We start from the raw sequence: 54,023 nt of genomic DNA, 5'->3' as shown, positions 1-54,023 counted from the left end.
CCCGCTCCCCTCCACTCGAACAGGAGTAACCGGCCAGTAGCTCTCCGTAAAAATTTGCCTTCTTTCGTTGCACGACTGAGCACTCCTGAACGCTATTGCGGTCAGAGAGCCCGTACTGGCTCTCCGGTGCCGGGACGAGCAGGCACCGTCCATCCCGATTGGAGGGACCGAGGGTTCCGTGAACCTTGATCTCGTACGTGACTGGGCCGTGGCCGCCGTCGTACTCCGCGTGTTCAGCGCCGACATACGGCTGCTGCTGCGCCGTCTCGCCGCCGCCCAGGTGCTGGCGGGCGTCTCCGAACTCACGCGTACGGGTACGAGCGCCCGCACGCACCCGCGTACCCGCGCCTGCACCCACCGCACGCCCGACCGCAGCTCCCCTCACGGCCTTCAGCGCGACCAGGACCTCCAGGAGGGCGAGCGCTGATGTCCGACCACGAGCCGATGGCCGACCACTACCCAAGCCCCCCGAAGGCGCCTCCCCGGCCGATCCGCACCACACCCGCTCCAACGCCCCCCAAGGCACCCACCGCCATCGGACTGCCCCCCGACTTCCGCGCCTTCCACCAGCTCTACCGCGCGGGCTACATCCGGTACGCCGAACTCCACCTGGAGTCCCGCGCGGACGCCGAAGAAGCCGTTGACCTCGCCTTCGAGCAGCTCTCGCTCTGCTGGCGCACCGTCCTCGAACAGCCGGTCCCCGAGGCGTACGCCTGGCGCGTCGTGAAGAACCGCACCATCGACCACGCCAGGGCCCGAGGCCGCCGCCCGGTCGTCGTCGACGTGGCCGCCTTCGAAACGCACTCCCTGCGCCACTCCCTGGACCCGATAGGCGAGTTGGAGGAATCCCTCACCCTCTACCAGGCCATCACCGCCCTGCCCGAGCGCCAGCGCGACGTCATGCTGCTGCGCTACGCACTCGGGTACGCCACCAAGGAGACGGCGCGCCTCATGGGCATCACCGAGGCCGGCGTCCGCTCGACCACCCGCCACGCACGCCGCAGACTGCGCCAGGCGTTCGGCCTGGGGGAAGGGGAAGATGATGTCCGCCTCGCGGACTGAACTCGACAGGATCCTGCGCAAGGCGCGCCTGGACACACCCTCATACACCGCTGACGAACTGGCCGCCGCGGAAGCCCGCTTGACCACCCGCGTGGCCCATCGTGTCTTGTACGGTGCCCTCTCCTTCGACGCCGCCGTACAGGCACGCGTAGAAGCCGCCCTAGGCCGCGACCGCACGCCCGGCGAGCGCGGCGAACCCACCGGACAACGCCAGATGCACGACGCCGCCAAGGATCTCCAGCGCCTCTGCGCTCTCGTCGTCGGCGAACCGGACGCCCTGCACCAGATGTCCGTCTTCATCGGGGGCCGCGTCCTCGAACCCGACGGCGCCCGCGTACTGGCCTGCGTTCTCCAACTGGCCGGCCGCGAGGACTCCGCCCGCTTCTGGTGGCAGTACGCCGCCGGCGCCGGCGACACCTCCGCGGCGTACTGCCTCTACCTTCACCACCTCTCCCTGGCGGAGGTCGGCGAGGCCCACTGGTGGCATGCCCACGCCGACCCGGACCGCCCCGCCCGCACCCGCCCCCCGGCCGACGCCTACGACCTCTTCATCTCCTGGGCCATCACCCTCGAAGTGGCCCGCGACTCCGGCACACCCCCGCCCCCGGCCGCCGTCGTCGGCTACGTCTCCCGTGCCATCCAATTCACCGACAATCCCGACCTCGACCTCCCCCTCCCACCCGCCGGCTTCGCCGAACGCATAGAACAACTCACCACCGCGAACCCTTGAATGCCTTCGGCGACCCTTTCGGCCCTCACCGGTAACGGCGGTCCGCTGCATGCTCGACAGCCGCCCTCGCCAGCCCCGCGATCAGCGGATGCACCCGGTTGCCAGCACCGTCACCGCCGCTTCCTCCATCCAGTTCCGGCTGAAAGAGAGTGGCCAGGAAGAAGGAATGCCCGGGAAGTTCGGCGATACGGACATGACCGGACTCATCGGTACCGCTGAAGGCCAGTCCGTGCTCGCGCAGGACACCGAGGTGATGCGGATTGGGCCCGTAATTGCAGTGGTAGCGGGCCCGTGTGCGGTCCGAGCCGATCAGCCGGGCGGCCCGTGAGCCGGGAGCGACCTCGACCATGCCCTCGTGACCGACGAGCGAGCACGCCAGCGGCACGACGACGGCCTCCTCCGGGGTGGTCTCCGGCTCGTTCTCGGCATGACCGGCACGAGCCAGGCCGCACACATTCCGAGCGAATTCCAACAACGCGTGCTGAAAGCCGCCACACGTCCCCAAGAACGGTACGCCGCCTTCACGCGCCGCCCGAATAGCAGCCAGCACACCGGCCTCACTGCGGTACGGACTGCCGGGAAGCACCCACACCGCATCAAATTCGCCCACTCCCTGCCCAGCGTCCTCACTGGAAATCCAATAGGCGTCCAGATCCAGCCCGTCACGTACACGGAGGGCGTCGAGCAGGCCGGGAATGCGGACATGGGACCGAACGGCCTCGGAGCGGTCCCCGACCAGAGCGATACGAGCGGTATATGCCATGCCCAGGATCCTGCCGCCGCGCGTGGATCGCGTCCAACAATGATCCATGCACCCTCCATAAGCCTTACTGATGCTCGTCGGTGATGCTTGAACCCATGGACCCGCATCTCCTGCGCACCTTTGTCGCCGTCCTCGACCACCGCTCGTTCTCGGCCGCCGCCACAGCCCTCGGCTACACCCAGTCCGCCGTCTCCCAGCACATCGCGGCCCTCGAAACCGACCTGGGCACCCGACTGCTCGAACGCCGCCCCGTAGCACCCACCCCGGCCGGAGCGCGGCTGATGGAACACGCCCCCGCCGTACTACTACGCCTGGACGCGGCGCGCGCCGACATCGCGCGCCTGCGCGAGATCCGTTCCACCCGACTGGCCCTCGCCTGCTCGCCCGCCGCCCTCGGCCCCGCGGTAGCGCATGCGCTGGCCGAGCTACGTACGTCCTCCCACCCCCTGGAGCTGGAGGTACGCGTACTGAGCCGTGAGGCAGTGATCGAGGACGTACTCACCGGACACGCCGACATCGGCCTCGTCGACGGCGTCGCCGCCCCCAGCGACCCGCTGCCCCTGCCCGACCTCGGCTCCACCGCCACCCTCGCCGCAGCCGAGGAGCCGCTGGCCGTGCTGTTCCCCCATGACCACCCCCTGGCGCGGCGCGACTCGGTACGCCTGACCGACCTGGCCCAAGCTCACTGGATCGACGCTCCGGCCACCGCCGTCCCCCTCGACCGGCTACGCGCCGTATGCCGCACCGACGGCTTCCAGGCCCGTATGCGCCACCACGGAACCGACCTGCACAGCCTCGCCGCCCTGACCAACGCCGGCCACGGCCTCGCCGCACTACCCCTCTCCCTGGCCGCCACCCTCAACACCAACCCCGTCCCGGTGACGCACCCCCGCCTACTCCACCGCACCGAACTCCTCCACCCCGCCAACCCCAGTGCCCCCGCCCACCAGTTGGCCACCCACCTCACCACCCCACCACCCACCGAGCCCTAGTCACCCCTTGGCCACCGCACGCGCCTGTCCTCGAACCCGAAGTAACTACCGACCTTGTCCGAGGACTTCACGTGTACAGGCGGCCGACGCCACAGAGGACGCCGAGGCGTGATGTCGTGATGGGCGGTGGTGTGTGCCTGATGCGTGCTGCGCGTGACAACAGGGGACGCATCTCGGTGTAACGGAGGGCTCTCCCTGGGGCCGGGCTGCTAGTGCAGTTCGCGGCGGACCAGCGCCCGCGCGAACGGTTCGCCGGTGGCCCGGGCGTAGGCCATCCGCTCGCGCACCTCGCTGAGGGTGCGCGGGCGGTAGCCGGGGCCGCCGCAGCAGCTCTTGTGGAAACGCACACCGGCGTGCAGCAGCACGGAGAGCGTGCGCCAAGCGGCGGTGTCCCGCCTCTTGGGCGCCGCGAAGGCGGAGCCGACGTGGATCAGTGGTCCGGCGCAGCGTGGACAGACCCGGTCGTGGTCGTGGTAGCCGGGGTAGGGCTGCTTGTACGAGGCCCGGCAAGGCAGGCAAACATAAGAGGTCTTTCCATGGGCCATGAGGCAAGGGTAGAGCCGTCGGCGGACCGGGCCGACTGATTTCTGGCACGCCGCGCAAGCCCTTCAGCGTGTGTGGAGGCGATAGCCGGCCGCCCTTCCTGCCGGGAGGAGGCACCAGGAACGGCCTGTCCGCGACGACCTTCTTCCGGCGCGCCTGATTGCCTGCCGCCGACGAGGCGCTCACGCCAGGCGGCATCGATGCCGGCATAGCGGGGAACCGATCCGGCAAGGGCGTCAGGCGCAGTAGGAGCCCGATGGGGGCCTGGTCATAGACCAGACGACGCCATCCGGCCGCGGGCGGTCATCGGGGGCTCGGTATGTGGCCCGGCGTGCCACAGCTGGCATCCTCATCTCTGCCGGTTCCACACCCGAGACGGCCGGACTGACCATTGTCGACGCCGGTGGCAGGTGCTAGCGGTGTACCCGCCGTCGGGCTGCCTAGACTGAAGTCTTTCGGGAATCTGTCCCTGCGAGCGGGGTGCGGTTGCCCCCGGGCAGGAGGGCGGGGGGGCCGGGAGGTGAGCAGCGGTGGGCACCGGCAATGATCTGGCCGCCGTACTGGGGAGTCTGCATCCCTCTGGCGGTGACACGGGCCTGATCGGTGCCGATGCCGCGTTGTGCGCGCGGGTGCTGCGGGTGGACGGCGTCGCCGTCTCCGTGACGACGAGCAGCGGCCTGAGCGAACTGCTGTGGTCGACCACAGGTGCCAGCGAGCGGCTGGAGGACCTACAGTTCATGCTGGGCCAGGGCCCCGGCCCGGAGGTGAGCGCCTGCTGCGCGCCGGTGCTGGCGCCGGACCTGTCCCGCGTCCCGTCCGGCCGGTGGCCCGCGTGGCTGCCCGAGGCCGAGGCACTGGGCATCGGCGCGGTCTTCTGCTTCCCGCTGCCGGTCGGCTCCGCCTGCCTGGGCACCCTGACCCTGCAACGCGCGGCGCCCGGCCCGCTGGCGGACGCCACGATGACCGATGCGTGGCTGGTGGCCAACGCCCTGACCGCCGTGCTCCTGAAGGGGGGCCCGCAGCAGGACGCTTTCGCCGCCGGGGAGGGGAGCCCGGATTTCTACCATGCCGCCGTCCACCAGGCCAGCGGCATGGTCAGCGTGCAGGCCGGGGTGACTTTGGCCCAGGCCCTGCTTCGGCTGCGGGCCCACGCCTTCCGCCACGGGCGCTCGGTGGCGGAGGTCGCCGACGACGTGGTGGCCCGGCGGTTGAGCTTTCGAGATGATGAGGACCGGCCGGACACTGCTGCCGGTGAAGGGACTGAAGGGCCATGACACGTGAAGAGCGCCTGCTGGCGGCCATGGTCGAGGCCGTCGACACCCTCGTCGACGACTTCGACCTGATCGACTTCCTGCACAAGCTGTGCGACCGCTGCAACGAACTGCTGGACGTGACGGCCGTGGGCATCATGCTTGCCGCCCCGGACGGCACCTTGCAGCTGATCGCCGCCTCTGACGAGCACACCCGCCTGCTGGAACTCTTCGCCCTGCAGACCGACCAGGGCCCCTGCGTGGAGTGCCACCGCAGCGGCACCGCCCACTTCGACATCAGTCTCACCTCCCCCGTCCAGACCGCCGCGTTCCCGCGGTTCGCCGCACGCGCCCGCCAAGCGGGCTTCGCCACCACACACGCGCTGCCGATGCGGCTGCGCCAGCAGGTCGTGGGCGCCCTGAACCTCTTCGATGCCCGCGAGCAGAACCTCAGCGACAGCGACACCCGGATAGCGCAGGCGCTGACCGATGTGGCGACCATCGCCATCCTGCAGCACCGCACCATCGTGCACGGCAACATCGAGCGGGCCCAGCTGAAGGCCGCCCTGTCCAGCCGCGTCGTCATCGAGCAGGCCAAGGGCATCCTCACTGAACGCTGGAACACCACCCTCGACGAGGCGTTCGACGCCCTGCGCAAACACGCCCGCGCCCACCGGCTGCCCCTGACCAAGGTGTGCCGGCAGCTCATCGACGGCACGCTCGACACCTCCGCCGTACAGCGCCCCTGACCGACCCGTCGCTTCGCCTCGCGACCCACCCCAGTCCCCGGCGGAGGATGTGTTTCTGCCGTCGGCTGTGCGCGCGTACCCGTCGGAGTGACACGCCATGAACCATGAACGATGAGCATCGGCCCGCAGCCTGGCAGCACACGACGCCCTGGCCAGTTTGCTCCCCGAGCCGCACCAGGTGATGCGCCTCTGCGGTGAGCCAGAGGGCGGTGAGGCGCACAAAAGGCGGCCAAGAAAGGTACCTGCCGCAGCCAGCCGCCCAAGTTGCTTGTCTTCCTCCTGGTCCGGAGGCCGAACGGTGTTCGCCGTCATTCAATCGAGGCGTTCGACAGCGAACCCAGCCGTTCAGGCTCTCTTGTCAGCCAACCTGGTCGCTCTTCGGTCCAATGCCTCTGGTCCTGGTCGGAGTTCCGTCCGGGGCGAACGAGTGGTGGAAGGTGAAGGCGTGCGGCGCGGAGCCGTGACCGTGGAGGTGTTCCAGCCTGGAAACCCCGTCCTGCCAAGTGGGTATCGTGCCGTCGGCGACCCACCAGAACACGTAACTCGGGTGTCCTGTCCTTTCGAACCAGTCGTAACGCCTGTTCAGCGCCTCGCGGTGCAGACCGGTGTAGATGGCGTCGAAGGCGGGGCGCAGGTCGGTCCAGAGTGAGAGGGTCGTGTCCAGGGCAATGGTTTCCACCGTACGGCCCTTGCCGTACCAGGTCGGTACGGCGAACTCGCCCCATGCACCCCAGTCCAAGTCGAAGTGGGTGCCCCGGCCGCCGCCTGCCGCTTCAGCCCGAGCGAGGTATCCGGGGTGCTGGCTGATCTTCCGGTAGACGGCCTTGCCGCGGTCGTGGAGTTCGCGCGTGAGAGGTGCGGGATCGGCGAGCGGTGACTTCAGGACGCCGAATGTGTACAGAGCAAGTTGGGGCATGCGTCTCTCCCTGATTGGGGGGGCCTGATGTGGACCTGGTTCGGTGGCTTACGCATGGGGCGAGGATTTCGTGGGGCGTGCCAACTCACCCGTCGCGGGTGGCTCGGCCTGAAAGAACCCCTGTGCGACCGTTCGCGACCGCCGAAGACCAGGTGAAGGTAGCTGCCTCCGCGAGCCCTGTCGAAGTTGCGTTTTCCCTGTCCGAGTGGCCTCTGGCACAGGTCCTTGAGGGGGCTGGAACGGTGTCGCTGCCTGCCGTCGTGGAAGTCCGCACCGTCCCGGCAACTGCGGAGGTGCAGCATCGACAGCTCCGCTCAGCTGCACCGGACGCGCTTCAACATTGCTGCGGGTGAGGACATCCGCCACCTCACCTGCTGGCAGAGCGTTGCGGGTGGGCACCGTCGAAGATCTCGAAGCTGGAAAACGGCAGGCAGACGGCCAAGGCCCGCGAACTCGAACAGTGGGCCGGGGGAAACGGCAAGCCCGGCACGGCAGCCGGATTGAAGGGGCGCCCGCGCGGGCCGGAGTCGACGTACCGTTCGTGGCGCCGGCAGCTGACAGGCGCGGCGTGGGAAGGCCCGCCCGCCCCTCTCGTGACCAGCGCTCTACGCGGCAATGCCGCTCGGTCCAACCCTCGAACGGGTGACACGCCGGTGCGTATCTGTGGGGATGTGGACTCTCAGCGGGCTCTGATCACGACACAGGCCCCCTCCGTTCGCATACGAGAGGGGGCCTGACCTGCTGCTTCACTGTGCCCCCGGCAGGATTCGAACCTGCGACACCCGCTTTAGGAGAGCGGTGCTCTATCCCCTGAGCTACGGAGGCGGGGAGTGGTCGGCGCCTGGTGGGCGCGCGGCCGGGCTGCTGGTGGGCAGCTTTGGACAGGGTAGCGGATGGGGGGTGGGTGGTGGGGAGGGGTGTCTTCGGCCGGGGTCGCAAAGGGGGGCGTGTCGGGGGTCAGGGAAGTGGGAGGCGCCCACGCCCCTGGTCGGGGGTGTGGGCGCCTCGGGGGGTGATGTACGCGGACGCGTCAGTGGCCAGTAGCCGGGGCGGCCGCGTGCTCATGAGTGGAGTCAGGGCGCGTGCCCATGAGTGGGTCAGGCCGCGTGCCCACGGGTGGGATTAGGGGGCGTGGGCCGGGTTGTCGGGGGTTGAGGAGTTGGTGGGGGTGGAGCGGTGGGTGGTCCAAGCGGTGAGGGCGGTGGCGCAGGCGTGGTCGAGGTGGCGTAGGCCGGAGAGGTCGAGGGTGACTTCGCGGTCGTGGGGGAGGGCCTCTAGCTGGTCGAGGATCTTGGGGAGGCGGAGGAAGGTGGCGTTGCCGAGGGGGCGTACCTGGACGGGTTCGGTGGACGGGGCGTCCAGGCCGCTGATCTCCAGGTGGACGTGCGAGGTCTCCCAGGCGGTCTTGGCGACGGCCAGGAGGAGGCCGATCAGGACGCCCTCGAACATGTTGGTGACCACGATGGCGATGGCGGTCGCGGCGAGGACCACCGCTTCGCCGCGGTGTTCGCGCCACAGGGGGGCGAAGTCGCGTACGGGGATGAGCTTGAAGCCCGCGTGGACGAGTACGCCTGCCAGGGCGGCCACCGGGATGATGCCCAGGGCCGCCGGGACGGCCGCCGCGAAGATCAGCAGCCAGGCGCCGTGCATCACGCGCGAGGCCTTCGTACGGGCTCCGGCGCTGACGTTCGCGGAGCTGCGGACGATCACCGCGGTCATGGGCAGGGCGCCCAGGATGCCGCAGACGGTGTTGCCCGCGCCCTGGGCCATCAGCTCCTTGTCATAGTTCGTACGCGGTCCGTCGTGGAGCCGGTCCACGGCCGCCGCGCTGAACAGGGACTCGGCGGACGCGATGAGCGCGAAGGCGAGGATGGTGCCGATCGCGCCGATGCCCGCCAGCTGGGCGAAGTCCGATCCGCCCGGCGGCTGGATCGAGGAGAGCAGGCCCTGGACCTCGACGCGGGCTATGGGCAGGTCGAGGGCGAGGACGGCGAGCGTGGCCAGGGCCACGGCCGCGAGCGGGGCCGGCAGGATGCGGGCCGCGCGCTTCCACCGGGGCCAGAACACCAGGACGGCGATGGTGCCCGCGCCGACCGCGAAGGCGGTCAGGGCCGTTCCCGAGCCGGCGGTGCCGGTGACCAGGCCGGGCAGGCCGCCGAGGTTGGCGAGCCCGCTGCCGGGGGCCTTGGCGTCGGTGAGCGTGTACAGCTGTGCGGCGATCAGGACGAGGCCGATGCCTGCCAGCATGCCCTGGACGACGGCCACCGAGATGGCCCGGAACCAGCGGCCGAGGCGCAGGGCCCCCATGGCGAGCTGGAGCAGGCCCGCCACGAGGACGATCGCGCCCAGCGTGCCGAGTCCGAATTCTTTGACCGCTTCGAAGACGAGGACGGTCAGCCCGGCGGCCGGGCCGCTGACCTGGAGGCTGCTGCCGGGCAGGAAGCCGGTGAGCAGGCCGCCGACGATGCCGGTGATCAGGCCGAGTTCGGCCGGTACGCCGGAGGCGACGGCCACACCGACGCACAGGGGCAAGGCCACCAGGAAGACGACGAGGGAGGCGGTGAAGTCCGCGCGCAGGTGGGGCCAGCGGGGGGAGGAGCCTTTCTTCGAGGTGCTGGGGGTGCTGGGGGTGCTGGAGGTACCAGTGGTTTTGGGGGTGGGGGGCGCGTCCGTGGTGGTGTGCGCCGACGGGGGAGTCGTCACTCCCGTGGTCACGTCCGTGGCCGTGCCCGGGGTCGATTTCGGTGTCATGGAGGGCGCCTTCGCCGTCAGAGGGGGAGGAACGTGTCGGTGTCGGGCTGGTGCGCCGAGACGAGGCCGGTGTGGACCTCGTAGTACCAGCCGTGCAGGTTCACCTCGCCGGCGTCGACGCGCTCACGTACGCAGGGGTACTGGCGCAGCCGTGCCAGCTGTTCGGTGACGTGCCGCTGGACCGCGGTCGCGACCGTCGGTGCCTCGTCCCTGGGCAGCTCGGCGGAGAGCTGCTGGGTCAGCCAGGCGCGTACGTCGGGAGCGCCGGCGAGGTCCTCGCGGCGCGCCATGGCGCCGACCGCCCCGCAGTGCGAGTGACCGCAGACCACGATGTCCGCGACGCGCAGTACCCGCATCGCGTACTCGATGGTGGCGGCCTCCGCGCTGGCGGGCATGTCCGGCCGGTGCGCGGGTACGGCGTTGCCCGCCGTACGCAGTTCGAAGAGTTCGCCCGGCAGCGCTCCGGTGATCAGGGACGGGATGATCCGTGAGTCGGAGCAGGTGATGAACAGGGCGAGCGGTGACTGGCCGTCGGCGAGTCGCTGGTAGGTCTCACGCTCCTCGTGCGCGCCCGCGATGCGGGCGTTGAAGGAACGCGCGTGTTCGATGAAGGTTTCCACGTGGGAATGTCTCCTGCTGGTCGGTAAGTGGTGCCATTGAGGGCATGGCAGAACCCGTTCGACTGGTGCGGAGCAGGAAGCCCCGGCAGGACTTGTCAGCAGCGGAAGACGCAGTGCAGACAGTGCAGGGCGGGGCGGGTGGCCACGCCTGGTCTTGACGTGGTGAGTGTGGCGGCGGTGCCCCTGTGGGAGGGGAAGAAGGCGGCGGTCGGGTAGGACCGTGCCGCGCAGGGGTGCGGTGGCAGCGGGCGGCGGTACGGGGACGGCGCGCCCGGCGCGGCCCGCGTGCAACGACGTGCCTGGTTACGGTCCTTGTCCTTCTCCCGCCCGGGGTCGCGCTCGTTGTCGCGCCGGTACTGGATGCCCGTGGAGGAGTTGGCCTGGGCGGGGGACACCTGGGTGGGGGTGCCGTGCGCGCCTGGGGGAGCCGCCGGGGTGGGGGTGGGCTCGGGGGCCTGTACGGGCGCCGCGCCGGCGGCCGCGAGGGACGTGGTCCTGCCGCCCTTGGCCGCTGCCGTTCCGTAGAAGAGCAGGGTCAGGGCCACGGCGAAGATGCCGAGGACGCTGAGGATGCCGAGGGAGTGGCGGGGGGTGGTGGTGCGGTGGGGGGTGCGGTTGTTTCGGGTTGTTCGGGATGCGCGGGTGTTGCGGAAGTTCTGGGGGTTTCGGGTGTTCTGCGTGTGCTGAGGCCGTCGTCGGGCGGGGGAGTGTACACGGGCAGCGGTCCGCATACGGGCTCGCGCCGTGGTGGCGGCTTCGGTGGTGGTGGCCGTACGCGCCGCCGTACGCGTCGCCGCGCGGGCCGCCGTACGGACCGGCCCGGCACCCGGCGGGCTGTGCGGGCGGTTGGAAGCCGTGTAGTGGGCCGGGTGGCCGGCGGTGTCCGGACGGGTCTGGAGCTGCGGAAACCCTGCGCGGCCCGTGAGGATCCTGAAGTACCTCATGCCTGCTCCCCCGGGGGCGCGGCGGGGGAAGACGGAACCGTAGCCGGTGCAGGTGTCGCAGCCGTGTCCGAGCCCGAGCTCGTGCCCGTATCCGTACGCTTCCGACGCCCGCCCAGCACCAGCAGCGGTACGAGGCCCAGCGCCACGATGCCCCCGCTCAGCGCCAGCGTGGAGTAGCCCCCCGTGGCCACGACCAGCCCCGACGCCATGCCGCCCGTCGCGCCCGCGACGGCGATGCCCACGTCGACCAGGCCCTGCGTCGAGGCGCGCGTGGCCAGCGGTACGGCGTCGGTGACGATGGCGGTGCCGCTGACGAGGCCGAAGTTCCAGCCGATGCCCAGGAGTACGAGGGCGGTGGCGAGCGCCGGTACGGAGTGCGCCGGTGCGAGCGCGGCGAGGGTGCCGGCGGCGAGCAGGACGATGCCGGAGGCCGCCGCGACGCGCAGCCGGCCGACCCGGTCCACCAGCATGCCGGTGAGGGGGGACGGCAGGTACATCGCCGCCACGTGCAGGGCGATGACCAGCCCGGCGGCCTCGGTGGCGTGGCCGTGTGCCCGCATGTGGACGGGCGTCATCGTCATGATCGCGATCATGACGAGCTGGGTCAGGGTCATGACGGCGGTGCCGGTGACGACCTTGCGGGTGTCGGCGCGGGCCGCGGAGGCGCCGCCCGCGGTCTCAGCCGCGTCCGAAGGAGCCGCGGTGCCGTCCGGGGCGTCTTCCGTAGCGCCCTGGGCCTGTGCCGCCGCGAGGTCCCGCGCCAGGCGCAGCGGGTCCGGGCGCAGGAACAGCCCGAGCACCACGGCCGCCGCCGCGTACGCGACCACCGCCAGCAGGAACGGTCCCGCCAGGCGCGGCACGCCCATGCCGGCCGCGACATCGCCCGTGACGCCGACCAGGTTCGGCCCGATCACCGCGCCGAGCGTGGTGGCGAACAGGACGAGGCTCACCGCACGCCCCCGGCGCGCGGGCGCGGCCAGGTCGGCGCCCGCGTACCGGGCCATCAGGGTCGTCGCCGTACCCGCCCCGTAGACGAGGAGCGAGAGGAACAGCAGCCATACGGAACCGAGGGCGGCGGCGATGACGACGCCGAGGCTGCCCAGACCGGCGGTCGCGTACCCCGCGGTGAGGCCCGGCCGCCGGCCCCAGCGCTGGCAGACCCGGCCGATGCCGACGGCACCGAGCGCTGCCCCGCCCGTGAACAGGGCCGCGGGCAGGCCGGCCAGCCCTGTCGAGCCGAGCATCTCCTCGGCGAGCAGTGCGCCCACCGTGATGCCCGCGGCCAGCCCGGCGCCGCTCAGCGTCTGCGACAGCGCGAGCACGGTCAGCACCCGCCTCTGCTCCGGGGGCTCCAAAAGCTCCGGGGACTCCGGGGCAGCCGAAGCCGCCGAGGCCTCCGGAGGCTCTACGGTCGCGTCGTCTGGGCCATGGGGTGCGGCATGGGGGGCCGGTGTGCCGGGCCGAGCGCTCATGGGTACGTTCCCTCGTTCTCGGGCTGTCCCGAAAGCGCGCTCAGGGCGCGCCGGCAGGCTGGAGCGCCGCGATGTCCCGCAGCGACATGCTCAGCTGGTCGTGCAGGAAGCGCACGATCGTCCAGTGCGGCAGGGCGCCCTCGTCGAAGGGGCCGAACTCGCGGACGTACAGCGGTATCCAGCGCAGCGCCTCCTCGATCACCTGCTCCCGGCCCGGTTCCTGCTGGTACGCGTCGTAGCCGATGCTGCGGTGCTCGATGAAGAACCGTCCCGGCAGCCGCTGCTCGCACCATTCGCGGTACTCGCGCGTCTGGAGGATCAGGTAGTGCCAGATCTCGTCGATGTCCTGCTCGACGGGCAGGAAGAGGCCGCTGAGCTGCTCGCGGTGGCGGGAGACGAGGTAGAGGTAGCGCAGGCACTCGGTGACCTGGCGCTCCACGTACTCGGGCGCGGCGTCGCCCAGCGCCACGAAGTGCCGCACCACTTCGGTGTGCAGGCGCTCGCCGAGCAGGGCTATGAGGTCGTCGGTGGTGACGAGGTCGTCGGTGGTGACGAGGCCGTCGGTGGCGACGAGGCCGTCCGTGGGGGCGTGCGGGTCGTGCGGCTGGGTGGTCATGGTTCTCCCGTGGTCTCGGGGCGATCCGTACGGAGGTGGGACGGCGCGTCGGACGGCGTCGGGGCGTCGGAGGGGCTTCGGAGAAGGGCCGGAGGTGGGCTGGGACCGGTCGCGGCTCCGGTCGCGGCTCCGGATCCGCCCCGGCCCCGCCCCAGCTCAGCGACTCACGGCTCGTCCGCCTGCTCCCGCTCCAGCCACGCGTACTTCCCCGACTTTCCGATCGGGATGTGCGCGCGGTGCTCGACCCGGCACGCGAGGCCCGTCAGCCGCTCCACTCCGGTGCTCAGCGCGGCCGCTTCCGGCGCGTCCACGGGAGCGCCGTCGAACGTCGTGTACCGCAGCTCGGCGCGGCTCCGGTCGGCGGGCACGCGCAGCTGGTGGACGAACACGCGGGACGACGCCGCGCTGACACAGTCGTCGAGATCGCCCTGCGCGACCGGGCCCTGGCCGTGCGCCGACGCCAGCAACTCCTTTTCGCGGCCGCAGAACCGGGAGATCTTCTCCGGGTCGGGCGTGCCGTCCAGCGTGCGTGCGCAGTCCCCGGAGCGGTAACGGATCAGCGGCATGTACGGGTTCCGGACGCTCGACACGATCATGCTGAAGATCTGGCTGCCCGGCTCCACGGGGACCAGCTCGACGCTCATCCGGTCGAGGTAGGGGTGGTACCGGCCGTGCCGGTCGCTGTAGTAGAGGTAGCCCAGTTCGGTGCTGCCGAACAGGTCGATGACCGGGCAGTCGAAGTGCTCGTGGAGGTAACGCCGGACGTTCACCGGCGTGTACTCGTACGCGTGCACGATGCTCGCCGGCCGCGGGAAGCGGTCCCACAGATCCCAGTCGGTCACCTTCCGCACGAGGTGCGCCAGGTGGTAGCTGGAGCAGTCGAGGTGGTAGCGGCCCTGTGGGTGTGCCTCCTGGGCCGTACGGATCTCGGCGAGCATCCGTTCGACGTCCGCGCGCTCCCAATGAGCCGGGTCGAGCGTGAGGTTGACGTAGAAGGTGCGGTCGTCGAGGCGCCGGTCCGCCAGGTCGGGTACGGGCGCGGGCGAGGTCCTGCCGTGCTTCTTCGCGTTGACGCGCGCGACGTGCTCCGTGGCCAGCACGGTGGTGAGGGAGACGCGTCGGCACCCCTCGCGCCAGGTGTCGGCTATGTCCGGGTGTTCGCTCCACAGCTGGTAGTAGGAGTTCAGCAGGAAGTACGGCGGCCGGATGATCTGCATCCGCGCGTGGTTGGTGCCTGTGGAGAGCACGTACTCCGCCTTGCCGGCGGCGAGTGCGTCGGCCAGTACCGGCGTCATCCAGTTGTCCGGAAATCCCCGGGCGATCTCGGGCTTGTCCAGTATGGGGAAGTGCCCCCGCTCTATCGACGAGCGGTAGATCGGTATGTCCCTTATCCGGTTCACGATGTCGGCGGTCGGCTGTCCCGACCGGCTCGGCTGGCCATCCATGGTCACCCTCAGGTCTGTCTTGTCTGGCGGACGGGGAGTGATCGGTGTCGCGGCGTACGAGAACCTGTACCAAAGCGTATGAAGCGTGCGGAACGCGCGGGTTCCGCGGATTCCACGGAACTCCGGTGTCGCGCGCCCGGACCTCGTGAAGTCGTGAAGTGGCGGGAAGTTGGCCGGGGGTGTGCGGGCCGCCGGCCAACTCCCCGCCCGGAAGGCTCAGCGCCCGGTCAGGAAATACATCCCGTCTTGGGCGCGGCCGTGGTCGCGCTGATGCAGCCGGACTTCGCCGTCGCGCTGATGCAGCCGTCCTTGCCCGCTCCGCGCGGGGAGTTCAGGGCCACCCACTCGCGCCAGACGCCGTCCTGGGCCATCTTCTTGATCAGCTGTTCCATGTCCGTCGAGCCTCCGAAGGCAGGGGATGGTGGAAAACGGCGATGATCAGCCACGCGAAGCGCGCGGGTGCCGCTCCCTAGAACGTAAAAGAAAGACCAAGTGATCGTCAAAGGCCCGCAATCGCGGGATGGCTCAAACGCTGACACGAACGGACACTTTGGCTTGATCCTTTCCGTCATGGCCACAGCTCGGAGGCGCTCCGTGGCCGGTAGTAGCCGCTCACGGCCGAGAGGTGTGTGGTGCGCGTCTGGTCTGGACCGCAGAATTGGTACGTCGTGCTCATGACAACAAACAAGGTGGCCGGAACGGTGCAGGGTGGCTGGATCACGGCGGCGTGTCCGCGAGGTGAACAGCCGGTGAACCTCCGAACGTCCGGCGGATCTCCCGAAGTCGTAGCGGGATGACGTGTGAGGTGCGGCCGTCCGGGCCGGCGTTACCGGAGCCGGTTCCATGCCGGTGACCGATCGGCCCGTACGGGAAATTCGCGCGCGTTTCATGAGGAATCCAGGACATTTTCGCTCCTGTTACCACTCCGGTTACCGCTCTCGTTGCGGCATCCGATTCCCCGCCCGTCCCGAGCCCTTCCCGGCACCAGTCCCGAGGCTCTTCCCGATTCCCTTCCGTTTCCGGTCCGGGTTCCCGTCCGAATCTCCGCCCCTCGGGCCCGGTCACATGGCCGATTCCGTATTCAGCGGCCGGGCTCTGACCGTTGCGGTGAACAGTTCGTGGCCGTTCTGGTGTCCGGTGACGCACGCATGGACAAGTCCGGAAGTGTCGGTTCGCGGCGCGGTACCGGCCGGGAAACCGTCCGGCAATTCCGCGCTCCCGGACTCCGCATCGCAGCCCTTTCCCGCTTCCGGTTCCGCCCCCGGCCGGCCGAGTACCGTTGCCTCTATCCAGCACGGTGCGTCCAGTTCCGCGTACCGCGAGAAGACCGTGCTCAGGCCGACGGGTATCACCGGCAGCGGATGGAGTACCGCGTGAACGGCCTGGTGGGTGGCCTCCAGCAGCAGCATGCCGGGGGCGTGGTCGACCGGGTGGTCGAAGATGACCGGATGGGTGGTGTCCGTACGAAGCTGCCAGCGGTTCCGGGTGTCCGTGGGGGAGAGCATCACGCTCTCGTACTGGGCGCGGGCCACCCGCGGCGGCGCGACCGGCGGCGGCAGCGGCACGGCGCGGGCCATCGCCTCACGGGCGTCGCCGTACGCGCCGCGCAGGCGGCGGTAGACCGCCGGTGCGTGGCTGGTGAAACGGGCGACCGCGGTACCGAGGTGGACACCGTCGCGCGTCGCCTCGACATCCATGCTCAGCGCGCTCAGCGTGCCTTTACGGCGTTTGATGTCGGAACAGGCGATGCGTAGTTCGATCTCGGTGGGGGCAGTCTCGGTACGCAGTGCGCCGGGGTCGAGCGCATAAGTGAAGTGATCCCAGATCAGCTGGTGTCCGAACGGCACGTGGTAAGCGAGGTGCGAGAGCAACGGAATGGTCTGGCGGATCGTCTCGACGAGCAGGAGGGGGTCGTGCAACTGGTTCCTGGAGGAGTAGAACGTGTGGGTCCGCGGCCATTCCGCGGTCACCACGTGGAAGTCGGGGGCCGTCTCCTTCCAACTGGTGAGCAGTACTTCGGACAGCGCCGTCTTGTGTACATACTCCTTGGGCACGGTGGTGGTCAGCGTGCGCGGGCACGGTCCGGCGGCAGCGGGTGCGGAGAACTTCGGAAGCTGGCCGGTGGTGCTCATGCGGGTGTCCCCCTGAGGAATGTCTGCAGGTCCGGTCCGTGGCGGCCCGTTGTGGTCCGCCGGGGCTCCCGGGGTGGGCCGGCTACGTCCCGCGCGGGCGGCCGGTGGCCAACGGGGGCCGTGGCGTGGACGGTTGCGCTGTCACCGCGTGAGAGCCTCGGCGCTCATAAAATAAATAGTATTCGTTTTGTTTGTCGAGGGAGCTGGTGCTGTCCATGCAGGAGCGTGCGGTCAGGACACGTGAGGTCATCCTCCGGGCGGCCGCCGAGGTGTTCGACGAGTTCGGGTTCAGCGGCGCCAGTATCAGCAAGATCATGAAGCGTGCCGGTGTCACCCAGGGCGGGATGTACTTCCACTTCCCGTCCAAGGAAGCCCTGGCCCAGGCCGTGATGATCGAGCAGGGCGGCGGTCTGGAGCTGCCGCCCGGAGAGGACGGCCTCCAGCGCCTGATCGACATCACCCTGTATCTGGCGGAGGAACTGCAGTCCAACCCCACCCTGCGTGCCGGCGTCCGCCTCGCGGTCGAACAGGGCGAGTTCGGCGTCCAGGACGACTCCGCGTACCGCCTGTGGGCCGAGCAGTTCGGCGGCCAGCTGCGGGCCGCGCGCGAGAAGGGCGAACTGCTCCCCGACGTGGGCGTGGACGAACTGGCCTGGGTCCTGGTCAGTGCCTACACCGGCACCCAGCTCTTCTCACAGATCTCCTCCGGCCGCTCCGACCTGCACCAACGCGTCGTCTCCCTCTGGCGCTACCTGCTCCCGGGCGTCGCCGCGCCCCCCGTCAGGCAGCGGCTCACCTTCGCGGCGCGACGGCGGGCGGCGGCCTGAGGGCGGGACGAGGACACGTACGGTGACGGGGGAGAGGACGTGGTGAAAGGCATGGTGGACGACGTGGTGGACGGTGCATCGGACGACGTATCGGACGGCGCTTCGGCGACGGCTCCCTGGCGGGTGGTGGTGACCGGGGCGACCGGGTTCATCGGCTCCACAGTGGTACGGGAACTGCTGCGCGCCGGTACGGGAGCGAGGGCGCGCGGCAACCGGTCGCAACCGGCCCCGTCCTCGGACATGACGTCAAATCCGGGCTCATATCAGAATCAGGATTCGGTTTTGGGTGCGAAGGGGACACGGCCCGCACGCCCACTCCATCTCCGCGCCATCACCCGCAAGCCCCCCGAGCCCCCCGAGATTTCCGACCCCTCCGGCCCCCCGCAGCCGGACGTGGCCGCCACCTCCGTCGAATGGCGCGCCGCCGACCTCGCCGACCCCGCCTCCCTGCGCGGCATCTGCGCCGGCGCCGACGTCCTGCTGCACCTCGCCTCCGACATCGGCCGGGACGAGGAGCGCTGCGAGCTGGTCAACGTCCGGGGCACCGCGGCCCTCGTCGACGAAGCCGTACGGGCCGGTGTCGGCCGTGTCGTCCAGCTCTCCACCGCCGCCGTGTACGGAGCAGGGCCGCACGCGGGCCTGGGCGTGGACGAGGTCCGGCCCGAACCGGTCTCACCGGCCAGCCGCACCCGCCTCGCCGCCGAACGCCCGGTGCTGGAGGCGGGCGGCACGGTGCTGCGGCCGGGGCTGGTGCTCGGCGCGGGCGACCGGTGGGTGGTGCCGGCGCTGGCCGAACTGCTCGACCGGGTGCCCGCGCGCTGGGACGGCGGGCGCGGCCTGCTCTCCGTCGTGGCGGTCGACGACCTGGCCCGCCTGTTCGCGCGGCTGGCTCTGATGCCGCACGGCATCCCCGGCGGCGTCTACCACGCCAGCCACCCCACCCCCGTACGCAACGGGGACCTCATGGACACCCTGATCGGCCACGGCGTCCTCCCGCGGCCCGACGCCCACGGCGGTCCCGGCCTCTCCTGGAACGAGTGCCTGGACCGGCTCGGCTCCACCCCGGGCCGGGTGAGCGAGCGGCAGTTCGCACTCCTCGCCGCCGACCACTGGTACCGCAGCGACGAGGTGTGGACGGCGGCCGGCTGCGACCCGGGCCCCGGCCCCCTCACCCGGCTCGCGGACGCCGCCGACTGGTACCGCTCCCATCTCCAGGTTTAGTTTCCCCGGAAACGCCGGAGCGCCCGCCGCAACCCCAGCCCCGTGACGCGAACTACGTCGCGTACTACGACACGAACCGCACCCTGGACAACGTCTGCTCGTCCGGCACCGCCGTCAGCGCGCGATAGGCGTGTGCGGCGGAGGTCAGCGTCATGTGGTGGTGCCAGCCCGGGAAGGAGCGGCCCTCGAAGTCGTACAGGCCGAAGTCCGACGCGAGGGTGCGCAGCGTGGCCGTGGGCAGCTGGTGCAGCCGGGCGAGGCCGACGAGCTGGCCCATGCGGCGGTGCGCCATGTTGGTGAGCCAGATCCGGGCCGGCCGGGCGTTGGCCGGTCCGGGCTCCGTGAAGGCCCGGTAGGTGTGATGCGAGTTGGGCAGGCGCACGGGCGTGGGCGCGGACTGCAGCAGGCGCGGGCGCGCGCCCGGGTCGCCGGGCATGCCGGGGGTGGCCGGGGTGGCCAGTGCGGTGGCGGGCGGTACGGCGATGACGAAGTCGCGGCCCTGCCGGGCCAGCGCCTCGATGAGCCGTACGGAGTCGGAGTACTCGCTGAGGTCCGCGACGACCGGCGCCGGCGGGCAGGTCGAACGGGCGGCCTGCGCCTCCACGAGGTCGAGGGCGTGCACCCACATCGGGCGGGGGTGGTTCGTCTCCGAGGCGGGGATGCGGTTGCGGCGCAGCAGTTCGGGGTCGTCGGCCCACTGAGGGGGCAGGAACAGCCGCCAGTCGACGGACACGGCAGCAGTGCCGCCGCAGTCACCGGCGACAGCCGAGGTGGCCGGGGCGCCGGACGCGGCTGAGGTCCCCGGAGCGCCGGACGCGGCCGAGGCACCCGAAACTCCCGACGCGGCGGACGCCGACACCGCGACCGCCGTAGCCGCCTCCCCCACCGGGAGGAACATCCCCATGGCCAGCTGGCAGCTGACGGTCCGCCCGGCGGTGGAGTCGAAGCGGCGGTGGACGCCCACGGAGTGGCCGCCGCGCTTGGGCAGCACCGCCGGGGCCAGGATCCACGCGCGGGGCGGGGCGGGCTCTTCGGCCCGGCGTACGAGTTCGCGGCGTACCGGGTTCCAGTCCCAGGGGCTGGCGTTGAGGAACTGGTGGAGGGACTGCGAGGCGGTGGGCGAGTCGGAGACGGCGGCGGCCAGCCGGCGTACGGACTTCTTGCCTTCGGTGGTCAGCAGCGCCAGCAGGTACGCGTGGGCCCAGCGGCGCTGGTCGGTACGCGGCAGATGGCCGAAAAGGTCGTCCGCGAAGGCGTCGAACGTCTCGGACGGGCCGGATGCCCCGGATGCGGTGGTGGAGCCGCCGGACGCGGCGGTGCGGCGCTCGGGAGCGGCGGGGGTTTCGACGCGGCCCGCTCTGCGGGCGGTTCCGGTTCGCCCGGCGGGGCCGGGGGAACCGGCGGCCGGGGTCCTGCCGCTGCTTCCGTTGCGGGCGGCGGAGCGGCCGTTGCGGGCGGCGGTCCTTCCGGAGGCGGCGGGGTGCGTGTCGGACGTGATTCCCGTGACATTGCGCACACCGGACTTGTCGGATATCCCGTGTACTGAGAGAGGGTGGCCGGACGAGAGGGAAGGGGACATCGGTCGTGCGGGGGTGCGGGTAGCCGGATGCGCAGTTTCTGTCGTCATGTGTTCGTTCCCTCCCGTGGTCATCCCGTGAATCGGGCGCCGACCAGCAAAGAATAAAGAACGATCGTTTTTTTTGCGAGCCCACGAGGTCCCGGGCTTTTTCCGTCGTACCAGGAGTCGGCCGGACGCGGCTGAACCGTGCCCGGACCACGGGCGTGCGGCGGGGAACCAGCCGGTGCGGCGGCACGCCGGGGACGGGTACGGGAAGAGGACCGGGGACGGTCCCCTACCGGCCCTGCACGCCGGTACGGAGGCGGCGCGGACGAGTCCCGAGGGGTACGGGCGCGCCGCTCGCCCGGATTCCGCTTCGGCGGCGCCCGCGCGTACGTCCCGGAGGCGGTACGGAAAGGGCCCGAGAGCCGCCGCGTGACTCCCCGGGACTCCCCGCGGTGCCCCCCGGTTCCCATACTGATCAAGTCTCCGCCAACTGCCGCCGCGACCGTGCGAGCCGCCAAAGCCGCGCCTAGCATGGGCGGTTGGATGTCACCGGTACGGCGCTGGCAACCGAGGGCGATCACCGAGGCGGGACAATGGCGCGACAGGACCGAGCTGAGCGGACGCGCTGCGCCCTGCTGCGGGCCGCCGCCGACGAAATCGCCGAGAAGGGCTACGCGGGCGCCTCGATGGCCCGCGTGAGCGCCGCGGCGGACGTCACGATCGGTGGCCTGACCTTCCATTTCCCGTCCAAGGCGGCGCTCGCCGAAGCGGTCAGGGAAGCCGGCTGCGCGCTGACCCGCAGCGCGCTGACCTCCCTCATGACGGCGAGCAGAAGCCCCAAGGCCGCCACACGCGGCGAGTTACGACGGGTCGTCACCTTCACCCGCACCCTCGCGCGGCTGCTCGAAGAGGAGCCCGCCGTACGGGCCGCGGCCCGCCTCGCCTGGGACTTCCCGGACGACGGCGACACCTGGTACGCGATGTGGCTGCCGTCGCTCAGCGAACTCGTCGAACGGGCCCGCCCGGACTTCGCCGGCTGGACGACCGTGGAGGCGGTCACCGCCACGGCGGTCTCCGTGGTGACCGGCGCGGAGTTCGCGGCCCGTATCGGCGTACCGCGCGGCGCCACGGCCGGGCTGTCCCCGTGGGAGCACGTCGACCACGTCTGGGGCCTGGTGCTGGGCGCGCGGCCGCCGCTCCTGGTGGGCGGCGACGACATCCCGGAAATCCGTGGCGGCGACGACCTGGTGGGCACGGACCGTGGCGGCGACCACCGGGTGGGCGAGCACCGCGTTCCCGAACACCGGGTGGCCGAGCACCGGGTGGGGGAGTGCCGGGTGGGCGAGGGGCGGATGCGGGCCGCTTCGCGGTGACGGGTCCACCGTCCGAGCCGCGCCCGGTCGGACCCGATGCGGGGCGCCCGTCCGTACGCCCGCTGATCCACAAACCCGTCGCGCCCCGCCGTACCCCATGGCACCATCGCTGCCATGCCAGGACTGCCCGGGTTCATGACGCCCGACCAGCTCGCCGCCCGCACCTCACGTGCGCTGGACGCGGCCGTCACCGCCGGACGTGACCTGGGGCTGACGGTCACCGACGCGACGGTGCTGCACGACATGTTCTCTGTCATCGTGCACCTCGCGCCCGCCCCCGTGGTGGTCCGGGTGCCGACCGTCCTGCCGCCGTACGCCGACACCGCCACCCAGGCGGCGCGTCAGCGGCTGGAGCTGGACGTGGTGGCGTGGCTGGCACAGCAGGGCGTGCCGGTGATTCCGCCGAGCCCGCTCGTGCCGCGGGAGCCTGTCCGGCGCGACGGCTTCTCGATGACGTTCTGGCAGTTCGTCGAGCACGCCGATGACAGCGAGCCCGACTACGTGCACAACGCCCGCCTGACCGCCGACCTGCACGCCGCACTGCGCGCGTACCCGGGCGAGCTGCCGTTCCTGTCGGCCGCCGAACCGAGGTTCGCCACCGAGGCGCTGGCCGCCCTCGAAGGGCACCCCGACCTCATCGCCCCGGCCGAGCTCGACCGCGCGCGGCGGGAGTGGGCGGTCCTGGAGCCCCTGGTCGGCTCGCGCGCGGCGTTCGAGGCGGAGTTCCCCGGCGTCGGACTCCAGCCGGTCCACGGGGACGCGCCGGCCGTCAACATCGTGGCCGCCAAGGGCGGCGCGCTGTACTCGGACTTCGAACTGACCACGCTCGGGCCGGTCGAGTGGGACGTGGCGGCCCTCGGCCCCGAGTGCGAGGCCGCGTACGACGAGGCCGCGCGGCGCCGCGGTCTGCGGCCACTCGACGCGCGCGTGCTGCGCCTCGTCAACGCGGTGGGCATGATCCGGGCGATCGCGTGCCTCGCGCTCGCGCCGCAGCTGCCCATGCTCGTCGAGGCACTCAAGCCCGCCGTCGAACACTGGCGGACGCTGCCGTTCGCCGGGGGCCTGAAGGACTGACCACCCCCTCCAAAGCCCGTACTCCAGCCGCTGGTTGGGGCCTCGGCACGCCTATGGACAGCGATTGAACGCCCGTTTAGTCTCCTGAACATGCGTTCAACTCGGCCGTCCCCCCTTCCGCCTGCCTCCGAGAAAGACCGCACCACCCGGGCCCGCATCCGCGACGAGGCCCTGGCCCTCGTCGCCGCCCACGGGCCGGACGCGGTGAGCGTGCGGCAGATCGCCGCGGCGGCAGGCGTGTCGCCGGGCCTGGTCCTCCACCACTTCGGCTCCAAGGACGGCCTGCGCGAGGCGCTCGACCAGCATGTGCTGACGGTGTTCGACGCACTCCTGGACGAGCTGACCGGGGACGCCGGCGGCTCACTGGCCGAGGCGCTGACAGGGCACCTTCCGCCGGACTCGCCGCTGCCCGGGTATCTGCGGCGGATGCTGGCCTGCGACGAGGACGCGGGCGGGCGGCTGTTCCGGCGGCTGTACGAGATGAGCCGGGCCCGGCTGGACGGCATGGCGGCGGCCGGGACCGCGGCACCCGGCCAGGACCCCGCCGTACGGGCGGCCTTCCTGCTGGTCAACGACCTTGCCGTGGTGCTGCTGCGGGACCGCCTCACCGACGTGCTGGGCGTCGACCCGCTGACCGCGGAGGGGATGGACCGGTGGGCACCGGAGGCCATGTCCGTCTACGCGGCGGGCCTCGGCACGAAGGCGACGAAGGCTGAGGACTGCGAGGGCTGAGGACTGCGAGGGCTGAGGACGACGCGAGCGACGAGGGCGTGAGGGCGACGGGAGCGTCGAAGGCGCGAGGGGGTCGATGTGACAGCACGGGACGGCGGTGCGTCTTCGGAGGCGGGGCGGCCGAGCTGGTTCTTCGGAAGGGACGCCACCTGGGGGGAACGGGCGCTGGCCTGCCTGGCGGGCGTGTGCGGCGTCTGCTTCCTGGCCTGGTCGGCGCGGGACCTGGGCTGGCCGTGGTGGAAATACGCGATCGCGATGGCGCTGGCCCTGGACCTCGCGGGCGGCGTGGTGGCCAACGGCCTCGACGCGGCCAAGCGCTTCTACCACGGCCCGCTGCCGCCGCCGCTGCGCCCCACCCGCCTGAACCGCTTCCTGCACCACGAGATCGGCTTCGCGGCGGTCCACCTCCAGCCGGTCGTGGCCGGGGTGCTGTTCGGCGGTCCGTGGTGGTGGGGGCCGCTCTGGTACGGCTGGGCGCTGGCCGGTGTGGTGCTGGTCAACCGGTCGCGGCGGCACCTCGCGCGGCCGGTGGCGCTGTTCGCCGTACTGGCCGGCGTCCTGGTGGCGCCGTCGCTGCCCGCACCGGCGGGCTTCGCCTGGCTCCCGGCCGTCCTGCTGCTCAAACTGGTCCTCGCGCATGCGGTGCCGGAAGTGCCGGAAGCTCTGCATGCGGTGCCGGAAGTCCCGTACGGCCGGGCGCGTACGGAACCGTCCCCGCGCCCTGCGGCCGACCGCTGGTGAACCCGCCCCACCCGTCCCCTGGCGCGTCCCCGGAACTTCGTGAAGTCGTCCGCGATCCCTCCCCCGACGCGAGAAACATAGCGAACATTCTTTATTGTCCTGCTGTCATCCGCACGCCCGTCCCGTCTCCCCGGGGGCCAGTCCCTTGTCCGTGCCCGCATCCACCACCGCCGTTCCGCCGCTCCTCCCCGGGCGGCCGACCAGCACTCAGGAAGCGTGGATCGAGGACCTGTGCAGACATCTCTTCGCGTCCTTCACCAGGGCGGACCACCACCTCAAGGGCGAGCAGTACCTGCGCGGTCTGCTCACCGCCCCCGGCCGCAAGTCCATCCGCAACATCGCCCGGACGCTGGACGACACCGGCGCGGCCCAGCGCCTGCACCACTTCATCTGCAACGCCCCGTGGAACTGGCACGCCGTCCGCGAAGCCCTCGCGGACTACCTCACCAGCCTCGCCCGCCCGCGCTCGTGGGTCGTACGCCCGATGCTCATCCCCAAGTCCGGCACGAACTCGGTCGGCGTCCACCGCCGCTTCGTCCCCGCCACCGGCCAGCTGGTCAACGGCCAGCTCGCGTACGGGCTCTGGTACGCGGGCCAGGCCCTCAACGTCCCCGTCGACTGGCGCCTCCACCTCCCCCCGCCGGCCGCCGGCCTCCCCGCCCCCGACGACGACGGCGCGGCCCAGATCCTCAAGCTGGCGCGACGGGCCGCACGTCCGGGAACCGGAGCCGCCGCCCCGGTCATCTGGGACAGCCAGATGCACCACGCCGGTGACGTGATGAGCGCCCTGGCCCCGCTCGGCCTGCCCGCCATGTCCCGGACGCCCGGCTCCCTCGCGGTCCACCTGGTGGACCGCGTCGGACGGCTCACGCGGCGCGGCGCCCTCTCCGCTCAGCGCGTCCTGGCCGCGCCGGAACGTTTCGGTCTGCCGGTCCACGACGTGGCTCCGGGCGTACGGGCCGTACTCGCCCGGGTCGTACCGGCGCGGCCGGTCGTGGACGGCGAGAGCGGCGACGCGGGTGAACTGCTGCTCTACGCGCAGCGGTACGAGGGCCACGAGGGGCCGCGTGGGCCGGGCGCCCGCGCGGACTTCTGGCTGACGACGCCGACCCGCCGGTCCCCGGCCGACCTCCACCAGCTCACCCGCACCGCCGCGTACGTGGCGCGCGACAGCGTCCGTACCGGAGGCCGTACGGGGCTGCGGGACTTCGAGGGGCGGTCGTACGACGGCTGGCACCGCCACATGACGCTGGCCTCGGTCGCGTACGCCGTCCAGTCGCTCACCGCGCTCGATGCCGTACGGGCGGAACGCGGCCCGCACCAGCGGCTGCACGGGCTTCCGCAGGCGCAGCGACAGTCGCCTGCGCTGTCACATCCGCAACCCCGTCCCCACGCGTACGCCTGCGCGCACGCGGACCCGTGCGTGGCGTAGCCCTTACTCGGCCATGTCCACGTGCAGGTTCTCCGCCGGCTGGTCGGCCTTGTCCTCCTTGGGCAGGCCGAGGTCGCCGCACTGATTGGCCGGTGCGCTCAGCATCAGTGTGAGCGCGCCACCGACCAGGCCGCCGGGGGAGTTCGCCCCGGTCTGGAGGGCGCGTGCCGAACCGCCGTTGGCGCAGTGGTTGTCGTGCGCGCTGTTGCCCGCGCCGATGACCGTCGTCGCCGCCGCTGCTCCGGCAGTCACGCTCACCAGGCCGAGAGCGGCGGCAGCGGCCGCGGCGACTGCGAGGGTCTGCTTGATGACCGGCATTCCCGAATGTCCTTCTCTACGGGGCCGGTAGCTTCGCCCGACCGGTACGCCTGTGCGCCTGCCAGGACAACGAAGCGGTCGGCGTGCCGTCACCGGCGCCCGGGCCGCTCGGCTCAGCTCGGTCCAGCCCGATTCGGCTCGGCTCAGCCGCCGATGGTCCAGCTCAGGGTGCCGTCGGCGGTGGCCAGGACCGCCAGGATGATCAGGTCGACGGCGCCGAGGGACATGCCCAGGACGGCGCGGAAGCGCCGGGTGGTGTTGCGTGCCAGGGCCAGCGCTCCGAGTACGAGGGCGCAGGGGCCGAGGACGACGTTGGCGACCAGGGTGCCGACGAGGCCGAGGACGAATGCGGCGACGGCCATGCCGTCGGCCTGCCCGCGCGGCGCACCGCGCTCCTTCGGCCCGGCCGGGGACTTGGCGTCCGGCTCTGTGGCGGGGCCGGTGCGGCGGGTGCCGGTGTCGGAGTCGTGGTCGGTGATGAGGGTGGTCATCGGGACGCTCCCTCGGTCTTGTCGGTGTGGTGGCGGCGCTCGCGGATGAAGAAGACGAGCAGCCAGCAGCTGATGGCCACTGCCGCGATGATCGTGACGGGGACCGGGAGGTGTGCCGCGGTACCCACCAGAATCCCCAGCAGGAGGAGGGCTGCGACAAGGAAGAGCATGATCTGCCTTTCCATTCTGGAGGACAGTTGTTCACTCAGGTTCCCATCCTAGGGGTGGAGAAACTCGGAGAACGGTTGTTTACTGGATGACATGAGTCACAGCGAGACCGTCGGAGTCCGGCAGGCCCGGAAACAGCGCACCCGGCAGGCCCTGCTCGACGCGGCACTGGACCTGCTGGCGGAACAGAGTCTGAGCAGCATGGGGCTGCGCGAGGTGACCCGCGCGGTCGGCGTCGCCCCCACCGCCTTCTACCGGCACTTCCGCGACCTCGGTGAGCTCGGAGTCGCCCTGGTCCAGGAGTCGTTGAGCAGCCTGCACGCGACCATCCGTGCGGTCCTCGCCGAACCGGCCGGCGCGGAGGAACGGATCGACCACACGGTGGCGGTCGTCGAGCGGTACGTACGCGAACAGCCCGCGCACGTCCGCTTCATCGCACGCGAGCGGCACGGTGGCGTACGGGCCGTACGGCAGGCCATAGCGGACGAACTGGACCGGTTCGCGGCGGAGGTCGCGGCGGCGCTCAAGTCCCAGCCGGTGTCGGACGGCTGGGACGGCGAGGACGTACGGATGCTGGCGGAGCTGTACGTGGACCGGCTGGTGATGACGGCCTCGGCGTTCCTGGACGTGCGCGACGGTGGCGACCAGGACACGGAGCGCTGGCGGGCGGTCGCGCGCACGGCACGGCGGCAGTTGCGTCTCATCGACGTCGGGCGTCGGCATTGGCGTGATGCCGATACCGATGCCACTCGGCCGGGTACGTGAGGTCGAGGGAGCGGGGCCGGCGAAAGCCGGCGGTTCATCTGCTCCGGGTGGCGGCGTGGGTTGGCCTCCCGCTCGGCGTGAGGGGGCGACACGCCAGGCCCAGTAGCGCAGCGGCCAGGTGGCCGATGTCGGTGAAGGTGAGGTCGTCGAAGAGGGGGGCGGTGTAGACGAACAGGACACCCGCTCCGTACGCGTACCGCAGGGGGCGCCAGGGGACGCGGTACGTCAGGACGGCCGCGACGCCGGCCAGCGCGTAGCTGACGCCGACGTCCAGGGTGTTCACGGCGGAGTGCGGCGCGGCGCCCGTGTGGATGGCCAGGGCGAGGACACCCTCGCTCAGGTACGTGGCGCCGATGTGGGCGACGCCCATGACCGCGAGCCAGCGGCGGGTGCCGAGCCAGCGTTCGGCGGGGACGTGGAAGACGTTGAAGATGACGAAGTAGAGGAGCCAGCCGCCGCCGTCCAGCCAGAGGGCGCTGGTCAGCAGCACCCGGCCGGGTGAGAGCAGCAGGTTGTGGATGTTGGTGGAGCGGCGTTGCAGGACGCGCTCCAGGATGTCGGGCGTCAGCTGATGCATGATCACCGACGTCCCGAAGAGGATCGCGAGCCAGATGAACGTGCCGGGAGCCCGGCACACGTACGACCGGATCGCGCGGGGGAGAGCGGCCGGGCGGAGCGAAACGGTCATGAAACCTGTATACGGCACTCATCCCGCCTCCCTTTTGTGGCACAGGCCACAGCGGCGGGTGAAATAAGCGGGGAACGCTTCCCCGTTTAACCCGGTGTCCGACGGAAGCGGGGAGCCACTCCCCGCTTCGCGAAACCCAGGCTTGCGGACATGACGAGAGGAGTGTGCCGACATGGCCACCCGCACCCGTGCGCACGCCGCGCTCGGCACGGCACCGCACCGGCTGCGCGCGGACGCCCTGCGCAACCGGGAGCGGATCATCGGGGCGGCGCGTGAGGCGATGGTCGAGTCCGGAGCGGAGATCCCGCTCGATGAAATCGCTCGACGCGCCGGTGTCGGCAATGCGACGCTCTACCGTCACTTCCCGGACCGCCTGGAATTGATCCACCACGTCACGCTCTCCGTCATGGACCGCACCGCGGACAAGGCGGAATGTGCTCTCGCCGAGGAGTCCGATGCTTTCCGAGCGCTGAGACGCTTTGTCTTCGCCGCGGTCGAGGAGCGGATCGGCGCCCTGTGCTCGCTGCTCTCGGACGGCGTCGACAAGGACCACCCCGACCTGCTCGCAGCGCGCGAGCGCCTGGAGAGGGCCGTCGAGGCCCTGATGGGCGCCGCGCGCGACAGCGGCCAGCTGCGTACCGACATCGCCGTCGGTGACCTGATGGTCGCGCTCACTCAGCTCACACGCCCGCTGCCCGGATGGGAACACCCCCAGACGGAGTCCGGGGGAGGGTGTGCCGACTTCGACCGGTTCGTGTACCGGCACCTGGTGCTGTTCCTGGACGGCCTACGAGCGCCCGCGCGCTCGGAACTGCCCGGCTGCGCGGCCACGCTGGAGGACCTCCGGCACGGCTGACGGCCGAGGGTCCGAGTGCGGCACTCCATACGTACGGGGGAAGTTCCGGCGACTTGCGACCGGCCTGCAGGCCGGCCGGGTCGTCGTCCTTGCCGACCCCGCCGTGCGGAGCGCCGCCACGGGACCGCGACCGCCGGCGCACCCACCGCCGTACACGCAACCGATCAACATGTGATCAATACGTACTGAATACCGTCTCAACACCACATCGACACCGTTTTTCCACATAAGGCATCACGCACCGGCATCACACAGCGACAGCTACACCGGCACCGAACACCGGCATCAATCAGCGGCATCACGTCACGCCCTGCCCACGTCCCGTTTTCTCGCTCACGCACCACTAGGCGGACCCACCCATGTCTCAAACGACCGCGTACGTCGATCCCCGGCGCTGGAAAGCGCTCATATTCATCGCCCTGGCGCAGCTCATGGTCGTGCTCGACGCGACGATCGTGAACATCGCCCTGCCCTCCGCACAGGCCGATCTCGGCATCTCCGACGCGAACCGGCAGTGGGTCATCACGGCGTACGCCCTCGCGTTCGGCGGGCTGCTGCTGTTCGGCGGGCGGGTCGCCGACCTGTGGGGCCGTAAGCGGACCTTCATCATCGGTCTGGTCGGCTTCGCGCTGGCCTCGGCCCTCGGCGGCGCCGCGTCCAACGAGGGCGTACTGCTCGGCGCCCGCGCCCTCCAGGGCGTCTTCGGCGCACTGCTGGCGCCGTCGGCGCTGTCGCTGCTCGCGGTGACGTTCACCGAGGCCCGCGAGCGGGCCAAGGCGTTCGGCATCTTCGGCGCCATCGCCGGTGGTGGCGGTGCCGTGGGCCTGATCCTCGGCGGTGTGCTCACCGAGTACATGAACTGGCGCTGGACCTTCTTCGTCAACATCCCGTTCGCCGTGATCGCGGCGGTCGGCGCGCTGCTGGTGATCCGCGAGCCCGCGGGCAGCCGCAACCCGTCCCGCCTGGACGTGCCCGGCGTCATCCTGGCCACCCTCGGCCTGGTCTCCCTGGTGTACGGCTTCACGCGCGCCGAGTCCGACGGCTGGGGCGCGGGCATGACCATCGGCCTGTTCGTGGCGGCCGCCGTACTGCTCGCCGCGTTCGTGCTGGTCGAGTCGAAGGTCAAGTCCCCGCTGCTGCCGCTGCGGGTGCTCACCGACCGCAACCGGGCCGGCGTCTACGCGTCGCTGGGTCTGGCCGTCATCGGCATGTTCGGCCTGTTCCTGTTCCTGACGTACTACATGCAGATCGTGAAGGGTTACACGCCGGTCACGACCGGTCTGGCCTTCCTTCCGATGATCATCGGCATGATCACCGGCTCGACGCAGATCGGTGCCCGGCTGATGACCCGCGTCCGGCCGCGGCTGCTGATGGCGCCGGGCTTCCTGCTCGCCGCCGTGGGCATGTTCCTGCTGACCGGGATCGACCTGGACACCTCCTATCCGGCCCTGATCCTGCCCGCCTTCCTGCTGCTCGGGCTCGGCATGGGTACGGCCTTCATGCCCGCCATGTCGCTGGCCACGCACGGCGTCCAGCCGCGCGACGCGGGGGTCGCCTCGGCAATGGTCAACACCTCGCAGCAGGTGGGCGGCGCGATCGGCACCGCCCTGCTGAACACCATCGCGGCCAGCGCCACCACCGCGTACGCCACCTCGCACGCGAAGGGCGCGCCCTCGGTGGACCTGCTCAAGCTGGAGTCGATGGTGCACGGCTACACCGCCGCCATCTGGTGGGCGGTCGGCATCCTGGCCCTCGCGGCGGTCATCGCGTACGCGCTGATCACCACCGGCCACCAGGGCGGCAGCGGCCCGGTCGCCCGCTCGGGTGACGGCGCGGGCGCGGACGCGGAGGCGGACGTGCCGATTCCGGTCATGGCGCACTGATGTGGGGCGTGGCGCGCTGACGCCAGGCATGGCGCACTGCCGCCGGCACGGCGCATTGATGCGGGTCACGGCGTGCTCGGTGTGTGTACGGGCCTGTGGCCGGGTATCGGTCACAGGCCCTACGCCTGGCCTCCGGACCCTACGCCTGGCCCCGGACCCTAGGGGTGGCCCGGACCCTGCGGCGCCGGCCGGCCCTCGCTCCTCAGCGGAGCCAGGGCAGGTCGGCGCCTTGCGGTTGCAGGCCGTCCGCGACCGCCCGGCAGATGGCGGCCAGCTGGCCGACCTGTTCCGGGCTGAGCCGGTCGAATATCGCCGCCCGTACGGCGGCGACATGGCCGGGCGCCGCCTTCTCCAAGACGCGCAGGCCCTCGTCGGTGAGGACGGCGTTCTGGCCGCGCTTGTCGGAGGGGCAGTCCTCGCGCCGGACCCAGCCGCTCTTCTCCAGGCGGGCCACGGCGTGCGAGAGCCGGGAACGGGTGATCTTGGCGTTCTGGGCCAGTTCGGTCATCCGCAACCGGCGCCGGGGGGCCTGGGAGAGCTGGACGAGCAGCCCGTAATAGACGTGCGGCATACCTGCGTCACGCTGGAGCTGGCGGTCGAGGTGGTCCTCCAGGAGCGTGGTGGCGTGCAGGTACGACTGCCAGGCGTACTGCTCTTCGTCGCTGAGCCAGCGAGGCTCACCTGCGGATTCGGTGCTCATACCATCCACTGTCTCACCGCTCCGCCATTTCTTGAAGTTTTAACCAAGAGGGGTGGGGAGGAAAGGTGCAGGTGAGCCGTTGCGCGACGGGCTCCGGTTTTCTCAGGAACGCTCCGGAACGGATGCAACCCGAGGCAATCCGTTCAGGAATCAGCGGGAACCAGCCGCTGGGCGCGCACGGCGGCGGCCAGCGCCCGGTCGTCACCGTCCGCGGCCGAGGCCGCCACGTCCACCGCCGTGTCGGTCATCTTGATGACGTGCTCGTCACCGTGCCGGGCGGAACGTGCGAAAACCTCCTCGGCACAGAGCGCTCCGGCCCCCTCCAGAGGCGGCAGCGCCTCGCCCGCCGCGTAGACCGAAGTGATCGCCGCACTCGCCGCCCAGACCGCGCCGAGCGACGGCGCCCACAGCTCACGGGGGAGCGCGGGCAGGGTGCGCAGCACGGCGTTCGGGGCGGTCGCGGTGTGCACCATCAGGATGCCGTGGCCGTGCCCGTGGTCGAGATAGCGGTGCACGGCGGCCTGCACGAGCGCGGTGAGCTGCGCGCGGGCGGCGTCCGGATCGTCGTACGGCACACGCAGCGACTCCGCGGTGGCCAGCCAGCCCGGCGTGCCGGGAAGCTGGGCCAGGCCGTCGAGCGGCAGGACCTGCTGATCGGCGATGCGCGGCAGGGCGGCCAGCGCTTCGGCGGGGGTGGCGGTGCCGGCCGGGTGCACGGCGACGGGCAGCGTGGTGTGACGGGCGGCCCAGTACCCGAGCGCGTGCGCCAGCTCCGCGACACGGGGCGCCTCCTCGCCGTCGTCCAGGAGCGTACGTACGGCATGACCGACCCGGATGACGGGATGCGTCGCGGCACCGGCGACACCGGGCAGCAGCAGCGGCCACCACTCGGCGAGCACGTCCCGCCACGGACGCTCGGCGACCAGCCGCGTGAAGTACGCGGTCCAGTCGGTGACCCGGCGCGGATCACCCAGCGCCTCCCGCCAGGTGGCGTCGGTGATCACGCCCTGCGGACTCGGCACGTCCTCCAGCTTCGTCTCGTAATGATCGAGCCAGCGGTGCACCGAACCCGCCTGCCCGCGCCGGACCAGGGCCTCCACCGCCATCGGCCCGTGATTGGCGAGGAACCCCTGGAACTCGGGACCCGAGGCGTGCAGGCGCTCCAGAGCCTCGTCGAGAATGCCGCTTCTTGACTCCATGCCGCCGAGGCTAGGCCGGGCACCGGCCGGCCGTAACGGACGCCGGTCCTACGCCTCCGTACGGCGATGGTCGTACGGCCGGGGAGGCCGGGGTGGGGGCACGTCCCGGGCAGGCCGCGCCCTGTCGAGCCAAACTCGACAGAAGGTGTCGGGTATGGGCGGGAGGGTGGGGGCATGACGAGCGATGAGGCACGTACAGGCGGCGAGACGGGCGAGGGCGGCGGCCGGGCCGAGGGCGGGGGACTGAGCTGGGCCGGGTTCGTGGCGGTGCAGCCGGGGCTGGCGCGGCAGGTGGAGACACGGTTCACCTGCGGGCCGCACGTCCTGGGCACGCTGCGCCGCGACGGCTCCCCGCGCCTCACCGGCATCGAGGCGGACTTCCGCTTCGGCGAACTGTGGCTGGGGATGATGGTCCGCTCCCGTAAGGCGCTGGACCTGCGGCGCGACCCGCGGTTCGCGCTGCACACGAGTCCGGGGGCCGGCACGGAGGCGGCGGGCGGTGACGTACGGGTCGCCGGGCGGGCCGTGGAGGTGACCGACCCGGCGCTGCTCGCGCGGTACGTGGCGGAGACGAAGCCGCCGGAACCGTTCCACCTGTTCCGGACGGAGCTGACCGAGGTGATCCGTACGTACGTCGAGGACCCGCACCTCGTGCTGGAGACCTGGCGACCCGGCGGCCCCCTGCGCATCATCCGGCGGGGGAACGGCACCGAGCCGCCCGAGGTCGGCGTCGCGGCCGGGTAGGCCGGCGGGCCGGCGGCTGTGCGGGTCAGGAGACCCGGCGGGAGCGGGCGCCCGCTGCCGTCCGCCTCCAGGTGCCGGCTGTTGACGGCAGCGGGTGGACGCGGATGACCTCGTTGCCGAAGAACTCCGGGGCCATCGGCGGCGCGTCCGGCGTCAGTATTTCGGCCCGGCCGCGGATCTCCACGCCACGGCCCCAGCCGTGGGCGATCGGGTTGTCGGCCGGGGCCATGTCGTCGATGAGCAGGGAAACCCGCGTACGGGCCGCCGCGTTGCGGTACTTCTGACTCGCACTCAGCTCGGGGCTGCCGATGTCGATGGTGTCGTCGTCATCGAGAACGAAGCCGGCGGGGCGGGTGTTCGCCCACCTGCCGGGTGTCCGCTCCAACTGCTTTCTCCGCTACCCGCCTCAGTGGGACGGGTGTGCCCCGTGTGTCCGGCGTGGGCGGTGTTGGCCGTGGGGCTCTCGGGTGCGGTGGGTGCGGAAGACGTACAGGGAGACGGCGAACATCACCGCGCCCATGATCAGTCCCATGCGCACCGACTCCAGGATGGAGGGCCCGGAAGCGTGGGAGATGCTGTACAGGTAGCCCATCGCGACACCGAAGAGCACTCCGTACGACAGGGCCCGCACCTCGGTGACCAGCGTCGACTGGACGCTCACCAGCGCCAGGCCGAGGGCTCCGCTGACCAGGGCCGTGATCAGCCCCAGCAGCCAGGCGTGGCCCAGTGAGGAGCCGCTGGTGCGGTCGACGAAGACGGTCCACAGACCGTAGAGGACCGCCGCGGCGACGGGCAGGGCCAGGGCGGTGGTGGACATGCCGTGCCGCTTCGAGCGCGCGGTGTCCGAGTCCGGGGTGTTCGCGTGCGACGCGGGCCGGGACCGTGACGTGGGCCCGGACCCCGGGTCCGCGGTGGCGCCGTGCCGGTGGACGGGTGTCTCCATGACGGGCTCCTCTCACTCGCCCCCGTCTTCCAGGCGACACCCGGGCCCCGCCACCGTCAACTGGAGGGGCTGATCCCGGCCCGGAGGCGCGGTGTCGTGCGCTCAGTCCAGGTGCTTCTCGTACCAGGCCACGTCCCAGTAACGGCCGAACTTGCGGCCGACCTCGCCGTACGTACCGACGTGCCGGAAGCCGAAGCGGGTGTGCAGCCGGACCGATGCCTCGTTGGGCAGGGCGATGCCCGCGTACGCGCGGTGCACGTCCTCGTCCGCCAGCGCCTCGAAGAGCGCCTTGTACAGCAGCGTGCCGACGCCGCGGCCGACGGCCTCGCGCGCGCAGTAGACACTGACCTCCACCGAGGTGGCATAGGCCGGCTTGATCCGGAAAGGGCTACTGGACACATGACCCAGGAGACTCCGGTTCGTCCGGTCCCGGGCAACCAGAAGGCGGTGCGGGCCGTCTTCCGGGTGGGAGAGCAACCACGAGCGGCGCTGCTCGGGGGTGAAGGGCTCCGTGTCGAAGGTGATGGACGTCTCACGGACGTAGTGGTTGTAGAGGTCCGTGAGGCTGCCGAGGTCGGCCTCGGTGGCCGCCCTGACCTGCACTTCCCCGTCCCCCGGCGACATCCGGCCTCCTCGGTGAGGGACGCAGGGTACTGCATGATCACGAAAATAGGTGTGCGGCAGGGGAATTCTGTCCGGATTCCAGCCGTTGTTTCCTTCGGAAGGGGTACTCGGGCCACACACCCGGTGTCCCACCGCCACCATCCCGCGACCGACTCATCGCAAAGGGAGCACACGCATGGCAACCCGTGCCGTCGCCCGACGTCAGGCCACCAGCAGCGGTGCTGACGGGGCCAACAGTGTTCGCGCCGTAGGCGGGGAGATCGCCGACCGCGACCTGGTCGGCATGTACCTCGACGAGATCGCGCGAACACCCCTGCTCGACGCCGCCAGGGAGGTCGAGCTGTCCCAGACCATCGAGGCGGGTGTCTACGCCCGGCAAATCCTCGACGGGACCGTCGATGACGGCAACGCCGCCGGCGGCACCCGCGAGGAGCTCGAAGCGCTGGCCGAAGAGGCCGAGAAGGCCAAGGACATCTTCATCCGCTCCAACCTGCGCCTGGTCGTGGCGGTCGCCCGCCGCTATCCGCGCGCCGGCCTGCCCCTGCTCGACCTGATCCAGGAGGGCAACGCGGGCCTGGTCCGCGCGGTCGAGAAGTTCGACTACGCGAAGGGCTTCAAGTTCTCCACGTACGCGACGTGGTGGATCCGCCAGGCCATCACCCGCTCCATCGCGGACCAGTCGCGCACCATCCGGCTTCCCGTCCACCTCGTGGAGGAGCTGGGCCGCATCCGCCGCGTGCAGCGCGAGTTCAACCGGGAGAACGGCCGCGACCCGGAGCCCGCCGAGGTCGCGCAGGAGCTGGGCTCCACGCCCGAGCGCGTCACGGACGTCCTGGACTGGGCCCGCGACCCGGTCAGCCTGAACATGTCCGTGGACGACGAGGGCGACACCCAGTTCGGCGACCTGCTGGAGGACACCTCCGCGGCCTCGCCCGAGCAGTCCGTCCTGACGCTGCTGCGCAGCGAGGAGCTGGAGGACCTGATCGACCGGCTCGACCACCGTACGGCTTCGATCATCAAGGCGCGGTACGGCATCGAGGACGGCCGCGAGCGGACCCTCACCGAGGTCGGCAAGCAGCACGGCCTGACGCGTGAGCGGATCCGGCAGATAGAGAAGCACGCGCTGCTGGAGCTGAAGCGGATGGCGCGCGACACGGGGTTCGACGCTGCGGCGTAGGGGCGTTCGCGCCCCGGCCCCGGCCGTAGTGGCCGGGTCCGTGTTCCCCGCCTGGTCAGTGGTGGCCTGACCGGGTGCGGTGGCGTGGCTGGTGGCTCCGCGCCCCGAGCCGATCCCTTCCCCCATGGACGAGCCCCGGTGCCGACCCCCCCTCGGCGCCGGGGCTCTTTGCTGTGCCTGCTGTGGTTCCAGTTGTGCTGCTCCTGCCGCGCTGTTCCTGCTGGGCGGCTGTTCCCGCTGTGCGTTTGTCTGCCCGGCACGTCAGCCCGGCCGACGCACGCGTCTGCCTACTCATGCCCGTTTGGGTCCGACGCGTGTCCGACTGTGTTTACTTCCTGTCCATACCGTCGTACCTTGGGCGTGAAACCACACGGTCGGGCACGAGGCAGGCGCGAAACCACCATGTACGCAGCGGAGCGGCAGCAGGAGATCCTGCGACTGGCGCGCGAGAGCGGGCGGGTCGACGTCCTCTCGCTCGCCGAGGAGTTCCAGGTCACCGCCGAGACCGTACGCCGGGACCTGAAGGCCCTGGACCGGGCCGGCCTGGTCCGCCGGGTGCACGGCGGAGCCATCCCCGCCGGGCGGCTGGACTTCGAGCCGGACCTCGCCGAACGGGACACCGTCGCCGCCGACGAGAAGCAGCGCATCGCGCGGGCCGCGCTCGCCGAACTGCCCGGCGGCTCGGCCCCCGGCAGCGTGATCCTCGACGCGGGCACCACGGCCGCGCGGATCGCCGCCGAACTGCCCCTGGAGGCCGAGCTGACCGTCGTCACGCACGCCCTCCCGGTGGCCGCGCGGCTGGCCGACCACCCCGGCCTCACCCTCCACCTCGTCGGCGGCCGCATCCGGCACCGTACGCGGGCCGCGGTCGACGACTGGGCGCTGCGCGCCTACCGCGAGATCAACGCGGACGTGGTCTTCCTGGCGACCAACGGCTTCTCCCTGGAGGGCGGCCTGACCACCCCCGACCTCGCCGAGGCGGCCGTGAAGCGGGCGGCGGTCGCCGCCGCGCGGCGGGTCGTGCTCGTCGCGGACAGCAGCAAGTTCGGGCAGGTGCACTTCGCCCGCTTCGGCGGACTGGACGACGTGGACCTGCTCGTCACCGACACCGGGCTCAGCCCCGACGACGCCCTCGCCATCGAGCGCGCGGGCACGGAAGTAGTGCGCGCATGATCCTCACCGTCACCCCCAACCCCAGTCTGGACCGTACGTACGAGATCCCCGCACTGGAGCGCGGCGCCGTGCTGCGGGCCACCGGGGACCGGATCGACCCGGGCGGCAAGGGCGTCAACGTCTCCCGGGCCGTCGCGGCGGCCGGGCACCGCACGCTGGCCGTCCTGCCGCTCGGCGGGCCCGCGGGCGCGGCGCTGGGCGGGCTGCTAGGGGCGGAGGGGATCGAGGTCGCGGGCGTACCGGTCGCCGGGCAGACCCGGTCGAACATCTCCGCCGTCGAACCGGACGGCACCCTCACCAAGATCAACGCGGCGGGCCCCGAACTGACGGCCGACGAGTCGCGGGCGCTGCTCGACACCGTACGCACCCGGTCGGCCGGAGCGGACTGGATCGCCTGCTGCGGCAGCCTGCCGCGCGGCCTGGCGCCCTCCTGGTACGCGGAACTGGTCGCCCAGGTCCACCGGGCCGGGGCGCGGATCGCCCTGGACACGTCCGGGCCGTCGCTGACCGCCGCGCTGCGCGCCCGGCCGGACGTCGTCAAGCCCAACGCCGAGGAACTGGCCCAGGCGGTGGGCCGCCCGCTGCGCACCGTCGGCGACGCGGTCGAAGCCGCGCGGGAACTGCGCGCCCTGGGCGCGGGCGCGGTGCTCGCCTCCCTCGGCGCGGACGGACAGCTCCTCGTCGACGAGGACGGGGAGTACTTCGCCTGCGCGCCGGTCGCCACCGTACGCAGCAACGTGGGCGCGGGCGACGCGTCGCTGGCCGGATTCCTGGCGGCGGGCGGAACGGGCGTACGGGCTCTGGCCGCGGCCGTGGCGTACGGGGCGGCGGCGGTGCAGTTGCCGGGGAGCGCGATGCCGGCGCCGAAGGATCTCGATCCTTCGGCGGTGGTGGTGGCCGGGACCGTGCCGCTGGAGACGGTGCTGCGGGAGCCGGTGGGGTGAGCCGGGTGCGGCGGCCTCCGGCGCCGGGTGGGCGCGCGTTCCCTCGCTCCGCTCGTCCCCAAGCGCCGGACGGGCTCGATGTGGCAGGGCCGGGACCGGCTGTGTTCGAGCGGGCCGGTCCCGTCGGGACCGGACGTGAACGTGATGCGAGCGAAGGAGCCCGCGATGAGTGAACTGATCACCGCGGAACTGGTCGACCTCGACCTGTCCGCCGAGAGCAAGGAAGCGGCCGCGCGGTCGCTGGCGGAGCGGATGGCCGGGCTCGGCCGGGTCACCGACCTGGACGGCTTCCTCGCGGACGTGGCCGCGCGCGAGGCCCAGATGCCGACCGGCCTGGACGGCGGCATCGGCATACCGCACTGCCGCAGCGCCCATGTCACCGAGCCGACGCTCGCCTTCGGGCGCAGCGCCGCCGGCATCGACTTCGGCGCCGCCGACGGCCCGGCCGACCTGGTCTTCCTGATCGCGGCACCGGCGGGCGGCGACGCTGACCATCTCTCCATCCTGTCGACGCTGGCCCGCCACCTGATGGACGAGGAGTTCACGGGCGCGCTGCGTGCGGCGGACGACCCGGCGGCGGCATCGGCGCTCATCCGCGGGGACGCGCCGGCGGAGGCGTCGGAGGTGTCCGAGGAGGGCGGGCCCGCAGCGCCCGAAGAGCCGCCCGCCGACACGGAAACCCCGGCTCCGGCCGCGACGGGAACCACCGCCCCCTTCCGCATCGTCGCCGTCACCTCCTGCCCCACCGGCATCGCCCACACCTACATGGCCGCCGAAGCGCTGGCCAAGGCGGGCAAGGAGGCCGGTGTCGAACTGGTCGTGGAGACGCAGGGGTCGGCCGGGTTCAAGCGGCTGGATCCGGAGGTGGTCGCCGCGGCGGACGGCGTGATCTTCGCGCACGATGTGGAGGTGCGCGACAAGGCCCGGTTCGCCGGGAAGCCCACGGTCGACGTCGGCGTGAAGGCCGGCGTCAACCGGCCCGCCGAACTGATCGCGGAGGTACGGGAGAAGGCCGCCAGGGGGGACACCGCCGCCCCCGCGGCGGCCGGACCCGCGCCCATGGACCGGGACGGCGAGGCGGGCGACGGCTTCGGCACCCGGCTGCGCAAGTGGCTGATGACCGGCGTCAGCTACATGGTGCCGTTCGTCGCCGCGGGCGGCCTGCTGATCGCGTTGGCCTTCGCGATCGGCGGGTACGGGATCAACAAGGCGCCGTCCGTCGCCGAGCACTTCGTGTGGAGCGAGTCCACGAGCTGGGCGGCGCTGCTCTTCCAGGTCGGCAACGTCGCGTTCGGCTTCCTCGTCCCCGTCCTGGCGGGCTTCATCGCGTACGGCATGGCCGACCGGCCGGGCCTGGTACCGGGCTTCGTCGGCGGCTCGATCGCCCTGACCGTCAACGCGGGCTTCCTCGGCGGGCTGATCGCCGGTCTGCTCGCGGGTGCGGTGGTGATGGCGGTGCAGCGGGTCGAGGTGCCGTCCGCGCTGCGCGGGATCATGCCGGTCGTCGTCATCCCGCTGATCTCGTCGGCGGTCGTCGGGTTCCTGATGTTCCTGGTGGTCGGCAAGCCCGTCGCCGCGCTCCAGAAGGCCCTGACCGACTGGCTGAGCGGACTGTCCGGCGCGAACGCCGTCATTCTGGGCGTCATCCTGGGCCTGATGATGACGTTCGACCTCGGCGGCCCGCTCAACAAGGTGGCGTACGCCTTCGCCGTGGGCGGCCTCGCCCACCCCAACGACGGCAGCCTGAAGGTGATGGCCGCGGCGATGGCGGCCGGCATGGTGCCGCCGCTGGCGATGGCGCTGGCCACGACCGTACGCGGCCGCCTGTTCACCCGTACCGAACGGGAGAACGGCAAGGCGGCCTGGGTGCTGGGGGCCTCCTTCATCACCGAGGGCGCGATCCCCTTCGCCGCGGCCGACCCGCTGCGCGTCATCCCGTCCGCGATGACGGGCGGCGCGGTGACCGGCGCCCTGTCGATGGCCTTCGGCTGCACCCTGCGCGCCCCGCACGGCGGCATCTTCGTCGTCCCGCTGATCGGCCGGCCGCTCCTGTACCTGGTGGCCGTGGCAGCCGGTACGGCGGTCACCACCGCCCTGGTCATCCTCCTGAAGGGCCTGCGGAAGACGGACGAGCCGCAGCCCGGTGCCGAGCATGCCTCCCGGACTCCGGCCGACAGCACGCCGGTGGCGGCCTGACCGTACGGAGCCCGGCACGACGGTGGCCGGCCCCCTCCCGGGGACCGGCCACCCTCATGACGTGAGAGGCGTACGCGGGATCAGGCCGCGCTGCCCGCCTGCCACTCGCTCCACGACATGTTCCAGCCGTTGAGGCCGTTGTCCGGCTTGACGGTCTTGTCGGGGGAGTTCTTGACGACCACGACGTCACCGATGAGGGAGTTGTCGAAGAACCAGCTGCCGTTGGTGTTGCCGCCGCCGCCCTTGTTGTCCTGGAGGCCGACGCAGCCGTGGCTGGTGCCGGCCCGGCCGAAGATCGACGGGCTGCCCCAGTAGTTGCCGTGGATGAACGTGCCGGAGGACGACAGGCGCATCGCGTGCGGGACGTCCTTGATGTCGTACTCGCCGCCGAAGCCGACGGTGGAGCCGTCCATCCGGGTCTGCTCGAACTTCTCCGAGATGACCATCTGGCCGTTGTACGTCGGGTTCTTCGCGCTGCCGCCCGAGATCGGCACGGACTTGATCGTCTTGCCGTCGCGGACCACCGTCATGGTCTGGGTGTCCATGTCGACGGTGGAGACCTGGGAACGGCCGATGGTGAAGGTCACCGTCTTGGACTGCACACCGGTGATGCCCTGGCCGCCCTTGACCCCGTCCAGGTCGATCTTGAGGGTGACCTTGGAGCCGGCCTTCCAGTACTGCTCGGGACGGAAGTCCAGGCGCTGGGAGCCGAACCAGTGACCGACGACCTTCTGGCCGCTGCTGGAGGTCACCGTGATGTGGGACTGGACGTCCTTCTTGTTGGTGATCACCTTGTCGAAGTTGAAGGACACCGGCATGCCGACGCCGACGGTCTTGCCGCCGTCGGGCGTGTAGGAGCCGATGAAGCTGTTCTTCGAGGAGACGGTGGTGAAGGTGGCGTTCTCGGTGGCCGCCCGGCCCTTGCCGTCCTTGGCGTTGGCGACCAGCTTGTACTTGGTGCCCCGCTCCAGCTGGCCCGACGGCTTCCAGGAGGAACCGTCGGCGGATATCGCGCCCTTGACCGCCGCGCCGTTGTCCACCTGGACGAGCTTGACGTCGGTCAGCTTGCCGCCGCTGACCTTCACTCCGGTGTCGTTGATGCTGGCGTTGGTGGCGCCGTCCTTCGACGTGACCGAGATCTTCGCCTCGGAGGCGTCCTTGGCGGCCGCGGCGTCCGCGCCGGCCTGGTCCTTGCCGTCCTTGCCACCGGCCGAGGCGTCACCGCCGCAGGCGGACAGGGCCAGGGCGCCGGCAGCGAGGAGGGAGGCCGCCGCGAGACCGCGACGCAGCCGGCGCTTGGTGCGGGACGGTGCGGGCGGCGCGGTGTTGTCCGGCATTGTCACGGGCTGCTCCATGCAAGGGTGTTGTCAGTCAGTGCTGGTAAACAGCAACTACGGGCGGGTTTGGTTGCACTCCCGACACTGTTGTGATGAACGTCACAGCAGAGGTGGGGGAGGGGCGTCGGCCGGGCCGGACAGCCAGGCGCGTACGGACTCGCCGTGCTCGTCCAGGGCGGGCGGCGCGCACGGTGCGGTGACCGGCGTGGCGGACAGCCGCAGCGGGCTGCGTACCTGCGGGGTGCGGTCCGCGCCGACCGGCACGACCGGGTCCAGGCCCAGCCGTTCGGCCAGCGCGAGCGCTTCGCCGACGGTGTTGACCGGGCCGCACGGCACGGACACGGCGGCCAGCCGCTCGGTCCAGACCGCGGGCGTCTCCGCCGCCAGCCGCTCCTCCAGCTCCTTGACCAGTTCGGTGCGGTGGCGCACCCGGTCCTGGTTGCGCGCGAAGCGCTCGTCGTCGGCGAGGCCCGGCGCGCCGAGCGCCTGTGCCAGCGCCCGGAACTGCCGGTCGTTGCCGACCGCGACGGCCAGCGGCTCACCGTCCCGGCAGGCCAGCGTCTCGTACGGGGCGATGCTCGGGTGCCGGTTGCCCATCGGGCCCGGATCGCGGCCGGTGGCCAGCCGCCCGGACGTCTGGTTGACCAGCGAACCGAGCAGCGAGGACAGCAGGTTGACCTCGACGTGCTGCCCCTGCCCCGTACGGTCGCGGTGGCGCAGCGCGGCCAGGACGGCGGTGGTGGCGTCCTTGGCGGTCAGGACGTCGACGAGCGCGACGCCCGCCTTCAGCGGCGGGCCGCCCGGTTCGCCGGTGATGCTCATCAGGCCGCCGACGGCCTGCACGACGAAGTCGTAGCCCGGCAGGCGGGAGCCGGCGCCGAAGCCGGTGATCGAGCAGTGCACCAGGCCGGGGTGGGCGGTGAGGGTCGCCGCCGGGTCCAGGCCGTGGCGGGCGAGCGCGCCGGGCCGGAAGTTCTCGATCAGTACGTCGGCCCGGCGGGCCAGTTCCCGGGCCGCCGCCGCGTCGTCCGGGTCGGCGAGGTCCAGGGCGAGGCCGCGCTTGGAGCGGTTGGCGGCGTCGAAGTACGCGGCTGTGCCGTCGGCGGAGAAGGGTGGTCCCCAGGCGCGGGTGTCGTCGCCGGAGCCGGGCCGCTCCACCTTGATCACGTCGGCGCCCAGGTCGGCCAGCGTGGCGGCGGCCAGCGGGCCGGCCAGGACGCGGCTGAAGTCGGCCACGAGGACGCCTTCGAGGGCCTTGGGGGTGGTGTCTGCCGGGGGTGTCGGGGTGGGGCGGGGTGCGGTCGGCTGCGGCACGTACGTACTCCTCACGTGGGGAGGCGGTGTGCCACATGCTCGTGGACGATCTTGGGCGGGGGAAGGGGGCGTCGGCGGCGGGAGAGGGGCAAGGCGGCGTCTGCGTACGGGTGGTGTGGGTGAAACGTTGGGAGGCCGGGCGGGTGGTGCGGAGGTGTGGGTGCGGTGTGGGAGTTACGTCACGTGTGGGGCGTAAGTCCGTTCAATCCCCTGACGGAAGTCCCTGACATGGTGTCTACTACAGGAGTCCGCCCCGCCGGGGCCCGCACTGGCCCGGAACCGCACCGTCGCGCACCCGACCTGGAGGACCGCATGCTCCCCTCCGTTCCGCTCCTCCAGCAGATCGGCCTGGCCATCCTGCTCACCGTCACCGTCGGGTGGGCCGTCAGCCAGGCCCGGATCATGCGCCGGCACCGCTACGGGGCCCCCTCCGGGAACGCCGGCTTCGGGACGGCTTCCAGGAACGGCACGAGACCGCTGCTGCGCGCCGTGCCGCCGCAGACCGGCCCGGCCGGACCGCCGTCCGAGCGTGTGGAGCTGAGCGCCGCCGAGCGCGAGGCCTTCGCCGGACTCGTACGGCAACTGGACGGCAACGAGCGGCACTGAGCGGAGAGGCCGGGTGCTCCGGCCTCAGCGCACCGGCCCCAGCTTCAGCAGCGCCAGCGAGGCCAGCATCTGCACCGCGACCGCCACCGCCGCCTTGACGGTGGACAGATGGTGCTGGCCCCGGATGAGCAGGATGGCCAGCAGACAGCCGAAGCCCCACGTCGTCCAGGCCACGGCCTGCACGAGCGTCGAGCCGTGCGGCAGCCACGTGGCGAGCACCAGCCGCGGCAGATCGGTGATCCAGAACAGCACGACGAACAGGCTGACCGTCGGCTCGAACCTGCCGTTCCCGCCGATGGTGCGCGCTATGGCGTGGGTGACCATGCCCAGCGCGAGACTGGCGGCCAGGACGCCCGCCTCCGCGATGGCCGCCAGCTCCAGCGCCTGGTTCCGGTCCATCGCCCACAGCTTGCGGAAGGCGTCCACCGACACGATGCCGAGGGCGCCGCTGATCAGGCACAGCAGGACGGCCGCGCTCCAGGCGCTGCGGTCGCGCGCCTCGTCCATCACCTCGACCGGCCGGTACCAGAGGCCGAGGAACAGGCGGTGCCACCACAGCCGCCGGGGCCGCCGCGGCGGCCCCGGTTTCCTGGGCGACGGCTGGACGAGCGTGGGAGGAGGCGGCGGCGCGGACATATGGCCCGTTCTACCACCGCGGTCAGGAGGGCGGCCGCGACGGGTGGCGGTCCGGGGACGAGGGGCCGGGGTCTCAGGACGACGGGTGCAGGCCTCGGCGTGAGGGGCTACGAAGGGCTGCAAAGGCCCACGAGGGTCTACGCCGGGTAGAGGTCGCGGTACGACGGGAAGTGGCCGCCCGGAGTGTCCACCGTCTCCGCCGCCAGCACGGCCTTGACCACGGCGCGGGTCAGCACGTCGGCCCCGGCGGACAGGATCTCGTTGAGGGCGGCGGCCTCGGCGAGCGCCCCGAACACCGGGTCGGCGGCGGCCGCTTCCGGCGCCGGCGGGCCGTCACCGGTGGCGAGCGCGAAGACCGTGTCGCCGTCGGTGAGCAGGTGTGCCGGGCGTACGGCGCGGGCCAGCCCGTCGTGTGCGGTGCCCGCCAGCTTCTGTGCCTGGGCGCGGGTCAGGGCCGCGTCGGTCGCGACGACGGCGAGGGTGGTGTTCAGGGGCGGGCGTACGGAGGCGGCCGAGCGTCGCTCGGAAGCGGTACGGGCCTCGGCGAGGCGGCGCTGCGCGTCGGCGTGCGCCTCGGGGGAGGGCAGACCGGAACCGGCGCCGGCTCCGGGCGCCGCCTCCGCGCACACGTCCCCGTACTGCCCGTACAGCACACCGGTACGTGGGTCGACCACCGACCCCGCCGCGTTGACGGCCGCCAGCGCGGCGACCGTGACACCCGACGGCAGGACCAGGCTCGCGGTGCCGATGGCGCCCTTCACGCCGCCGGCCACCGCGCCCGTACCGGCGCCGATGTTGCCCTGCCGGGCGGGCGCGTTCAGATCCGTGGCGGCGGCGTCCTCGATGGCGGCGCGGCCCAGGGCGGCGTCCGGGCGGGCGTGCCAGTCGCCGCCGCGTCCCAGGTCGAACAGGGCCGCTGCCGGTACGACGGGGACGACCTGCGCCGGGTCCGGGCCGACGCGGTAGCCGCGGCCCTGCTCCGCCAGCCAGGCCACCGCTCCGGAGGCGGCGTCCAGGCCGAAGGCGCTGCCGCCGGTGAGGACGACGGCCTCGATGCGCTGGACCAGGTTGCGCGGATCCAGGGCGTCCGTCTCGCGGGTGCCGGGGCCGCCGCCGCGTACGTCCACGGCGGCGATGACGCCGCCCTCGGGCGCCAGGACGACGGTGGTGCCCGTCAGGCATCCGTCCCCGACGCGCTGCGCGTGACCCACCCGCAGCCCGGTGACGTCGGTCAACGCGTCCCGGGGGCCGGGGCGTTGCGGTGCTGCCTCGGGCGCGAAGGCGGAGGCGGGATGCTGGGTGTCGTCGGCCATGGCACATGCGTACCACGGGTGACGCGGGGTGGTAAGGGGCGTCCTGGCCGGTACGGCCGTGGCGGCCGCAGGGCCGCGTACGGCGGGCGGCGGGCCGGTGTCAGTGGCCTGCCGGGCCCATCACGACGACCGGGTGCTGTGCCGGGTCCAGCGTGCGCAGCAGCTCCCGCATCACCTCGGGCTTGAGGCTGATGCAGCCCTGCGTGGGGCCGTTGTGGTCGACGTGCAGCCAGACGCCGCCGCCCTTCGCGGCACCCTGCGGGCGGCGCTGGTCCAGGGGCGAGGAGCCCTTGACCCGGTTGTAGTCGATGGCGATGACGTAGTCGAAGGCGCCGCCCAGCGGCTCGCCCTCGACGCCGGTGCCGTGCGCGACGAAGCTGTCGTTGCGGTCGTACGGCAGCTTGGTGCCCTGTGGCGGCGCCAGCTTGCCGCCCGCGTCGCTGAGCGTGAACACGCCCTGCGGTGAGCGCAGGTCGCCGTAGTGATGGTCCTTGGTCCAGCCCCGGGACGCGTTGTGCGCCGCCCAGCGGGTGCCGGGCCGCCAGTCGTCCGAGTCCTCGGCGCGGGTGTAGAGCACGACGGAGGAGTCGTGCGCGTCCGGGGCCTGGCCCGTGACGACGAGGACCTGCCGGGAATCGGCCGGGATCTGCTTGCGGGTGGCGTCGCTCAGGCCCGGGATCGCGCGTGGCGCGGGTGCGGCGGTGCCGCCGGCGACGTGGAGCGCGGGGGCGTCCGGAGCGGAGGGGGCCGGCCGGGCCTGGTCGGTGCGGTGACCGTCGTGGTCGTCGCCGGAGGCGGGCCAGGCCCACAGTGCGGTGCCCACGAGTGTGGTCAGGGCGAGGCCGCTCACGGCCTTGCCGCGACGGGTCATCCTTATTCGCGTACCGGTTGGCTGGGCGTGGCGGGCAGCCATGTCGTGGCGTCTCCTCGCCCGTCGGCTCCGGGCCGGTGGGCTGTCGCAGGTATAAAACGGGCAATCCGCACCCTACACCGTCCGGGGAAACGCCCGGCACCCGCCCTGGTGCTCTTCATGCGTCGCGTGGGGCCAATGGCCTGAAGTAGGAGGACCTTTGGCCGGAATCGCGGGGTCCGTGGGCCTGCTCGTGCGTGGTGCGACCGGCCTGACGCGTGGGGTCGATGACCCCGTACGGGCTGTAGCGCCCCGTAAGTGGCGGCCGGTCAGCTGCCCAGCGCCTGGCCCTGGCGCGCCGTCAGCGTCGCGCCCACCGCGACCGTCAGCGACGCCACCAGCCCGGTCAGCAGCACCGCGGCGTGCCCCGCGAACGTGCAGGCCAGGACCAGGACGGAGGACACCGGCAGCACCAGTTGCTGGGCCGGGCCGCGCTTCTGGTGACGGGAGTGGATCAGCCACACGGTGAACATGAACAGCGCGCCGGGCACGGTCACGCACGCCGACGCCGCGAACTGCGAGACGTGCGCCTTGCCGACCGACTCCTCCACCGCCACCTCGATGCCCGCGCCGATCGCCGCCGCCGAGCCGAAGATCAGGTAGTGCCCGTAACCCCAGAGGAACGCCTGGCGGTTGGAGGCGAGGTGCAGGTGGATCGGGACCGCGAAGTAGATCCAGTACGCGGCGAAGATCAGCAGCAGGCCGCCCGCCGCGATGGGCAGCAGGTCGCCCAGCGCTTCCTGTTCGTCCACCGCGGACTGCACCGCGACGGTGGCGGCGGCCACCGTCTCGCCGAGCATGATGATGACGAACAGGCCGTACCGCTCCGCGATGTGGTGCGGGTGCCAGGCCGTCTGGTGGTCGCGCTCGGCCAGCGTGGGCACGGCCATCTCCACGACCGCGAGCGCCAGGAACACCCACGGCCGTACGGACTCCGGGGACAGCAGGACGGCCAGCCAGCCGAACTGGCACAGCGTCACCCCGCCGGCATAGCGCAGCGCGGTGGTCCGCTCGGGCCCCGTACTGCCGTGCGCGGCCCGCAGCCACTGCCCCACCAGCGCGAGCCGCATCACCAGGTAGCCGAACCACACCACCGCGAAGTCACCGTCGAACGCGCGCGGCACCCCCGCCGCCAGGATCAGCACACCCGCCATCTGTACGAGCGTCACCACCCGGTACAGCGCGTCGTCGGTGTCGTACGCGGACGAGAACCACGAGAAGTTGACCCACGCCCACCAGATGGCGAAGAAGAGCATCAGATAGCCGGGGACGCCGTGCCCCGGGTGCCCCTCGGCGAGGGCGTGCACGAGCTGCCGCCCGGCCTGGGCGACGGCCACGACGAAGCACAGGTCGAAGAAGAGCTCCAGCGGAGTGGCCGCGCGGTGCGCCTCGGAGCGGCCGCGGGCCGTCATACGGGCCATCATGGGCTCAGTACAGCCCGCCCGGCCGCCGACTGCCACGGGACGCGCGGTCACCCCCGCCGGTCGGGGGACCGGCGAGTGCTCAGCGCACGGTGATCCGCACCGACCTGGTCCCGGAGTGCGCGCGGCTCTCCGCCGTCTGCGGGGTGCGGCCGTTCGCGCAGCGGTAGCAGCCGAACAGCTCGACCACGGTGGTGCCCGGCTGATCCGCCGAGAAGGTGTACCAGTCCTTGCGGTCGCCCGCCGCGTCGCCCTCGACGTGCGGCGCGTCGCTCAGCAGCGGGGCGGGCCCGGAGCCGCTGCGGCTGACGACCCGCCAGGTGATACCCGGCACGTTCGAGTAGGCGTTCGGCAGCGAGAAGCGTTCCCCGCGCCGGACGGTCACCTCGCCGCCGGAGCCGTCCGCGAAGCCGGTGCCGAGCATGCGCCCCCGGTCGAGGCCGCCGCCCGTCGCGCTCGGGGCCGCACTCGGCGCCGCGCCCGGTCCCGTACCCACGGTGACCTGGTACGTCATGGTGCGGTCGCCGTCCGTCCCGGTCAGCACGATCCGGGCGGTGCCGGGCCGGACGGCGTGGAAGGCGGCGCGTACGCCGTCCTTCTTGCCCGTGGCGGCGGCCTCGGTCCGGTGCCGTACCGCCGCGCCCTCGATCTTCGGCTCGTCCACCCGCCAGCCGCTGTCCTTTCCCGAGCCCGCGCCGTTGCCGGCGCCCGGCCGCAGCACGATGTCGAAGTCCGTACCGGCCCGCACCCGCAGGCTCGTCGCCTGGGACGGGTACGCCCAGGCCGCGCCCGGCACCCCGCCCGGCGTGGTGGGCGACGGCGACGCGGTCGGTGCCTTGACGCAGCAGTCCGACGGGCCGCCGCACGCGCCCGTCGTCAGCGCGACGAGGGCGGCGGCAGCCGTGGCCAGGGCGGCGCCGCGCAGCCGGGGACCGGAGCGGGGGAGATGCTTGCGAGGGCCGGAGGAATACGGCATCAGGCGGCTCACTTCGGTACGTGCACGGCGTACGCGTCCGGCAGGTCGTTGTCGGACGCCTTCTGCATCCGGCCGTTGACGAAGTCCTCCTCGCTGACCCAGGTCGTGGTCCCCCACGGGTTGTAGACCTGGAGCATGTCGCCCTCCTGGCCGACGATCATCATCGCGTGGCCGCTGCGGTCGCCGTCCTTGTAGCCCTCCACACCGATGGGCACGGGCCTGCCCTCGGCCACCGCCTTCTCGATGTCCGGCAGCGCGTCCCGCCGGGCGTCGGCGCTGCCGGTCTCGCGCAGCTCGTACGCGCCGCCCGTGTGCGGGCTGATCTCCTTGTTGACGACCTCGGTCTTGCCGTCGTTGTCCATGCCGCTGGGCTTGCCGGTGCCGAACCAGCCCTCGTGGCCCCCGTCGCCCTCCTCGTGCACCCGGTGCTGCTCGTCCACCAGGCGCTCGCGGAACGCCTTGGGGTCGTTCTCCTGGCCCGATTCGCCACCGGTGAGCCCCAGGGCGTAGACCGGGTCGACCATGGCCCGCGCGGTGACGGTCGAGGAGGCCACGCAGGTGCCCTCCTGTCCGTCGCCGCCCTGGGCCCACGCCTGCCCGTTGAAGGCCGTGGTGTCCTTGTTGACGTTCGAGCCGTCGGCGTTGCGGCCCTCGTCGTTCTTGCTGTCGCCCTGGGTGACGACCGGCGTCAGGTGGGCGGCGAGCCACTGCTCGTCGTCGCCGTGCGGGTGGATCTTGTCGCGGAAGCCGCGTACGGAGTCGAGGTCGTTGCCGGCGGCGAGCGCCTTCATCAGGTAGGCGCGCTCCTCGGGCGACTTGGACCCGGCGAGCATCCGCTCGAACTCGGCACGGTCCTCGGCGTTCATCTTGTTCAGATACGCGCTGGAACGCTGGAGATCGTTGCTGGTGAGGATCTCGTTGTGTTCGCGGGCCGGGGCGTTCTCGTCGACGGTGGAGGTGTCGGCGAGCATCAGCTTGTCCGACGCGGTCAGGCCCCGCGCCGTGACCTTGCCCGACCGGGCCTCGGCCGCGTACTTGTTCAGCTCGCGCGCCGCCTCCCGCGCCGCGTCGTCGGCCGTCACGGCTGCGCTGAGCAGGTCGGCGACGCCGGTCCGGGCCATGCTCTCGGCCCGGTTCCTGGCGTCCTCCTCGGCGTCGTCCTCCCACATGTCGTCGAAGACCCCGTCCTCGCCGCCGAGCAGACTCAGCGCCTCCTCCAGGCTGGGACGGCCCCGGCGGTCGGTCTCCTGGGCGGACCGCAGGGCGTCCGCGAGCCGGATCAGCTCGCCCCCGGCCCTGCTGAACGCCTCCGCCATCTGCTGCGCCGCCCGGTCCGCGGCGGCCACCACGTCCGCCGCCTTGACGGCGGTCGTACCGGTCCAGGCGTCCGGCAGGGTCTCCTGGGCCACCTTCTGGACACGGGGCTGCACCTCGTGGCCGCACGCGTCGGCGGCGGAGCGGTAGCTCTTGCCGGTCCTCTCGATCGTGCCGGGGTCGCCCATCGGGGCCTTCACGGCGAGCGCCTTCTTGATCTCGGATATCAGGTCGTTCTTGCTGTCGGCACCGTCGATGCCCTTGACCCGTTCGGCGAGTTCGGCCCGCCGTGCCGTCGTGGATTCGCCCTCCATGCGGGCCGCCTTTCCCCCGTCGTGCTGCTGGTGTGGTGGTGCCGGTGTTGCTGGTGCGGTGATGCTCGTAGCGCTGTCGGTGTTCGTGATGTCGCTGGTGATGCGGGTGCCGTTAGGTGCTGCTTACGGTGCCGGTGAGGTCCCCGCGGTCAGCCGCAGCTCCATCAGCGCGGCGACCGCCTCGAACCAGCGGGCGAGCGTCTCGTCGTCGTCCACGCTCCCGGCGGTCCTGGCCCCGGCCCCGGCGGCGAGCCAGGCGCCGGCCGTACGGGACGGTGCCCCGCCCGGCAGCGGCACGTCGAGCGCGGCGGCGTACGCGGCGCCGCCCGCGCGGACCACCCCGGCGAGGTAGGCCACGGAGCGGGGCAGCACGCCGAGCCGGCCGAGCGTCAGGGCGGCGGCGATCGCCCCGTCGCCGAAGAGGGCGCGGCGGGCGTGGCCCTCGGCCGGCAGGCCGAAGCGCAGCATGGACGGGACGTCGAGCCGCAGCAGTTCGTCGTCGGTCTTCGGGTGGAAAGCGGTCATGGCTGACGTGCCTGTTCTGGTGGCGGTGACGGTGGCGGGTTCGGCTGCTGATCAGCCGAAGGGGGTGGCGCCCACGCCGGAGGGCGCCGGCGCGGCGGCCGCGTGGCGGAGGCCGGAGACGGCGGAGTGGTCCGCGGCGCCGTAGTTGTCCGTCGTGGTGCGGAGTTTCTTCGCGATCTCGCCGAGGGCGTCGTGCAGCACGGTGGCCTCGCGCTGCCAGGCGCCGGCGAAGTTGTCGAAGGCGGGCGCCACGTCCTCGCCGCCGAACGCCTCCGGCCTGCTGCACGATTCCTTCGGGATGGATTTCTGTACGGAGGCGACGTGCCCGGCGGCGGAATCCAGTTCCGACGCGCTGTTCTCCGTACCGGATTTCCTGATCGCGTAACCTGACCCGTTGGCCATGCGTAGGTACCGTCCCCCGTGTGTCCGTACGTGCGCTTCCCGCGCCGAGCGGCCTGACGTGCCGCGCGGGATTCCCGGATGCGTACGGATGCGTGCCGCACGCCGATTTTCCGGGGCGCGGGCCCCTGTTCGGGATTCCCTGCCCGGATTCCGCTGCGTGCCAGGTCACTTCGGTGCCGGAGGAGCATAACCGATTCCCGGCGGATGCCTGGCAGATTCCTGGCGGATTCTTGGCGGAATCCCGGCGGAACGCCGTCCGGGTGAAGAGCGATACGGCGGCCGTTCGACCCAATAGGCCGCCCAATAAGCCGTTCCGGGTGCTTCGGTCCCGGGAATTCCCGCAATGGGGTTTCCGCGCATTCCGGTGCCCGGTGGTGGAAGGCGCGGCGGCCGGGAACTCCGTCCGGGTAACGCGCGTTGTCCGTACAGGATTTGCACGGGAAGGAGGGTGGCGCGCGGCGGCCCGTCCGCCGGTCCATGGCGGGCGGCCGGAAGGGTGGTGCGGGGCGGTGCGCGGGGCGGTGTTTTCCGGCCTGCCGCGGCCGGTCGCCGCCCTCGCCCGCGCGTCCGTTACATGATCAAATGCTACGTATGAGCGATAGCGCGCGTGACACCGTACTTGCCCCGCTCGACGCCCGCATGGCGGACCTCGAAGCCCTCTACGAAGACCTCCACCGGCACCCGGAACTCGGCTTCCAGGAGACCCGCACGGCCGCCGAAGCCGCCCGCCGCCTGACCTCGTACGGCTACGAGGTCACCACCGGCATCGGCCGCACGGGCGTGGCCGGTGTCCTGCGCAACGGACCCGGCCCGGTCGTCCTGCTGCGGGCCGACATGGACGCCCTGCCCGTCACCGAGCGCAGCGGCCTGCCGTACGCCTCCGCCGTCCCCGGCGTCATGCACGCCTGCGGCCACGACGTGCACGTCACCTGCCTGGCGGGCGCCGCCGACCTGCTCGCGGCGGGCCGGGAGCACTGGTCCGGCACCCTGGTCGTGCTCTTCCAGCCCGCCGAGGAGGTCGGCGACGGAGCCCGGGCGATGATCGAGGACGGGCTGTTCGGGGCGGCGGCCGCCGGTTCCGGTTCGGGTGACGCGGCCCCCGGCTCCGGTGCCACCGCCGGTTCCGGTTCCGCCGCTGACGGGCAGGGCGGCCGGGTGCCCACACCCGACGTGGTGCTCGCCCAGCACGTCGCCCCGCTCGGCGCGGGCCTGATCTCGTACGCCCCCGGCGCCTGCATGGCCGCCTCGGACAGCCTGAAGATCACCTTCCACGGCACCGGCGGCCACGGCTCCCGCCCCGAGACCGCCGTCGACCCGATCGTGATGGCCGCCGCCTTCGTGCAGCGGCTGCAGGCCGTGGTCGCCCGTGAGGTCGCGCCCAAGGACCGGGCCGTCGTCACCGTCGGCTCCTTCCAGTCCGGGGACGCGCCCAACGTCATCCCCGACCAGGCGGTGGTGCAGCTCAGCGTCCGTACCTTCGACGAGGAGGTGCGCAGCCGGGTGCTGGCGGCCATCGACCGCATCGCCAGGGCCGAGGCCGCCGCGTCGGACGCGCCGCGCGAGCCGGAGACCGAGGTGCTGAACACCTTCCCGGTCACCCGCAACGACGACCGGACGCTGGAGCGGGTCAACGCCGCCTTCACCGACCACTTCGGCGCCCAGCGGCTGTTCGGCTACGAACCGGCCGCCGGCAGCGAGGACGCCGGACTGATCGCCACGGCCGCCGGCGCGCCGCTCTACTACTGGTGGCTCGGCGGCTGGGACCCGGACGAGTTCCGCGCCGCGATGTCCTCCGGACGCCTCGCCCAGGACATCCCCTCCAATCACTCACCGCACTTCACCCCGGTCAAGCAGCCCACCCTGACCATGGGCGTCCAGGCCCTCACCGTCGCGGCACTGAGCCACCTGGAGGCGGGGCGGGACCGGTGATCCCCCGTACGGCGGGTCACGCGTACGGCCGCACTCCCAGCCGTACGTAGGTCACGCACCCCTGGAGGGCCAGCGCCACCACGACAGCGGGCACCACGGCCCAGGGGAGCACTCCCACGCCGGCGAGCAGGGCGCACAGGGGGACGGTGATCAGGGTCGGCAGGACGGAGGCGATGGCGAGGCGGACGCGGTGACGGCGGGTCATGAG

The 54,023-nt window shown here is 71.9% G+C and carries 56 protein-coding genes and 1 tRNA gene (1 of these 57 running past the window's edge); 23 read left to right on the top strand and 34 right to left on the bottom strand.

Annotation, left to right across the window (positions count from 1 at the left end; all coding sequences use genetic code 11):
- The first annotated feature begins 178 nt into the window (after positions 1 to 178).
- From ACZ4Z1_RS04710 to ACZ4Z1_RS04700, 3 genes are read left to right on the top strand one after another with little or no spacing between them, the layout of a single operon-like run.
- Complete coding sequence (locus ACZ4Z1_RS04710; protein WP_468485122.1) at positions 179 to 427, top strand: hypothetical protein; 249 nt, start codon at positions 179 to 181, stop codon at positions 425 to 427.
- On the top strand, positions 427 to 1,062 hold the full coding sequence (locus ACZ4Z1_RS04705) for an RNA polymerase sigma factor (protein ID WP_468485121.1): 636 nt from the start codon (positions 427 to 429) through the stop codon (positions 1,060 to 1,062). The genes ACZ4Z1_RS04710 and ACZ4Z1_RS04705 overlap by 1 nt, the downstream gene beginning before the upstream one ends.
- Positions 1,043 to 1,792 (top strand): hypothetical protein, encoded by a 750-nt coding sequence (locus ACZ4Z1_RS04700; protein ID WP_468485120.1) that lies wholly within the window; start codon positions 1,043 to 1,045, stop codon positions 1,790 to 1,792. Before ACZ4Z1_RS04705 ends, ACZ4Z1_RS04700 begins: the two co-directional genes overlap by 20 nt.
- A gap of 25 nt (positions 1,793 to 1,817) precedes the next feature.
- Here the strand turns inward: ACZ4Z1_RS04700 and ACZ4Z1_RS04695 are convergent, their stop codons facing one another.
- The gene (locus ACZ4Z1_RS04695) at positions 1,818 to 2,555 is read right to left on the bottom strand and encodes a CTP synthase C-terminal region-related (seleno)protein (protein ID WP_468485119.1); all 738 of its coding nucleotides are present in this window, start codon (positions 2,553 to 2,555) and stop codon (positions 1,818 to 1,820) included.
- 95 nt (positions 2,556 to 2,650) lie between these two features.
- Here ACZ4Z1_RS04695 and ACZ4Z1_RS04690 point away from each other — a divergent pair, with 95 nt between their 5' ends.
- Positions 2,651 to 3,547, top strand: a complete 897-nt coding sequence (locus tag ACZ4Z1_RS04690) for a LysR family transcriptional regulator (RefSeq protein WP_468485118.1) — start codon at positions 2,651 to 2,653, stop codon at positions 3,545 to 3,547.
- Positions 3,548 to 3,756: 209 nt separating this feature from the next.
- Here the strand turns inward: ACZ4Z1_RS04690 and ACZ4Z1_RS04685 are convergent, their stop codons facing one another.
- Entirely contained in the window at positions 3,757 to 4,092 is a 336-nt protein-coding gene (locus ACZ4Z1_RS04685; protein WP_468485117.1) for a deoxyxylulose-5-phosphate synthase, read from the bottom strand.
- 528 nt (positions 4,093 to 4,620) lie between these two features.
- On the opposite strand from ACZ4Z1_RS04685, the gene ACZ4Z1_RS04680 reads away from it, so the two are divergent.
- Positions 4,621 to 5,364 carry an ANTAR domain-containing protein gene (locus ACZ4Z1_RS04680; RefSeq protein WP_468485116.1) on the top strand — a complete coding sequence of 248 codons (744 nt, stop codon included), beginning with the start codon at positions 4,621 to 4,623 and terminating at the stop codon, positions 5,362 to 5,364.
- Positions 5,361 to 6,089, top strand: coding sequence for an ANTAR domain-containing protein (locus ACZ4Z1_RS04675; protein ID WP_468485115.1), 729 nt, complete (start codon positions 5,361 to 5,363; stop codon positions 6,087 to 6,089). Before ACZ4Z1_RS04680 ends, ACZ4Z1_RS04675 begins: the two co-directional genes overlap by 4 nt.
- A 358-nt stretch (positions 6,090 to 6,447) precedes the next feature.
- Here ACZ4Z1_RS04675 and ACZ4Z1_RS04670 read toward each other — a convergent pair whose 3' ends face one another.
- The 10 genes from ACZ4Z1_RS04670 to ACZ4Z1_RS04625 form a co-directional block, all read right to left on the bottom strand.
- Entirely contained in the window at positions 6,448 to 7,005 is a 558-nt protein-coding gene (locus tag ACZ4Z1_RS04670) for a DUF3291 domain-containing protein (RefSeq protein WP_468485114.1), read from the bottom strand.
- Between the two features lie 752 nt (positions 7,006 to 7,757).
- A tRNA-Arg gene (locus ACZ4Z1_RS04665) sits at positions 7,758 to 7,830 on the bottom strand.
- Between the two features lie 297 nt (positions 7,831 to 8,127).
- Positions 8,128 to 9,756 (bottom strand): SulP family inorganic anion transporter, encoded by a 1,629-nt coding sequence (locus ACZ4Z1_RS04660; protein ID WP_468485113.1) that lies wholly within the window; start codon positions 9,754 to 9,756, stop codon positions 8,128 to 8,130.
- Between the two features lie 17 nt (positions 9,757 to 9,773).
- Positions 9,774 to 10,376, bottom strand: a complete 603-nt coding sequence (locus ACZ4Z1_RS04655) for a carbonic anhydrase (RefSeq protein WP_468485112.1) — start codon at positions 10,374 to 10,376, stop codon at positions 9,774 to 9,776.
- Positions 10,377 to 10,471: 95 nt separating this feature from the next.
- Positions 10,472 to 11,320, bottom strand: a complete 849-nt coding sequence (locus ACZ4Z1_RS04650; RefSeq protein WP_468485111.1) for a hypothetical protein — start codon at positions 11,318 to 11,320, stop codon at positions 10,472 to 10,474.
- The gene (locus ACZ4Z1_RS04645) at positions 11,317 to 12,642 is read right to left on the bottom strand and encodes an MFS transporter (protein WP_468485412.1); all 1,326 of its coding nucleotides are present in this window, start codon (positions 12,640 to 12,642) and stop codon (positions 11,317 to 11,319) included. Before ACZ4Z1_RS04645 ends, ACZ4Z1_RS04650 begins: the two co-directional genes overlap by 4 nt.
- A 190-nt stretch (positions 12,643 to 12,832) precedes the next feature.
- On the bottom strand, positions 12,833 to 13,408 hold the full coding sequence (locus ACZ4Z1_RS04640; protein WP_468485110.1) for a glycine-rich domain-containing protein: 576 nt from the start codon (positions 13,406 to 13,408) through the stop codon (positions 12,833 to 12,835).
- A 164-nt stretch (positions 13,409 to 13,572) separates the two neighbouring features.
- Positions 13,573 to 14,853 carry a hypothetical protein gene (locus ACZ4Z1_RS04635; protein ID WP_468485109.1) on the bottom strand — a complete coding sequence of 427 codons (1,281 nt, stop codon included), beginning with the start codon at positions 14,851 to 14,853 and terminating at the stop codon, positions 13,573 to 13,575.
- A gap of 227 nt (positions 14,854 to 15,080) precedes the next feature.
- Positions 15,081 to 15,245: a hypothetical protein gene (locus ACZ4Z1_RS04630; protein ID WP_468485108.1), complete on the bottom strand. Its 165-nt coding sequence runs from the start codon at positions 15,243 to 15,245 to the stop codon at positions 15,081 to 15,083.
- Positions 15,246 to 15,914: 669 nt separating this feature from the next.
- Positions 15,915 to 16,985: a ScbA/BarX family gamma-butyrolactone biosynthesis protein gene (locus ACZ4Z1_RS04625; protein WP_468485107.1), complete on the bottom strand. Its 1,071-nt coding sequence runs from the start codon at positions 16,983 to 16,985 to the stop codon at positions 15,915 to 15,917.
- A gap of 215 nt (positions 16,986 to 17,200) precedes the next feature.
- Here ACZ4Z1_RS04625 and ACZ4Z1_RS04620 point away from each other — a divergent pair, with 215 nt between their 5' ends.
- Positions 17,201 to 17,812, top strand: coding sequence for a ScbR family autoregulator-binding transcription factor (locus ACZ4Z1_RS04620; protein WP_468485411.1), 612 nt, complete (start codon positions 17,201 to 17,203; stop codon positions 17,810 to 17,812).
- A 51-nt stretch (positions 17,813 to 17,863) separates the two neighbouring features.
- A complete protein-coding gene (locus ACZ4Z1_RS04615) occupies positions 17,864 to 19,033 on the top strand; it encodes an NAD-dependent epimerase/dehydratase family protein (protein ID WP_468485410.1) in 1,170 nt (389 codons plus the stop codon).
- Between the two features lie 64 nt (positions 19,034 to 19,097).
- Here the strand turns inward: ACZ4Z1_RS04615 and ACZ4Z1_RS04610 are convergent, their stop codons facing one another.
- The gene (locus tag ACZ4Z1_RS04610) at positions 19,098 to 20,549 is read right to left on the bottom strand and encodes an IS701 family transposase (RefSeq protein ID WP_468485106.1); all 1,452 of its coding nucleotides are present in this window, start codon (positions 20,547 to 20,549) and stop codon (positions 19,098 to 19,100) included.
- A gap of 641 nt (positions 20,550 to 21,190) precedes the next feature.
- Here ACZ4Z1_RS04610 and ACZ4Z1_RS04605 point away from each other — a divergent pair.
- From ACZ4Z1_RS04605 to ACZ4Z1_RS04585, 5 genes are all read left to right on the top strand, one after another.
- Positions 21,191 to 21,970, top strand: coding sequence for a TetR family transcriptional regulator (locus ACZ4Z1_RS04605; RefSeq protein ID WP_468485105.1), 780 nt, complete (start codon positions 21,191 to 21,193; stop codon positions 21,968 to 21,970).
- Between the two features lie 123 nt (positions 21,971 to 22,093).
- Positions 22,094 to 23,044, top strand: a complete 951-nt coding sequence (locus ACZ4Z1_RS04600; protein ID WP_468485409.1) for an aminoglycoside phosphotransferase family protein — start codon at positions 22,094 to 22,096, stop codon at positions 23,042 to 23,044.
- Between the two features lie 90 nt (positions 23,045 to 23,134).
- The gene (locus tag ACZ4Z1_RS04595) at positions 23,135 to 23,776 is read left to right on the top strand and encodes a TetR/AcrR family transcriptional regulator (RefSeq protein WP_468485104.1); all 642 of its coding nucleotides are present in this window, start codon (positions 23,135 to 23,137) and stop codon (positions 23,774 to 23,776) included.
- Positions 23,777 to 23,854: 78 nt separating this feature from the next.
- On the top strand, positions 23,855 to 24,517 hold the full coding sequence (locus ACZ4Z1_RS04590; RefSeq protein WP_468485103.1) for a hypothetical protein: 663 nt from the start codon (positions 23,855 to 23,857) through the stop codon (positions 24,515 to 24,517).
- A gap of 151 nt (positions 24,518 to 24,668) precedes the next feature.
- A complete protein-coding gene (locus tag ACZ4Z1_RS04585) occupies positions 24,669 to 25,949 on the top strand; it encodes an IS701 family transposase (protein WP_468485102.1) in 1,281 nt (426 codons plus the stop codon).
- Positions 25,950 to 25,952: 3 nt separating this feature from the next.
- On the opposite strand, the gene ACZ4Z1_RS04580 is transcribed toward ACZ4Z1_RS04585, so the two are convergent.
- From ACZ4Z1_RS04580 to ACZ4Z1_RS04570, 3 genes are all read right to left on the bottom strand, one after another.
- A complete protein-coding gene (locus tag ACZ4Z1_RS04580) occupies positions 25,953 to 26,267 on the bottom strand; it encodes a hypothetical protein (RefSeq protein WP_468485101.1) in 315 nt (104 codons plus the stop codon).
- 143 nt (positions 26,268 to 26,410) lie between these two features.
- A complete protein-coding gene (locus ACZ4Z1_RS04575) occupies positions 26,411 to 26,758 on the bottom strand; it encodes a hypothetical protein (RefSeq protein ID WP_468485100.1) in 348 nt (115 codons plus the stop codon).
- Positions 26,755 to 26,928, bottom strand: coding sequence for a hypothetical protein (locus tag ACZ4Z1_RS04570; protein WP_468485099.1), 174 nt, complete (start codon positions 26,926 to 26,928; stop codon positions 26,755 to 26,757). Before ACZ4Z1_RS04570 ends, ACZ4Z1_RS04575 begins: the two co-directional genes overlap by 4 nt.
- 91 nt (positions 26,929 to 27,019) lie before the next feature.
- Here ACZ4Z1_RS04570 and ACZ4Z1_RS04565 point away from each other — a divergent pair, with 91 nt between their 5' ends.
- Complete coding sequence (locus tag ACZ4Z1_RS04565) at positions 27,020 to 27,691, top strand: TetR family transcriptional regulator (RefSeq protein WP_468485098.1); 672 nt, start codon at positions 27,020 to 27,022, stop codon at positions 27,689 to 27,691.
- Positions 27,692 to 27,725: 34 nt separating this feature from the next.
- On the opposite strand, the gene ACZ4Z1_RS04560 is transcribed toward ACZ4Z1_RS04565, so the two are convergent.
- Entirely contained in the window at positions 27,726 to 28,379 is a 654-nt protein-coding gene (locus ACZ4Z1_RS04560; protein ID WP_468485097.1) for a rhomboid-like protein, read from the bottom strand.
- A 172-nt stretch (positions 28,380 to 28,551) separates the two neighbouring features.
- On the opposite strand from ACZ4Z1_RS04560, the gene ACZ4Z1_RS04555 reads away from it, so the two are divergent.
- Both ACZ4Z1_RS04555 and ACZ4Z1_RS04550 read left to right on the top strand, forming a co-directional pair.
- A complete protein-coding gene (locus tag ACZ4Z1_RS04555) occupies positions 28,552 to 29,235 on the top strand; it encodes a TetR/AcrR family transcriptional regulator (RefSeq protein ID WP_468485096.1) in 684 nt (227 codons plus the stop codon).
- Positions 29,236 to 29,594: 359 nt separating this feature from the next.
- Positions 29,595 to 31,118, top strand: coding sequence for an MFS transporter (locus ACZ4Z1_RS04550; RefSeq protein ID WP_468485095.1), 1,524 nt, complete (start codon positions 29,595 to 29,597; stop codon positions 31,116 to 31,118).
- Between the two features lie 202 nt (positions 31,119 to 31,320).
- Here the strand turns inward: ACZ4Z1_RS04550 and ACZ4Z1_RS04545 are convergent, their stop codons facing one another.
- Together ACZ4Z1_RS04545 and ACZ4Z1_RS04540 are read right to left on the bottom strand one after the other, a co-directional pair.
- Complete coding sequence (locus ACZ4Z1_RS04545; RefSeq protein WP_468485094.1) at positions 31,321 to 31,818, bottom strand: MarR family winged helix-turn-helix transcriptional regulator; 498 nt, start codon at positions 31,816 to 31,818, stop codon at positions 31,321 to 31,323.
- A gap of 143 nt (positions 31,819 to 31,961) precedes the next feature.
- Positions 31,962 to 33,017, bottom strand: a complete 1,056-nt coding sequence (locus ACZ4Z1_RS04540; RefSeq protein WP_468485093.1) for a questin oxidase family protein — start codon at positions 33,015 to 33,017, stop codon at positions 31,962 to 31,964.
- A 243-nt stretch (positions 33,018 to 33,260) separates the two neighbouring features.
- Between ACZ4Z1_RS04540 and ACZ4Z1_RS04535 the strand changes: the two genes are divergently transcribed.
- Positions 33,261 to 33,761, top strand: a complete 501-nt coding sequence (locus ACZ4Z1_RS04535) for a pyridoxamine 5'-phosphate oxidase family protein (protein ID WP_468485408.1) — start codon at positions 33,261 to 33,263, stop codon at positions 33,759 to 33,761.
- Positions 33,762 to 33,786: 25 nt separating this feature from the next.
- On the opposite strand, the gene ACZ4Z1_RS04530 is transcribed toward ACZ4Z1_RS04535, so the two are convergent.
- The 3 genes from ACZ4Z1_RS04530 to ACZ4Z1_RS04520 form a co-directional block, all read right to left on the bottom strand.
- Entirely contained in the window at positions 33,787 to 34,146 is a 360-nt protein-coding gene (locus ACZ4Z1_RS04530) for a pyridoxamine 5'-phosphate oxidase family protein (RefSeq protein WP_468485092.1), read from the bottom strand.
- Between the two features lie 21 nt (positions 34,147 to 34,167).
- Positions 34,168 to 34,704, bottom strand: a complete 537-nt coding sequence (locus tag ACZ4Z1_RS04525; RefSeq protein WP_468485091.1) for a hypothetical protein — start codon at positions 34,702 to 34,704, stop codon at positions 34,168 to 34,170.
- A gap of 102 nt (positions 34,705 to 34,806) precedes the next feature.
- Complete coding sequence (locus ACZ4Z1_RS04520; protein ID WP_468485090.1) at positions 34,807 to 35,328, bottom strand: GNAT family N-acetyltransferase; 522 nt, start codon at positions 35,326 to 35,328, stop codon at positions 34,807 to 34,809.
- A gap of 175 nt (positions 35,329 to 35,503) precedes the next feature.
- On the opposite strand from ACZ4Z1_RS04520, the gene ACZ4Z1_RS04515 reads away from it, so the two are divergent.
- The 4 genes from ACZ4Z1_RS04515 (at position 35,504) to ACZ4Z1_RS04500 (ending at position 40,818) form a co-directional block, all read left to right on the top strand.
- Complete coding sequence (locus tag ACZ4Z1_RS04515) at positions 35,504 to 36,505, top strand: sigma-70 family RNA polymerase sigma factor (RefSeq protein WP_125055797.1); 1,002 nt, start codon at positions 35,504 to 35,506, stop codon at positions 36,503 to 36,505.
- A 402-nt stretch (positions 36,506 to 36,907) separates the two neighbouring features.
- Positions 36,908 to 37,678, top strand: coding sequence for a DeoR/GlpR family DNA-binding transcription regulator (locus ACZ4Z1_RS04510; protein ID WP_031008731.1), 771 nt, complete (start codon positions 36,908 to 36,910; stop codon positions 37,676 to 37,678).
- Entirely contained in the window at positions 37,675 to 38,622 is a 948-nt protein-coding gene (gene pfkB, locus ACZ4Z1_RS04505) for a 1-phosphofructokinase (protein WP_468485089.1), read from the top strand. Before ACZ4Z1_RS04510 ends, pfkB begins: the two co-directional genes overlap by 4 nt.
- Positions 38,623 to 38,787: 165 nt before the next feature.
- Complete coding sequence (locus ACZ4Z1_RS04500) at positions 38,788 to 40,818, top strand: PTS fructose transporter subunit IIABC (RefSeq protein ID WP_468485088.1); 2,031 nt, start codon at positions 38,788 to 38,790, stop codon at positions 40,816 to 40,818.
- An 80-nt stretch (positions 40,819 to 40,898) separates the two neighbouring features.
- On the opposite strand, the gene ACZ4Z1_RS04495 is transcribed toward ACZ4Z1_RS04500, so the two are convergent.
- Together ACZ4Z1_RS04495 and ACZ4Z1_RS04490 are read right to left on the bottom strand one after the other, a co-directional pair.
- Positions 40,899 to 42,155 carry a L,D-transpeptidase gene (locus ACZ4Z1_RS04495; RefSeq protein ID WP_468485407.1) on the bottom strand — a complete coding sequence of 419 codons (1,257 nt, stop codon included), beginning with the start codon at positions 42,153 to 42,155 and terminating at the stop codon, positions 40,899 to 40,901.
- A 99-nt stretch (positions 42,156 to 42,254) separates the two neighbouring features.
- On the bottom strand, positions 42,255 to 43,469 hold the full coding sequence (locus tag ACZ4Z1_RS04490) for a CaiB/BaiF CoA transferase family protein (protein ID WP_468485087.1): 1,215 nt from the start codon (positions 43,467 to 43,469) through the stop codon (positions 42,255 to 42,257).
- A 312-nt stretch (positions 43,470 to 43,781) separates the two neighbouring features.
- Between ACZ4Z1_RS04490 and ACZ4Z1_RS04485 the strand changes: the two genes are divergently transcribed.
- Positions 43,782 to 44,075 carry a hypothetical protein gene (locus ACZ4Z1_RS04485; protein WP_468485086.1) on the top strand — a complete coding sequence of 98 codons (294 nt, stop codon included), beginning with the start codon at positions 43,782 to 43,784 and terminating at the stop codon, positions 44,073 to 44,075.
- Between the two features lie 24 nt (positions 44,076 to 44,099).
- Here ACZ4Z1_RS04485 and ACZ4Z1_RS04480 read toward each other — a convergent pair whose 3' ends face one another.
- From ACZ4Z1_RS04480 to ACZ4Z1_RS04445, 8 genes are all read right to left on the bottom strand, one after another.
- A complete protein-coding gene (locus ACZ4Z1_RS04480; protein ID WP_468485085.1) occupies positions 44,100 to 44,711 on the bottom strand; it encodes a YIP1 family protein in 612 nt (203 codons plus the stop codon).
- Between the two features lie 137 nt (positions 44,712 to 44,848).
- Positions 44,849 to 46,024, bottom strand: coding sequence for a P1 family peptidase (locus tag ACZ4Z1_RS04475; RefSeq protein WP_468485084.1), 1,176 nt, complete (start codon positions 46,022 to 46,024; stop codon positions 44,849 to 44,851).
- A gap of 100 nt (positions 46,025 to 46,124) precedes the next feature.
- Positions 46,125 to 46,895 carry a L,D-transpeptidase family protein gene (locus ACZ4Z1_RS04470; RefSeq protein WP_468485083.1) on the bottom strand — a complete coding sequence of 257 codons (771 nt, stop codon included), beginning with the start codon at positions 46,893 to 46,895 and terminating at the stop codon, positions 46,125 to 46,127.
- Positions 46,896 to 47,203: 308 nt separating this feature from the next.
- On the bottom strand, positions 47,204 to 48,358 hold the full coding sequence (locus tag ACZ4Z1_RS04465) for a low temperature requirement protein A (RefSeq protein WP_468485082.1): 1,155 nt from the start codon (positions 48,356 to 48,358) through the stop codon (positions 47,204 to 47,206).
- 79 nt (positions 48,359 to 48,437) lie between these two features.
- Complete coding sequence (locus ACZ4Z1_RS04460) at positions 48,438 to 49,331, bottom strand: hypothetical protein (protein ID WP_468485081.1); 894 nt, start codon at positions 49,329 to 49,331, stop codon at positions 48,438 to 48,440.
- Between the two features lie 8 nt (positions 49,332 to 49,339).
- Entirely contained in the window at positions 49,340 to 50,959 is a 1,620-nt protein-coding gene (locus tag ACZ4Z1_RS04455; protein ID WP_468485080.1) for a peptidoglycan-binding protein, read from the bottom strand.
- A gap of 123 nt (positions 50,960 to 51,082) precedes the next feature.
- On the bottom strand, positions 51,083 to 51,484 hold the full coding sequence (locus tag ACZ4Z1_RS04450) for a hypothetical protein (protein ID WP_468485079.1): 402 nt from the start codon (positions 51,482 to 51,484) through the stop codon (positions 51,083 to 51,085).
- 51 nt (positions 51,485 to 51,535) lie between these two features.
- Positions 51,536 to 51,886 (bottom strand): WXG100 family type VII secretion target, encoded by a 351-nt coding sequence (locus ACZ4Z1_RS04445; protein ID WP_468485078.1) that lies wholly within the window; start codon positions 51,884 to 51,886, stop codon positions 51,536 to 51,538.
- A 591-nt stretch (positions 51,887 to 52,477) separates the two neighbouring features.
- Between ACZ4Z1_RS04445 and ACZ4Z1_RS04440 the strand changes: the two genes are divergently transcribed.
- Positions 52,478 to 53,815 carry a M20/M25/M40 family metallo-hydrolase gene (locus ACZ4Z1_RS04440; protein WP_468485077.1) on the top strand — a complete coding sequence of 446 codons (1,338 nt, stop codon included), beginning with the start codon at positions 52,478 to 52,480 and terminating at the stop codon, positions 53,813 to 53,815.
- Positions 53,816 to 53,831: 16 nt separating this feature from the next.
- On the opposite strand, the gene ACZ4Z1_RS04435 is transcribed toward ACZ4Z1_RS04440, so the two are convergent.
- Together ACZ4Z1_RS04435 and ACZ4Z1_RS04430 are read right to left on the bottom strand one after the other, a co-directional pair.
- On the bottom strand, positions 53,832 to 54,020 hold the full coding sequence (locus tag ACZ4Z1_RS04435) for a hypothetical protein (protein ID WP_468485076.1): 189 nt from the start codon (positions 54,018 to 54,020) through the stop codon (positions 53,832 to 53,834).
- On the bottom strand, positions 54,017 to 54,023 hold the 3' portion of the coding sequence (locus tag ACZ4Z1_RS04430) for a MerR family transcriptional regulator (RefSeq protein WP_468485075.1). Its footprint extends 848 nt past the window's final position; only the last 7 of its 855 coding nucleotides appear in the window; its start codon lies beyond the right edge, outside the window; the stop codon is at positions 54,017 to 54,019. Before ACZ4Z1_RS04430 ends, ACZ4Z1_RS04435 begins: the two co-directional genes overlap by 4 nt.

This window comes from Streptomyces sp. NPDC030165 (assembly GCF_055573595.1).
The sequence above is the reverse complement of the archived record's forward strand: the minus strand, read 5'-3'. Positions and strand labels throughout refer to the sequence as shown.

Bases quoted from the DNA above. Each gene is read 5' to 3' on its own strand.
- ACZ4Z1_RS04705 (WP_468485121.1), top strand. From the start codon at position 427: ATGTCCGACCACGAGCCGATGGCCGACCACTACCCAAGCCCCCCGAAG.
- ACZ4Z1_RS04700 (WP_468485120.1), top strand. From the start codon at position 1,043: ATGTCCGCCTCGCGGACTGAACTCGACAGGATCCTGCGCAAGGCGCGC.
- ACZ4Z1_RS04695 (WP_468485119.1), bottom strand. From the start codon at position 2,555: ATGGCATATACCGCTCGTATCGCTCTGGTCGGGGACCGCTCCGAGGCC.
- ACZ4Z1_RS04690 (WP_468485118.1), top strand. From the start codon at position 2,651: ATGGACCCGCATCTCCTGCGCACCTTTGTCGCCGTCCTCGACCACCGC.
- ACZ4Z1_RS04685 (WP_468485117.1), bottom strand. From the start codon at position 4,092: ATGGCCCATGGAAAGACCTCTTATGTTTGCCTGCCTTGCCGGGCCTCG.
- ACZ4Z1_RS04675 (WP_468485115.1), top strand. From the start codon at position 5,361: ATGACACGTGAAGAGCGCCTGCTGGCGGCCATGGTCGAGGCCGTCGAC.
- ACZ4Z1_RS04670 (WP_468485114.1), bottom strand. From the start codon at position 7,005: ATGCCCCAACTTGCTCTGTACACATTCGGCGTCCTGAAGTCACCGCTC.
- ACZ4Z1_RS04660 (WP_468485113.1), bottom strand. From the start codon at position 9,756: ATGACACCGAAATCGACCCCGGGCACGGCCACGGACGTGACCACGGGA.
- ACZ4Z1_RS04650 (WP_468485111.1), bottom strand. From the start codon at position 11,320: ATGAGGTACTTCAGGATCCTCACGGGCCGCGCAGGGTTTCCGCAGCTC.
- ACZ4Z1_RS04640 (WP_468485110.1), bottom strand. From the start codon at position 13,408: ATGACCACCCAGCCGCACGACCCGCACGCCCCCACGGACGGCCTCGTC.
- ACZ4Z1_RS04635 (WP_468485109.1), bottom strand. From the start codon at position 14,853: ATGGATGGCCAGCCGAGCCGGTCGGGACAGCCGACCGCCGACATCGTG.
- ACZ4Z1_RS04630 (WP_468485108.1), bottom strand. From the start codon at position 15,245: ATGGAACAGCTGATCAAGAAGATGGCCCAGGACGGCGTCTGGCGCGAG.
- ACZ4Z1_RS04625 (WP_468485107.1), bottom strand. From the start codon at position 16,985: ATGAGCACCACCGGCCAGCTTCCGAAGTTCTCCGCACCCGCTGCCGCC.
- ACZ4Z1_RS04620 (WP_468485411.1), top strand. From the start codon at position 17,201: ATGCAGGAGCGTGCGGTCAGGACACGTGAGGTCATCCTCCGGGCGGCC.
- ACZ4Z1_RS04615 (WP_468485410.1), top strand. From the start codon at position 17,864: ATGGTGGACGACGTGGTGGACGGTGCATCGGACGACGTATCGGACGGC.
- ACZ4Z1_RS04605 (WP_468485105.1), top strand. From the start codon at position 21,191: ATGGCGCGACAGGACCGAGCTGAGCGGACGCGCTGCGCCCTGCTGCGG.
- ACZ4Z1_RS04595 (WP_468485104.1), top strand. From the start codon at position 23,135: ATGCGTTCAACTCGGCCGTCCCCCCTTCCGCCTGCCTCCGAGAAAGAC.
- ACZ4Z1_RS04580 (WP_468485101.1), bottom strand. From the start codon at position 26,267: ATGCCGGTCATCAAGCAGACCCTCGCAGTCGCCGCGGCCGCTGCCGCC.
- ACZ4Z1_RS04575 (WP_468485100.1), bottom strand. From the start codon at position 26,758: ATGACCACCCTCATCACCGACCACGACTCCGACACCGGCACCCGCCGC.
- ACZ4Z1_RS04570 (WP_468485099.1), bottom strand. From the start codon at position 26,928: ATGCTCTTCCTTGTCGCAGCCCTCCTCCTGCTGGGGATTCTGGTGGGT.
- ACZ4Z1_RS04565 (WP_468485098.1), top strand. From the start codon at position 27,020: ATGAGTCACAGCGAGACCGTCGGAGTCCGGCAGGCCCGGAAACAGCGC.
- ACZ4Z1_RS04560 (WP_468485097.1), bottom strand. From the start codon at position 28,379: ATGACCGTTTCGCTCCGCCCGGCCGCTCTCCCCCGCGCGATCCGGTCG.
- ACZ4Z1_RS04555 (WP_468485096.1), top strand. From the start codon at position 28,552: ATGGCCACCCGCACCCGTGCGCACGCCGCGCTCGGCACGGCACCGCAC.
- ACZ4Z1_RS04550 (WP_468485095.1), top strand. From the start codon at position 29,595: ATGTCTCAAACGACCGCGTACGTCGATCCCCGGCGCTGGAAAGCGCTC.
- ACZ4Z1_RS04545 (WP_468485094.1), bottom strand. From the start codon at position 31,818: ATGAGCACCGAATCCGCAGGTGAGCCTCGCTGGCTCAGCGACGAAGAG.
- ACZ4Z1_RS04540 (WP_468485093.1), bottom strand. From the start codon at position 33,017: ATGGAGTCAAGAAGCGGCATTCTCGACGAGGCTCTGGAGCGCCTGCAC.
- ACZ4Z1_RS04525 (WP_468485091.1), bottom strand. From the start codon at position 34,704: ATGGAGACACCCGTCCACCGGCACGGCGCCACCGCGGACCCGGGGTCC.
- ACZ4Z1_RS04520 (WP_468485090.1), bottom strand. From the start codon at position 35,328: ATGTCGCCGGGGGACGGGGAAGTGCAGGTCAGGGCGGCCACCGAGGCC.
- ACZ4Z1_RS04515 (WP_125055797.1), top strand. From the start codon at position 35,504: ATGGCAACCCGTGCCGTCGCCCGACGTCAGGCCACCAGCAGCGGTGCT.
- ACZ4Z1_RS04510 (WP_031008731.1), top strand. From the start codon at position 36,908: ATGTACGCAGCGGAGCGGCAGCAGGAGATCCTGCGACTGGCGCGCGAG.
- pfkB (WP_468485089.1), top strand. From the start codon at position 37,675: ATGATCCTCACCGTCACCCCCAACCCCAGTCTGGACCGTACGTACGAG.
- ACZ4Z1_RS04500 (WP_468485088.1), top strand. From the start codon at position 38,788: ATGAGTGAACTGATCACCGCGGAACTGGTCGACCTCGACCTGTCCGCC.
- ACZ4Z1_RS04495 (WP_468485407.1), bottom strand. From the start codon at position 42,155: ATGCCGGACAACACCGCGCCGCCCGCACCGTCCCGCACCAAGCGCCGG.
- ACZ4Z1_RS04485 (WP_468485086.1), top strand. From the start codon at position 43,782: ATGCTCCCCTCCGTTCCGCTCCTCCAGCAGATCGGCCTGGCCATCCTG.
- ACZ4Z1_RS04480 (WP_468485085.1), bottom strand. From the start codon at position 44,711: ATGTCCGCGCCGCCGCCTCCTCCCACGCTCGTCCAGCCGTCGCCCAGG.
- ACZ4Z1_RS04475 (WP_468485084.1), bottom strand. From the start codon at position 46,024: ATGGCCGACGACACCCAGCATCCCGCCTCCGCCTTCGCGCCCGAGGCA.
- ACZ4Z1_RS04470 (WP_468485083.1), bottom strand. From the start codon at position 46,895: ATGACCCGTCGCGGCAAGGCCGTGAGCGGCCTCGCCCTGACCACACTC.
- ACZ4Z1_RS04465 (WP_468485082.1), bottom strand. From the start codon at position 48,358: ATGATGGCCCGTATGACGGCCCGCGGCCGCTCCGAGGCGCACCGCGCG.
- ACZ4Z1_RS04460 (WP_468485081.1), bottom strand. From the start codon at position 49,331: ATGCCGTATTCCTCCGGCCCTCGCAAGCATCTCCCCCGCTCCGGTCCC.
- ACZ4Z1_RS04455 (WP_468485080.1), bottom strand. From the start codon at position 50,959: ATGGAGGGCGAATCCACGACGGCACGGCGGGCCGAACTCGCCGAACGG.
- ACZ4Z1_RS04450 (WP_468485079.1), bottom strand. From the start codon at position 51,484: ATGACCGCTTTCCACCCGAAGACCGACGACGAACTGCTGCGGCTCGAC.
- ACZ4Z1_RS04445 (WP_468485078.1), bottom strand. From the start codon at position 51,886: ATGGCCAACGGGTCAGGTTACGCGATCAGGAAATCCGGTACGGAGAAC.
- ACZ4Z1_RS04440 (WP_468485077.1), top strand. From the start codon at position 52,478: ATGAGCGATAGCGCGCGTGACACCGTACTTGCCCCGCTCGACGCCCGC.
- ACZ4Z1_RS04435 (WP_468485076.1), bottom strand. From the start codon at position 54,020: ATGACCCGCCGTCACCGCGTCCGCCTCGCCATCGCCTCCGTCCTGCCG.